The 42,710-nt window shown below is 69.1% G+C and carries 47 protein-coding genes and 5 pseudogenes; 18 read left to right on the forward strand and 34 right to left on the reverse strand.

Translation table 11 applies throughout. The annotated features are described in order from the left end of the window. The 3 genes and pseudogenes from A5622_RS26100 to yajC form a co-directional block, all read right to left on the reverse strand. A pseudogene (locus tag A5622_RS26100) lies at window positions 1-615 on the reverse strand (protein translocase subunit SecF); the annotation flags it as partial. Window positions 616-618: 3 nt separating this feature from the next. Beyond that, the gene (secD, locus tag A5622_RS26105) at window positions 619-2,448 is read right to left on the reverse strand and encodes a protein translocase subunit SecD (RefSeq protein ID WP_066882151.1); all 1,830 of its coding nucleotides are present in this window, start codon (window positions 2,446-2,448) and stop codon (window positions 619-621) included. Window positions 2,449-2,551: 103 nt separating this feature from the next. Continuing rightward, window positions 2,552-2,878: a preprotein translocase subunit YajC gene (gene yajC / locus A5622_RS26110; protein ID WP_066863870.1), complete on the reverse strand. Its 327-nt coding sequence runs from the start codon at window positions 2,876-2,878 to the stop codon at window positions 2,552-2,554. A gap of 230 nt (window positions 2,879-3,108) precedes the next feature. Between yajC and gabT the strand changes: the two genes are divergently transcribed. Together gabT and car are read left to right on the forward strand one after the other, a co-directional pair. Next, entirely contained in the window at window positions 3,109-4,449 is a 1,341-nt protein-coding gene (gene gabT / locus A5622_RS26115) for a 4-aminobutyrate--2-oxoglutarate transaminase (RefSeq protein ID WP_066882211.1), read from the forward strand. Window positions 4,450-4,596: 147 nt separating this feature from the next. Continuing rightward, window positions 4,597-8,121: a carboxylic acid reductase gene (car, locus tag A5622_RS26120; protein WP_066882153.1), complete on the forward strand. Its 3,525-nt coding sequence runs from the start codon at window positions 4,597-4,599 to the stop codon at window positions 8,119-8,121. 64 nt (window positions 8,122-8,185) lie between these two features. Here car and A5622_RS26125 read toward each other — a convergent pair whose 3' ends face one another. The 6 genes from A5622_RS26125 to ruvC all read right to left on the reverse strand — a co-directional run bounded on the left by A5622_RS26125 (window position 8,186) and on the right by ruvC (window position 12,686). Continuing rightward, window positions 8,186-8,878, reverse strand: a complete 693-nt coding sequence (locus A5622_RS26125; protein ID WP_066863865.1) for a hypothetical protein — start codon at window positions 8,876-8,878, stop codon at window positions 8,186-8,188. Between the two features lie 132 nt (window positions 8,879-9,010). After that, complete coding sequence (locus tag A5622_RS26130; RefSeq protein WP_066882155.1) at window positions 9,011-9,394, reverse strand: DUF1304 domain-containing protein; 384 nt, start codon at window positions 9,392-9,394, stop codon at window positions 9,011-9,013. A 118-nt stretch (window positions 9,395-9,512) separates the two neighbouring features. After that, window positions 9,513-10,208, reverse strand: coding sequence for a hypothetical protein (locus A5622_RS26135; protein WP_066882157.1), 696 nt, complete (start codon window positions 10,206-10,208; stop codon window positions 9,513-9,515). Window positions 10,209-10,462: 254 nt separating this feature from the next. After that, window positions 10,463-11,524, reverse strand: coding sequence for a Holliday junction branch migration DNA helicase RuvB (ruvB, locus tag A5622_RS26140; RefSeq protein WP_066863860.1), 1,062 nt, complete (start codon window positions 11,522-11,524; stop codon window positions 10,463-10,465). After that, window positions 11,521-12,123 carry a Holliday junction branch migration protein RuvA gene (gene ruvA, locus A5622_RS26145; RefSeq protein WP_066882159.1) on the reverse strand — a complete coding sequence of 201 codons (603 nt, stop codon included), beginning with the start codon at window positions 12,121-12,123 and terminating at the stop codon, window positions 11,521-11,523. Before ruvA ends, ruvB begins: the two co-directional genes overlap by 4 nt. Further along, the gene (gene ruvC / locus A5622_RS26150) at window positions 12,120-12,686 is read right to left on the reverse strand and encodes a crossover junction endodeoxyribonuclease RuvC (protein WP_066882161.1); all 567 of its coding nucleotides are present in this window, start codon (window positions 12,684-12,686) and stop codon (window positions 12,120-12,122) included. The genes ruvA and ruvC overlap by 4 nt, the downstream gene beginning before the upstream one ends. A gap of 179 nt (window positions 12,687-12,865) precedes the next feature. Here ruvC and A5622_RS26155 point away from each other — a divergent pair, with 179 nt between their 5' ends. The 6 genes from A5622_RS26155 to A5622_RS26180 all read left to right on the forward strand — a co-directional run bounded on the left by A5622_RS26155 (window position 12,866) and on the right by A5622_RS26180 (window position 17,041). Further along, window positions 12,866-13,477, forward strand: coding sequence for a DUF4178 domain-containing protein (locus tag A5622_RS26155; protein WP_066863852.1), 612 nt, complete (start codon window positions 12,866-12,868; stop codon window positions 13,475-13,477). Window positions 13,478-13,494: 17 nt separating this feature from the next. After that, on the forward strand, window positions 13,495-13,992 hold the full coding sequence (locus A5622_RS26160; protein ID WP_066863850.1) for a DUF2617 family protein: 498 nt from the start codon (window positions 13,495-13,497) through the stop codon (window positions 13,990-13,992). Further along, a complete protein-coding gene (locus A5622_RS26165; RefSeq protein ID WP_066882213.1) occupies window positions 13,989-14,420 on the forward strand; it encodes a DUF4247 domain-containing protein in 432 nt (143 codons plus the stop codon). Before A5622_RS26160 ends, A5622_RS26165 begins: the two co-directional genes overlap by 4 nt. 26 nt (window positions 14,421-14,446) lie before the next feature. Next, window positions 14,447-14,902 carry a DUF350 domain-containing protein gene (locus A5622_RS26170; RefSeq protein ID WP_066863848.1) on the forward strand — a complete coding sequence of 152 codons (456 nt, stop codon included), beginning with the start codon at window positions 14,447-14,449 and terminating at the stop codon, window positions 14,900-14,902. After that, window positions 14,899-16,500, forward strand: coding sequence for a polyamine aminopropyltransferase (locus A5622_RS26175; protein WP_066882163.1), 1,602 nt, complete (start codon window positions 14,899-14,901; stop codon window positions 16,498-16,500). Before A5622_RS26170 ends, A5622_RS26175 begins: the two co-directional genes overlap by 4 nt. Window positions 16,501-16,576: 76 nt before the next feature. Next, the gene (locus tag A5622_RS26180) at window positions 16,577-17,041 is read left to right on the forward strand and encodes an RICIN domain-containing protein (RefSeq protein WP_066863843.1); all 465 of its coding nucleotides are present in this window, start codon (window positions 16,577-16,579) and stop codon (window positions 17,039-17,041) included. Between the two features lie 10 nt (window positions 17,042-17,051). On the opposite strand, the gene A5622_RS26185 is transcribed toward A5622_RS26180, so the two are convergent. From A5622_RS26185 to A5622_RS26240, 13 genes and pseudogenes are all read right to left on the reverse strand, one after another. After that, window positions 17,052-17,807 carry a YebC/PmpR family DNA-binding transcriptional regulator gene (locus A5622_RS26185; protein WP_066863840.1) on the reverse strand — a complete coding sequence of 252 codons (756 nt, stop codon included), beginning with the start codon at window positions 17,805-17,807 and terminating at the stop codon, window positions 17,052-17,054. A gap of 137 nt (window positions 17,808-17,944) precedes the next feature. Next, the gene (gene pdxT, locus A5622_RS26190; RefSeq protein ID WP_066882165.1) at window positions 17,945-18,544 is read right to left on the reverse strand and encodes a pyridoxal 5'-phosphate synthase glutaminase subunit PdxT; all 600 of its coding nucleotides are present in this window, start codon (window positions 18,542-18,544) and stop codon (window positions 17,945-17,947) included. Between the two features lie 7 nt (window positions 18,545-18,551). Next, a complete protein-coding gene (tesB, locus tag A5622_RS26195; RefSeq protein WP_066882166.1) occupies window positions 18,552-19,391 on the reverse strand; it encodes an acyl-CoA thioesterase II in 840 nt (279 codons plus the stop codon). A 9-nt stretch (window positions 19,392-19,400) separates the two neighbouring features. Beyond that, window positions 19,401-20,312 carry a pyridoxal 5'-phosphate synthase lyase subunit PdxS gene (gene pdxS, locus A5622_RS26200; RefSeq protein WP_066863831.1) on the reverse strand — a complete coding sequence of 304 codons (912 nt, stop codon included), beginning with the start codon at window positions 20,310-20,312 and terminating at the stop codon, window positions 19,401-19,403. 69 nt (window positions 20,313-20,381) lie between these two features. Then, on the reverse strand, window positions 20,382-21,407 hold the full coding sequence (locus A5622_RS26205; protein ID WP_066882168.1) for an NUDIX domain-containing protein: 1,026 nt from the start codon (window positions 21,405-21,407) through the stop codon (window positions 20,382-20,384). Further along, window positions 21,407-22,531 carry a glycosyltransferase family 4 protein gene (locus A5622_RS26210; protein WP_066882170.1) on the reverse strand — a complete coding sequence of 375 codons (1,125 nt, stop codon included), beginning with the start codon at window positions 22,529-22,531 and terminating at the stop codon, window positions 21,407-21,409. The genes A5622_RS26205 and A5622_RS26210 overlap by 1 nt, the downstream gene beginning before the upstream one ends. Next, window positions 22,531-23,469: a phosphatidylinositol mannoside acyltransferase gene (locus A5622_RS26215; protein ID WP_156753098.1), complete on the reverse strand. Its 939-nt coding sequence runs from the start codon at window positions 23,467-23,469 to the stop codon at window positions 22,531-22,533. The genes A5622_RS26210 and A5622_RS26215 overlap by 1 nt, the downstream gene beginning before the upstream one ends. Window positions 23,470-23,513: 44 nt before the next feature. Further along, complete coding sequence (pgsA, locus tag A5622_RS26220) at window positions 23,514-24,161, reverse strand: phosphatidylinositol phosphate synthase (protein WP_066863819.1); 648 nt, start codon at window positions 24,159-24,161, stop codon at window positions 23,514-23,516. A 1-nt stretch (window position 24,162) separates the two neighbouring features. Next, window positions 24,163-24,262, reverse strand: a pseudogene (locus tag A5622_RS30885) (hypothetical protein); the annotation flags it as partial. Further along, complete coding sequence (locus A5622_RS26225; protein ID WP_066863818.1) at window positions 24,259-24,843, reverse strand: HIT domain-containing protein; 585 nt, start codon at window positions 24,841-24,843, stop codon at window positions 24,259-24,261. The pseudogene A5622_RS30885 and the gene A5622_RS26225, both read right to left, overlap by 4 nt. Window positions 24,844-24,845: 2 nt before the next feature. Continuing rightward, window positions 24,846-26,912, reverse strand: coding sequence for a threonine--tRNA ligase (gene thrS, locus A5622_RS26230; RefSeq protein WP_066882174.1), 2,067 nt, complete (start codon window positions 26,910-26,912; stop codon window positions 24,846-24,848). A 68-nt stretch (window positions 26,913-26,980) separates the two neighbouring features. Beyond that, window positions 26,981-27,607 carry a PaaI family thioesterase gene (locus A5622_RS26235; RefSeq protein WP_066882176.1) on the reverse strand — a complete coding sequence of 209 codons (627 nt, stop codon included), beginning with the start codon at window positions 27,605-27,607 and terminating at the stop codon, window positions 26,981-26,983. Between the two features lie 36 nt (window positions 27,608-27,643). Next, complete coding sequence (locus A5622_RS26240; protein WP_231999645.1) at window positions 27,644-28,528, reverse strand: aldo/keto reductase; 885 nt, start codon at window positions 28,526-28,528, stop codon at window positions 27,644-27,646. A gap of 58 nt (window positions 28,529-28,586) precedes the next feature. On the opposite strand from A5622_RS26240, the gene A5622_RS26245 reads away from it, so the two are divergent. Then, window positions 28,587-29,087 (forward strand): DUF1990 family protein, encoded by a 501-nt coding sequence (locus A5622_RS26245; RefSeq protein WP_066866084.1) that lies wholly within the window; start codon window positions 28,587-28,589, stop codon window positions 29,085-29,087. A gap of 3 nt (window positions 29,088-29,090) precedes the next feature. Here A5622_RS26245 and A5622_RS26250 read toward each other — a convergent pair whose 3' ends face one another. Then, window positions 29,091-29,546: a DoxX family membrane protein gene (locus tag A5622_RS26250; RefSeq protein ID WP_066882215.1), complete on the reverse strand. Its 456-nt coding sequence runs from the start codon at window positions 29,544-29,546 to the stop codon at window positions 29,091-29,093. Window positions 29,547-29,637: 91 nt separating this feature from the next. On the opposite strand from A5622_RS26250, the gene A5622_RS26255 reads away from it, so the two are divergent. Next, entirely contained in the window at window positions 29,638-30,336 is a 699-nt protein-coding gene (locus tag A5622_RS26255) for a metalloregulator ArsR/SmtB family transcription factor (RefSeq protein ID WP_066882178.1), read from the forward strand. Here the strand turns inward: A5622_RS26255 and A5622_RS26260 are convergent. The 5 genes from A5622_RS26260 to fdxA all read right to left on the reverse strand — a co-directional run bounded on the left by A5622_RS26260 (window position 30,317) and on the right by fdxA (window position 33,157). Further along, window positions 30,317-31,273: a nitronate monooxygenase family protein gene (locus A5622_RS26260; RefSeq protein ID WP_066882180.1), complete on the reverse strand. Its 957-nt coding sequence runs from the start codon at window positions 31,271-31,273 to the stop codon at window positions 30,317-30,319. The two genes, A5622_RS26255 and A5622_RS26260, sit on opposite strands and share 20 nt — an antisense overlap. Before the next feature lie 5 nt (window positions 31,274-31,278). After that, on the reverse strand, window positions 31,279-31,623 hold the full coding sequence (locus A5622_RS26265; RefSeq protein WP_066882182.1) for a cupin domain-containing protein: 345 nt from the start codon (window positions 31,621-31,623) through the stop codon (window positions 31,279-31,281). 50 nt (window positions 31,624-31,673) lie between these two features. Continuing rightward, complete coding sequence (locus tag A5622_RS26270; protein WP_066882184.1) at window positions 31,674-32,099, reverse strand: hypothetical protein; 426 nt, start codon at window positions 32,097-32,099, stop codon at window positions 31,674-31,676. Continuing rightward, window positions 32,096-32,722 (reverse strand): metalloregulator ArsR/SmtB family transcription factor, encoded by a 627-nt coding sequence (locus tag A5622_RS26275; RefSeq protein WP_232003047.1) that lies wholly within the window; start codon window positions 32,720-32,722, stop codon window positions 32,096-32,098. Before A5622_RS26275 ends, A5622_RS26270 begins: the two co-directional genes overlap by 4 nt. An 87-nt stretch (window positions 32,723-32,809) precedes the next feature. Beyond that, complete coding sequence (gene fdxA / locus A5622_RS26280; RefSeq protein WP_066882188.1) at window positions 32,810-33,157, reverse strand: ferredoxin; 348 nt, start codon at window positions 33,155-33,157, stop codon at window positions 32,810-32,812. Window positions 33,158-33,301: 144 nt separating this feature from the next. Between fdxA and A5622_RS26285 the strand changes: the two are divergent. From A5622_RS26285 to A5622_RS26300, 4 genes and pseudogenes are all read left to right on the forward strand, one after another. Beyond that, a pseudogene (locus tag A5622_RS26285) lies at window positions 33,302-33,838 on the forward strand (methyltransferase domain-containing protein); the annotation flags it as partial. 165 nt (window positions 33,839-34,003) lie between these two features. Beyond that, window positions 34,004-34,213, forward strand: a complete 210-nt coding sequence (locus A5622_RS26290) for a hypothetical protein (RefSeq protein WP_197505270.1) — start codon at window positions 34,004-34,006, stop codon at window positions 34,211-34,213. Between the two features lie 178 nt (window positions 34,214-34,391). Then, complete coding sequence (locus A5622_RS26295; protein WP_066882193.1) at window positions 34,392-34,655, forward strand: hypothetical protein; 264 nt, start codon at window positions 34,392-34,394, stop codon at window positions 34,653-34,655. A 96-nt stretch (window positions 34,656-34,751) separates the two neighbouring features. Then, window positions 34,752-35,399, forward strand: a complete 648-nt coding sequence (locus tag A5622_RS26300; RefSeq protein ID WP_066882195.1) for a TetR/AcrR family transcriptional regulator — start codon at window positions 34,752-34,754, stop codon at window positions 35,397-35,399. Here A5622_RS26300 and A5622_RS26305 read toward each other — a convergent pair. The 5 genes from A5622_RS26305 to A5622_RS26325 all read right to left on the reverse strand — a co-directional run bounded on the left by A5622_RS26305 (window position 35,387) and on the right by A5622_RS26325 (window position 39,462). Next, window positions 35,387-36,616, reverse strand: a complete 1,230-nt coding sequence (locus A5622_RS26305; protein WP_066882197.1) for a lyase family protein — start codon at window positions 36,614-36,616, stop codon at window positions 35,387-35,389. The genes A5622_RS26300 and A5622_RS26305 overlap by 13 nt on opposite strands. Next, window positions 36,613-37,176, reverse strand: a complete 564-nt coding sequence (pcaG, locus tag A5622_RS26310; RefSeq protein WP_066882199.1) for a protocatechuate 3,4-dioxygenase subunit alpha — start codon at window positions 37,174-37,176, stop codon at window positions 36,613-36,615. Before pcaG ends, A5622_RS26305 begins: the two co-directional genes overlap by 4 nt. Then, a complete protein-coding gene (pcaH, locus tag A5622_RS26315; protein ID WP_066882201.1) occupies window positions 37,169-37,942 on the reverse strand; it encodes a protocatechuate 3,4-dioxygenase subunit beta in 774 nt (257 codons plus the stop codon). Before pcaH ends, pcaG begins: the two co-directional genes overlap by 8 nt. 66 nt (window positions 37,943-38,008) lie before the next feature. After that, window positions 38,009-38,494: a hemerythrin domain-containing protein gene (locus A5622_RS26320; RefSeq protein WP_066866110.1), complete on the reverse strand. Its 486-nt coding sequence runs from the start codon at window positions 38,492-38,494 to the stop codon at window positions 38,009-38,011. Continuing rightward, a complete protein-coding gene (locus A5622_RS26325) occupies window positions 38,491-39,462 on the reverse strand; it encodes a Rieske 2Fe-2S domain-containing protein (protein ID WP_066882203.1) in 972 nt (323 codons plus the stop codon). Before A5622_RS26325 ends, A5622_RS26320 begins: the two co-directional genes overlap by 4 nt. A gap of 277 nt (window positions 39,463-39,739) precedes the next feature. Between A5622_RS26325 and A5622_RS26330 the strand changes: the two genes are divergently transcribed. The 4 genes and pseudogenes from A5622_RS26330 to A5622_RS26345 all read left to right on the forward strand — a co-directional run. Beyond that, window positions 39,740-41,086 carry a Rieske 2Fe-2S domain-containing protein gene (locus A5622_RS26330; protein WP_066882205.1) on the forward strand — a complete coding sequence of 449 codons (1,347 nt, stop codon included), beginning with the start codon at window positions 39,740-39,742 and terminating at the stop codon, window positions 41,084-41,086. Beyond that, window positions 41,083-41,619 carry a 3-phenylpropionate/cinnamic acid dioxygenase subunit beta gene (locus A5622_RS26335; protein WP_066882207.1) on the forward strand — a complete coding sequence of 179 codons (537 nt, stop codon included), beginning with the start codon at window positions 41,083-41,085 and terminating at the stop codon, window positions 41,617-41,619. The genes A5622_RS26330 and A5622_RS26335 overlap by 4 nt, the downstream gene beginning before the upstream one ends. Next, window positions 41,616-41,882 carry a dihydrodiol dehydrogenase gene (locus A5622_RS26340; protein ID WP_066882209.1) on the forward strand — a complete coding sequence of 89 codons (267 nt, stop codon included), beginning with the start codon at window positions 41,616-41,618 and terminating at the stop codon, window positions 41,880-41,882. The genes A5622_RS26335 and A5622_RS26340 overlap by 4 nt, the downstream gene beginning before the upstream one ends. Then, window positions 41,879-42,541, forward strand: a pseudogene (locus tag A5622_RS26345) (SDR family NAD(P)-dependent oxidoreductase); the annotation flags it as partial. The gene A5622_RS26340 and the pseudogene A5622_RS26345, both read left to right, overlap by 4 nt. A 65-nt stretch (window positions 42,542-42,606) precedes the next feature. Here A5622_RS26345 and A5622_RS30375 read toward each other — a convergent pair. Beyond that, window positions 42,607-42,672: pseudogene (locus A5622_RS30375) on the reverse strand (hypothetical protein); the annotation flags it as partial. Window positions 42,673-42,710: the final 38 nt, after the last annotated feature.

Raw genomic sequence — 42,710 nt, forward strand, 5'->3', positions numbered from 1 at the left:
GATGGCCATGTACCGCTCGTAGCGCACCATGATGTAGACGCCGACCAGCACCAAGAACACGGCCAGCGCGATCAGCGCCTTGTCGGTGATCTGATCACCCCACGTCTCGGAGACCGCCGCGTCGCTGATCGCCTGCTTGCTGGGCTTGCCGTCGGCGCCCTTGGGTCCGAACGCATCGAAGAGGGCGTTGCGCAGCTTGGTCGTCTGATCGTTGGTCAGCGTCTCCGAGCGAATCTGCACGGTCGCGCCGGCGCCGTTGCCGACGACCACCACCGATTCCGGATCCTTGCCGAGCGCCTGGTGGAACACCTCCGAGACCTGCGAGGTCTGCACGGTGCCCGTCTTCCCGGCGGCCGGCATCGACACCGTCGTGCCGCCGTTGAAGTCGATGCCGAAGGTGAAGCCCCGCAGCAGGATCGACAGGATGGCGACGGCGACGATCGCGCCGCTGATGCCGAACCACAGCCGGCGCCGCCCGACCACCTCGAAGGCGCCGGTGCCGGTGTACAGGCGCGACAGAAACCCGTGGTGCGGGGCGCTGTCGCTCAACTCGGTGGCGCCCTCGGAGGCTTCGGTGAGCTCGGTTGCGTCCTTGGAGGCTTTGGAGGAAGTCATGCGCTATCCCCGTCCCGTCGTGACCTGCGCCGAAGCCCGGCGTTCGCGGGCCACCTGCTGAACGGCGCCCAGGCCGTTGTAGGCCGGCTTTGCCAGCGTCGGGGACTTGGACGCCAGGTACACCAGCGGCCAGGTCACCAGGAACACCACCACGATGTCGAGGACGGTGGTGAGGCCCAACGTGAAGGCGAAGCCGCGCACCTGGCCGATCGCCAGGGCGTAGAGCACCGCGGCGGCCAGGAAGGTGACGGCGTTACCCGACACGATGGTCTTGCGGGCCCGCACCCAGCCTCGTGGCACCGCGGACCGGAACGAACGGCCTTCGCGGATCTCGTCTTTGATGCGTTCGAAGAAGACGACGAACGAGTCGGCGGTGGTACCGATACCGATGATCAGACCCGCGATGCCCGCCAGATCCAGGGTGTAGTTGATCTGGCGACCCAGGATCACCAGGATCGCGAAAATCATTGCGCCGGAAGCGCCCAGCGACAGGGCGGTGAGCAGTCCCAGCACCCGGTAGTAGAGCAGCGAGTACACCAGCACCAGGATCAGGCCGATGGCGCCCGCGATCAGGCCCGCCCGCAGCGAGGTCAATCCCAGTGTCGCCGAGACGGTTTGGGCCTCCGAGGCCTCGAAGGACAGCGGCAGTGAGCCGTATTTGAGGACGTTGGCCAGCTGCTTGGCCGTCGCGGCGGTGAACGGCGGATCGCCACCGCTGATCTGGGTGCGGCCGCCGGGGATCGCCTCCTGGATCATCGGCGCGCTGACCACCTGCGAGTCCAGCGTGAAGGCGGTCTGGGTGCCGATGTGGGCGGCGGTGAAGTCGGCCCAGGTGTTCGCCGCGGCGGACTTGAACTGCAGGTCGACAACGTAGCCGATGCCGCGCTGGTTCTGGCTGGCGCTGGCGTCCTGGATCTGGTCACCGCTGATGATCGACGGCCCCAGCAGGTAGGCGACCTTGTGGTCGGTGGAGCAGGTGATCAACGGCTGGGCGGGATCGTCGTTGCCGGCCAGGATGTCTTCCTTGTCGCAGCGCGTCGCCTGGAACTGGAGGGCCAGGAACTGGATGCCCTGACGCGTGCTCTGGCGCCACTTCTTCTCGTCGGCGATGCGGTCGGCGAGTTCCTTGCGCGGGTCGGGCGGCGCGGGTTGTTCCCCGGGCGGCGCCTCGGCCGCGGGACCCCCGGGCGCGGGCGCCGGTGCGGGTGTCCCGGGCGCTGGCGCTGGCGCGGGGCTGGGTGCCGGGCTGGGAGTCGGGGGCGGGTCCTGCGGATACGGCCGGGGCTGGGCACCCGGGTGCGCGGGAGCCGGCTGAGCCGGCTGAGCCGGTTGTCCCGGAGCCGGCTGTGCTGGCGCCGGTTGTCCCGGAGCGGGCTGGCCGGGCGCCGGTTGTCCCGGAGCGGGCTGGCCGGGCGCGGGCTGGCGCGGCGCCGGCTTGGGCTCCGCGCTCTGGGCCGGCATGGAGTTGAGCACCGGCCGGATGTAGAGCCGGGCGGTCTGGCCCAGGTTGCGCGCCTCGTTGCCGTCGTTTCCGGGGACGGTGATGATCAGGTTGTCGCCGTCGACCACGACCTCCGAACCGGAGACGCCGAGCCCGTTGACCCGGGCGCCGATGATCTGCTGGGCCTGCGCCAACGCCTCACGGCTGGGCTTCGACCCGTCCGGGGTGCGCGCGGTCAGCGTGACGCGGGTGCCGCCCTGCAGGTCGATACCGAGCTTCGGAGCGGCTCGCTTGTCCCCGGTGAGGAACACCAACAGGTAGACGCCGACGAGCAATAACAAGAAGACCGACAGGTAGCGGGCAGGGTGCACCGGCGCCGAAGACGATGCCACGTTCCTTCTATCTCCTCGAATATCGGTTACTTACCCCGGAGGAGAGCCTACGTGGCCCTCGATTACCGGTTGCGCAAGCGGTCCGCCGGGTGGCGATCGGCCGTCAGGAATCCTTGCTGATCGAGCCCTCGTCGGCGGGGTCGTCGCCGTCGGCCAGGTCCTCGTCGTCGTCGGGCAGGATCCGGTCACGGATCGCCAGCTTCATCCAGGTGGTCACCACCCCGGGGGAGATCTCCAGATCCACGTTGTCCTCGGTGATGGCGACGACGGTGGCCTGCAGGCCAGACGTGGTGTGCACCCGATCGCCCGGGCGCAAGGACTCGTGCAGGTCGATGGTGGCCTGCATCGCGCGCTTCTGACGGCGCGATGCCAAGTACATGAACCCGCCCATGATGAGCAGGAACGGCAGGAACAGGATCAGACTCTGCATGGACGCGCCTGTCTTTCGTCGTAAATATTCTTCGGCATACGGGGCATTACTACGGCTGGGTGCCGGTAGGACTCGTGCGTCGCGCACCTCGTAACGGTCCAGTGTGCCCGTTCAGTCTGGCAGGCCACGGGTCGCGACCGACCGCCACGGTGCACGCAGTGCCCGCCGGGGTCAAGCTCGATAGGCTTTTGATGCGACGTGACACGCGCGCCGCGGGGAGGAGTTCTGTGGTGGCCAGCCTCGAGCAGACCCGCCAGCTGGTTACCGAGATCCCCGGTCCGGCATCGCTGGAACTGAGCAAGCGCCGGGCCGCGGCGGTGTCGCACGCGGTGAACGTGTCGGTGCCGGTTTTCGTGGCGCGCGCCGGCGGCGGAATCATCGAGGACGTCGACGGCAACCGGCTGATCGATCTGGGGTCCGGCATCGCGGTGACGACGATCGGCAACTCGTCACCCCGGGTGGTCGAAGCGGTGCGCGCACAGGTCGAAGAGTTCACCCACACCTGCTTCATGGTGACGCCCTACGAGTCCTACGTCGCCGTCGCCGAGACGCTCAACCGCATCACCCCGGGTTCGGGCGAGAAGCGCTCGGTGCTGTTCAACTCCGGCGCCGAGGCGGTGGAGAACGCCGTCAAGGTCGCGCGCGCCTACACCCGCAAGCCCGCCGTGGTGGCGTTCAACCACGCCTACCACGGCCGAACCAACCTGGCCCTTGCGCTGACCGCCAAGTCGATGCCCTACAAGGGCGGCTTCGGCCCGTTCGCGCCGGAGATCTACCGTGCGCCGCTGTCCTACCCCTACCGGGACGGTCTGGTCGACAAGGAACTGGCCACCGACGGGGAGAAGGCCGCCGCGCGCAGCATCAACATCATCGAGAGCCAGATCGGCGCCGACAGCCTGGCCGCGCTCATCATCGAGCCGATCCAGGGCGAGGGCGGGTTCATCGTTCCGGCCGAGGGCTTCCTGCCCACCCTGCTGGACTGGTGCCACAAGAACGACGTGGTGTTCATCGCCGACGAGGTGCAGACCGGATTCGCGCGGTCGGGCGCCATGTTCGCGTGTGAGCACGAGGGCATCGAACCCGACCTGATCTGCACCGCCAAGGCCATCGCCGACGGACTGCCGCTGTCGGCGGTCACCGGGCGGGCGCAGATCATGGACGCCCCGCAGGTCGGCGGTTTGGGTGGCACCTTCGGCGGAAACCCGTTGGCTTGCGCGGCGGCGTTGGCCACCATCGAGACGATCGAGAACGACGGTTTGATCGAGCGCGCGCAGCGGTTGGAACGCCTGATCACCGAGCCGCTGTTGCGTCTGCAGGCCGGCGACGACCGGATCGGCGACGTGCGCGGCCGGGGCGCCATGATCGCCATCGAACTGGTGAAGTCGGGAACCGCCGAGCCCGACAAGGAACTGACCCAGAAGCTGACCGTCGCGGCCGCCGCCGCCGGCGTGATCGTGTTGACGTGCGGCATGTGGGGCAACATCATCCGGCTGCTGCCCCCGCTGACCATCAGCGACGAGCTGCTGGCCGAGGGCATCGACATCCTCGGCGGCCTGCTGCGCGAGCTGTAGACCGGGACTTCCCACCGCGCGTGGGCAATCTCACAAACACCACAAACGCCAGATCATGGTGGAATACCTTTACTTTAGCTAACGTTCTATATGTCAGCGCGGACAGCGCAATTTGACTCGCTAACTTTCATTTGCAAGGGATCTGTTATGTCGACTGCTATTCACGACGAAGAACTCAACCGCCGCATCGAGCAACTCATTGCCAACGACCCCCAATTCGCCGCCGCCCGGCCGGACCCGGCGATCACCGCCGCCACCGAGCAGCCGGGGCTGCGGCTGCCCCAGATCATCCGGACCGTCCTCGACGGCTATGCCGACCGGCCCGCACTGGCGCAGCGCGTCGTGGAATTCGTCAAGGACGCCAAGACCGGACGCACCACCGCCGAGCTGCTCCCCCGCTTCGAGACCATCACGTATGGCGAACTGGGCGAACGGGTTTCGGCTCTCGGCCGCGCCTGGGCCAGCGACTCGGTGAGCCCCGGCGACCGCGTCTGCGTGCTGGGCTTCAACAGCGTGGACTACGCCACGATCGACATCACGCTGGGCACCATCGGCGCCGTGTCGGTGCCGATGCAGACCAGCGCGGCGATCTCGTCGCTGCAGCCGATCGTCGCCGAGACCGAGCCCAGCCTGATCGCCTCGAGCGTCAACCAGCTGCCCGACGCCGTGGAGCTGATCCTGGCCGGCGACCACGTGCCCGGCAAGCTCGTCGTGTTCGACTACCAGCCCGAGGTCGACGACCAGCGCGAGGCCGTGGAGAGTGCCGTGGCCCGGCTGGCCGGCACCGACGTGGTGGTCGAGAAGCTCGCCGACGTGTTGGAGCGCGGCAAGGACCTACCCCCGGTTCCCGAGCAGCAGACCGACGAGGACTCGCTCGCGCTGCTGATCTACACCTCCGGCAGCACCGGCGCCCCGAAGGGTGCGATGTACCCGCAGAGCAACGTCGGCAAGATGTGGCGGCGCGGCAGCAAGAACTGGTTCGGCGAGAGCGCCGCGTCGATCACCCTCAACTTCATGCCGATGAGCCACGTCATGGGGCGCGGGATCCTCTACGGCACGTTGGGCAACGGCGGCACCGCCTACTTCGCGGCCCGCAGCGACCTGTCCACCCTGCTCGAGGACCTCGAGCTGGTGCGGCCCACCGAGATGAACTTCGTCCCGCGGATCTGGGAAACGCTGTACGGCGAATTCCAGCGCCAGGTCGAGCGCCGGCTGGCCGACGGTGCCGATCGCGAGGCCGTTGAGGAAGAGGTGCTGGCGGAACAGCGCCAGTACCTGTTGGGCGGGCGGTTCATCTTCGCGATGACGGGCTCCGCACCCACCTCACCGGAGCTGAAGAAGTGGGCCGAGTCGCTGCTGCAGATGCACTTGATGGACGGCTACGGCTCGACCGAGGCCGGAATGGTGTTGTTCGACGGGGAGATTCAGCGTCCGCCGGTGATCGACTACAAGTTGGTCGACGTTCCCGACCTGGGCTACTTCAGCACCGACCGCCCGCACCCGCGCGGTGAGCTGTTGCTGCGGACCGAGAACATGTTCCCCGGCTACTACAAGCGGGCCGAGACCACCGCGAACGTGTTCGACGAGGACGGCTACTACCGGACCGGTGACGTGTTCGCCGAGATCGCCCCGGACCGGCTGGTGTACGTCGACCGACGCAACAACGTGCTCAAGCTTGCCCAGGGCGAATTCGTCACGCTGGCCAAGCTCGAGGCGGTGTTCGGCAACAGCCCGCTGATCCGCCAGATCTACGTCTACGGCAACAGCTCCCAGCCCTACCTGCTGGCCGTGGTGGTGCCGACCGAAGAGGCGTTGGCGCACAATGACATCGAGTCGCTCAAGCCCACGATCGCCGACTCGCTGCAGAAGGTCGCCAAAGAAACCGGCCTGCAGTCCTACGAGGTGCCGCGTGACTTCATCATCGAGACCACCCCGTTCAGCCTGGAAAACGGTCTGCTGACCGGGATCCGCAAGTTGGCGTGGCCGAAGCTCAAGGCGCACTACGGCGAACGGCTCGAGCAGATCTACGCCGACCTGGCCGCCGGCCAGGCCAACGAGTTGGCCGAACTGCGCCGCAGCGGCGCCCAGGCGCCGGTGCTGCAGACCGTCAGCCGCGCCGCGGCCGCCATGCTGGGCGCGACGGCCGGCGACCTGTCACCCGACGCCCACTTCACCGATCTGGGTGGAGACTCGTTGTCCGCGTTGACATTCGGCAACCTGCTGCGCGAGATCTTCGACGTCGACGTGCCGGTGGGTGTGATCGTCAGCCCGGCCAACGACCTGGCGGCCATCGCCGCCTACATCGAGGCCGAGCGCCAGGGCTCCAAGCGGCCGACGTTCGCGGCGGTGCACGGACGCGGCGCCACCACGGTGCGCGCCGGTGACCTCACGCTGGACAAGTTCCTCGACGAGGCCGTCCTGGCCGGCGCGCCGAGCCTGCCCAAGCCGGCGACCGAGGTGCGCACGGTGCTGTTGACCGGCGCGACCGGATTCCTGGGCCGCTACCTGGCGCTGGACTGGCTCGAGCGGATGGACATGGTCGACGGCAAAGTCATCGCACTGGTGCGGGCCCGCTCCGACGAGGAGGCGCGCGCCCGGTTGGACAAGACCTTCGGCGTGGGCTCTCCCGAAGGCGACCCGAAACTGCTGGCGCACTACCAGAAGCTGGCCGCCGACCACCTCGAGGTGATCGCGGGCGACAAGGGCGAGGCCAACCTCGGCCTGGACCAGCAAACCTGGCAGCGACTGGCCGAGGAGGTCGACATCATCGTCGACCCGGCGGCCCTGGTGAACCACGTGTTGCCCTACAGCGAGCTGTTCGGGCCCAACGCGCTGGGCACCGCGGAGCTGATCCGGATCGCGTTGACCTCCAAGCAGAAGCCATACACCTACGTGTCGACGATCGGGGTGGGCGACCAGATCAAGCCGGGTGAGTTCGTCGAGGACGCCGACATCCGGCAGATCAGCGCCACCCGCGAGATCAACGACAACTACGCCAACGGCTACGGCAACAGCAAGTGGGCCGGCGAGGTGCTCCTGCGCGAGGCGCACGACCTGTGCGGTCTGCCCGTCTCGGTGTTCCGCTGCGACATGATCCTGGCCGACACCACCTACTCCGGTCAGCTCAACCTGCCCGACATGTTCACCCGGCTGATGCTGAGCCTGGTCGCCACCGGTATCGCGCCCGGTTCGTTCTACGAACTCGACGCCGACGGCAACCGGCAGCGGGCACACTACGACGGCCTGCCGGTCGAGTTCATCGCCGCGGCGATCTCGACGCTAGGGACGCAGATCACCGACAGCGACACCGGCTTCCAGACCTACCACGTGATGAACCCCTACGACGACGGCATCGGTCTAGACGAATACGTCGACTGGCTGGTCGAGGCCGGGTACTCGATCGAGCGCATCGCCGACTACTCCGAATGGCTGCGGCGGTTCGAGACGTCGCTGCGGGCCCTGCCGGATCGGCAGCGTCAGTACTCGCTGCTGCCGCTGTTGCACAACTACCAGAAGCCGGAAAAGCCGATCAACGGCTCGATGGCGCCCACCGATGTGTTCCGCGCGGCGGTGCAGGAAGCGAAAATCGGCCCCGACAAAGACATTCCGCATGTCACGGCGCCGGTGATCGTCAAGTACATCACCAACCTGCAGTTGCTCGGACTGCTCTAAGGGCAAACAAGCAATCGCCCAGTCCCGCAACGGGACTGGGCGATTGCTGTTAATTGGCGCAGAACTACTGCTGCGGGTGCGGCCAACGCAGATACGCGGCGTTGGCGCCGGCCCCCGCGCCGGCGCGGTTACGGCGCCAGCCCCGCTTGGGCTCGGGGTCGGCCGCGGCGCGCGGCTTGGTCAGCGCGCCCGAGGAGACCTCGGCGGGCTCGTAGACCGAATCCCGGTAGGGCTCCACGCCCCCGGGGGCCGCGGCGGGTTCGGCCGCCACCGGATGCACGTCGCGGGCCAGGCGCACGGCGGTGCGGGCCAGCACGACCCCACCCACGAAGATGATCAGCGCGCCCAGGCCCGAGAAGTAGGTGACCTCGAGCACCGCGCGCTTGCGTTCGGTCGCCGCTATCGGGTCACCGGCGGAACCGATTCCCAACAGCGGGGCGACCTGGCCGCCCACGACGAACCAGGCGCCGGCCAGCACGGCCAGCCAGCCGCCCAGCATGGCGGCGACCCGGTTTCCCGCGACGATCAACAACAGGCCGCCGAGCACGGTGGCCGCGCCCGGAGCCACTTCCAGCCAGCCGCGGGCCGAGCTCCACGCCCAATCCCGGTCCGGTGTATAGGCGAAATTAAAGTGCGGACCAACAAACGGTATTAACGCCCCCCAGGCTCCCAAAATGACCAGGAGCAATCCGCTGACCGCGCCTCGCGAACGCGGCATACTCAGCCCGCGGGTTTGGCCGTCTTGTGCGTATTTCATGACATCCCCTCGTTGAATACCGGGTCTGATTCCGGCCTGGGATGGTTACCCAGCGCCTTCCACTACTAACCCACGCGGCAAACGAAAGCCACCGCTAGCCGGGGGCTTTTGAGGCTGGTGAGACTGGTGTTACTAGTGAAGGCCGAGCGACAGCAGCACGATCGCGATCGCGGGAAACGCGCCCTGCGTCGCGGCGGCACGGGCCTTGTCGCGCGCCGACGCGACCAGCACCACCGCCGCCGCGGCCATCGACCCGACGCCGGCGAAGACGAGCGCCGCACCAATGCCCCTGTGCCCCAACGCGACTGCGGCGATGCCCACGCCGGTGACGATGGCCAGGAAAAGGTTGTAGAAGCCTTGGTTGAACGCCAGCGCCTTGGTGGTCTCGGCGTCGGCCGCGGTGGTGCCGAAGGTGGCGCGGGTGCGCGGCGAGGTCCAGGTCAACGATTCGATCACAAAGATGTAGACGTGCAGCAACGCCGCCAGCGCGGCGAACACCAATCCGGCGGCGATCATCGCTCCTCCTCGCTGTTCGGGCGCCGGTGAACTCTACCGATCGGGGGTTGACCGGGCCAGCCTGACGCGGCAAGGCCCCGGTAGCCGAGGGCTACCGGGGCCTTGCCGACTCAGCGGGTCAGGCGCCCGCGTGGTGGTGCCGGTGGAACAGGCCACCGCCTTCGCCGGTGCGCCGGCGGAACAGTCCGCCACCCGTGCGCCCGCGGGGCTGCGGTCCGGCCGCGACGGCGTCGGTCCGCGCCGGCGCCGCGCCGCGGGTCTCGTCGTACATGGCCGGTTCGGCGGCCGGCACGGCCTCGCCCGCGACCGGCGCCGGGTGGGTCACCACGACGTCGCGCGCGTGCCGCACGGCCAGCCGCGCCACCGCGGCGCCGCCCAGGAACACGATCAGCGCACCCAGGCCGGTGAAGTAGGTGACCTCGAGCAGGGCGCGTTTGAGGTCCGTCGCCGCCGCCGGTTGCCCGACGTCGCCGATCCGGAGCGTCGACGCGAACGCGCGGCCGACCACGAACCACGCGCCGCCGACGACCGCCAGCCAGCCGCCGAACACGGCGCTGGCCCGATTGCCGGACATGAGCACCAGCAGGCCGCCCACCGCCGTCGCGACGCCGGGGAGCACCTCCAGCCAGCCCTTGGCCGTGGTCCACGTCCAGGCCGGATCGGCCATGTACGCCCAGTCGACGTTGGGCCCGAAGAAGGGCACCAGTGCGCCCCACGCGCCCAGCAGTATCAGCAGTAGCCCGGTTAGCGCGCCGCGGGTGCGTGGCATGTACAGCGCGCGGGGTCGGTCGTAGTCGTCGCTCGTGGTCCTCATCGGAACCTCCTTCAACAGGTATCGCTGCTGTGAGCCTGGTTACCCGGCGATGCCGGGGTGTAACCGGTCGACGGCCGCGCGCGTGTTTGCTGGGGCCGTCGCAGCGGGGGTGCACACGGATGGCCCGGCGCCTGACCGGCGGCGGTCTAGCGGGTCTGACCAGGGCGGACGCCGGACCGCGCGAACGGCCGGCCCCCGCTAGGGGCAAAGGTCACGATTTGGCCGCGAAACGCCGGGCGGCACCGAACCAGCCGCTAGTCGAACAGGCCGGGTTGGCCCAGCCCGGTGACCCCGGCCGGCGGGGCCATGCCGAGGTGCGTCCACGCCTGGGCGGTGGCCACCCGGCCCCGCGGGGTCCGCGCGACCATGCCGGCGCGGACCAGGAACGGCTCGCACACCTCCTCGACCGTGGTGGCCTCCTCGCCCACCGCCACCGCCAGCGTCGACACCCCGACCGGGCCGCCGCCGAAGCTGCGGGTCAGCGCCGAGAGCACCGCCCGATCCAGCCGGTCCAGGCCCAGCTCGTCGACGTCGTACACCGCCAGCGCGGCCTTGGCGACATCGCGGGTGATCACGCCGTCGGCGCGCACCTCGGCGAAGTCGCGAACCCGGCGCAGCAGCCGGTTGGCGATCCGCGGCGTCCCGCGCGAACGGCGGGCGATCTCCTCGGCCGCATCGCCGCCCAGCTCGATGCCCAGGATCCCGGCGGAGCGGGCCAGCACCCGCTCCAGCTCGGCGGGCTCGTAGAAGTCCATGTGCGCAGTGAAACCGAACCGGTCCCGCAGCGGGCCGGTCAACGCGCCGGACCGGGTGGTGGCGCCGACCAGGGTGAAGGGCGCCACTTCCAGGGGGATCGACGTCGCGCCGGGACCCTTGCCGACCACCACGTCGACCCGGAAGTCCTCCATGGCCAGGTACAGCATCTCCTCGGCGGGCCGGGCGATGCGGTGGATCTCGTCGATGAACAGCACGTCGTGCTCGACGAGGTTGGACAGCATGGCCGCCAAGTCACCGGCACGTTCCAGCGCGGGCCCGGACGTCAGCCGCAGCGAGGACCCCAACTCGGCGGCGATGATCATCGCCAGCGACGTCTTGCCCAGCCCCGGCGGACCGGACAACAGGATGTGATCCGGTGTGCCGCCCCGGTTTTTGGCGCCCTCGATGACCAGCTGCAGCTGTTCGCGCACCCGCGGCTGGCCGATGAACTCGCGCAGCGAGCGCGGCCGCAGGCTGACGTCGATGTCGCCCTCGCCGGACGCCAGCGCGCCGGAGACCTCCCGGTCGGCGTAGTCGTCGCCGACGTCGTGCGGACTCATCGGGCCTTGCCCAGCAACGACAGGGCGGCGCGCAGGGCGCCCGAGGTGGTGGCGTCGTGCTCGGCGGCCAGCACCTTGTCGGTGGCTTCCTCGGCCTGCTTGACGGCGAACCCGAGCCCCACCAACGCCTCCACCACCGGCCCGCGGACCGCGTGGCCGTTGAGCGCCGCACCCGGCGACGCTCCCCCGCCCGCCCCGGCGGCGCCGACCTTGTCGCGCAGTTCCAGGACCATCCGTTCGGCGCTGCGCTTGCCGATGCCGGGCACCCGGGTGAGCGCGGTGACGTCGCCGTCGTACAGCGCCTGACGCAGCGCCGCGGCGTCATGCACGGCCAGCGTCGCCATCGCCAGCCGGGGCCCCACCCCGGACACCGACAGCAGCGTCAGGAACAGGTCGCGGGTATCGGTGTCGGTGAAGCCGTACAACGTCATCGAGTCCTCGCGCACGATCATCGCGGTGATCAGCCGCGCCTGCGTCCCGGCCCGCAACGTGGACAGGGTCGACGGGGTCGCGTTCACCCGGTAGCCGACGCCGGCGGCCTCGACCACCACGTGATCGAGCGCCACCTCGAGGACCTCGCCGTGCACCGAGGCGATCATCGCGCGGCCTTCAGCTTGGCGCCCAACTTGGCGCGGTATTTCTCGCGCTGCTCGGCGGCCATCGCTTCGGCCGCGGCCATCCGGGCGATCATCGGGGCCCGCCAGCAGTGACAGATCGCCAGGGCCAACGCGTCGGCGGCGTCGGCCGGCGACGGTTTGGCTTGCAGCGCAAGGATTCTGGTGACCATCGCGGTGACCTGCGCCTTGTCGGCCGCGCCGTTGCCGGTGACCGCGGCCTTGACCTCGCTGGGGGTGTGGAAGTGCACGTCGATGCCGCGTTTGGCGGCCGCCAGCGCGACCACGCCGCCGGCCTGGGCGGTGCCCATCACCGTCGACACGTTCAGTTGGGAGAACACCCGCTCGATCGCCACGACGTCGGGTTGGTGGGTGGCCAGCCAATGCTCGACGGCGTCGCTGATCCGCAGCAGCCGCTCGGCCAGCGGTGCGTCCGACGGGGTGCGCACCACGTCGACGTCCAGCGCCACCACCGTGCGCCCGCGCCCGCTTTCGACGACCGACAGACCGCATCGGGTCAGGCCGGGATCGACGCCCATCACCCGCATTCCCGCTCCCACCTAGTAGAACAGCTGTTCGATACCCTAGCGGCCGGCGCCGACGGGCCCGGGTAGGACACGCGGCGCCACCCCCGATTCCCGCCGCGACGTTACGGCGCCGAACCCGCGAAAAAGCTGTTAGCTTTAGCCCACGTTCGCTCGAGCAAGGTGGCAACGAAGGGGTTGGCGTGGGATCTCTGCTGGTCATGATCGCCGTGGTGCTCTTCATCGCGTCCATCGTGGTGTTGGTGGTGGCTTTGCGGCGGCCCAAGCAGCCGGCCCAGCGGGGCGGGCGCCCGGATCCGCTCGCCGCCGACGCGATGCCCCAGTTCGGGCCGCGCCAGCTCGGGCCCGGCGCCATCGTCAGCTACGGCGGTACCGACTACATCGTGCGCGGTTCGGTCACCTTCCGCGAGGGCCCCTTCGTCTGGTGGGAGCACCTGCTAGAGGGCGGCGACCAGCCGCTCTGGTTCAGCGTCGAGGAGGACGACGGGCGCCTGGAACTCGCGCTGTGGGTGACCCGCAAGGACGTGCCGCTGCGGCCCGGCGACCCCTACGTCGTCGACGGCGTGATGTTCCACGAGTCCGAACGCGGCCGCGCCTCCTACACCACCGAGGGCACCACCGGCCTGCCGGCCGGCGGCGAGATGGAGTTCGTCGACTGCACCAACGCCGACGAGTCAGCGCTGCTCTCGTTCGAGCGCTGGGCCCCGGACATGCCCTGGGAGGTCTCGACGGGCAAGTCCGTCTCGCCCGGCGAGATCACCGTGTATTCGGCGCCCCCACCCAGCCCGGCGTAGCGCAGAAGGTCAGGTCGGTGCCCCTTCATCAGCTCGCCGTGACCCCGGCCGATGTATCCGGCGACCGGCTGGGGCTGGCCCTCAACGCACCCGTGCCCGCGCCGCTGGCCAGCTGCCGGCTCGACCACCCCGGCGGCGGCCCGGCGCTACTGCTCGGGGTGCTCGGGGCCTCCCACGTCGTCGCGGTGGAGCAGGCGTTCTCGGAGGAAATCTCTTGCACCGCACGAAATCTCGGGGCCGACCTGCCCGAGCGCACCGACGCGCCCGGTTACCGCCTGCGGTCGCGCACCGACACCCACGACGAGGCGAGCTTTCGCCGGCTCGCACGGGACCTGCGCGCCCGGTGCGCCCGCCGGGCGGGCTGGCTCGGCGGCACCTTCCCCGGCGACGACGCCGCACTGACCGTGCTGGCCGCCGAAGCCGACGGCGCCGGCTGGCGCTGGCGGACCTGGCACCTCTACCCGGGGCGGCACGGCGGAACGGTGGTCCACACGGCCAGCCGGTGGCGCCCGTGAGCCGCAACCGCCTGTTCGTGATCGCCGGCGTGCTGGGCGCCGCCGGCCTGGCGTGCCTGATCTTCGGAATCATCTTGTTGCAGAAGAACATCGGGTCATACGTCGCCGGGCACTATCACGAATACGCCCGCGACGTGAACGGGACTCGCTACCAGTGCAGCGGGTCCCCCGACCAGGTGGCCGACGCGCTCGCCGACTATGCCGAACCCAACGCGCGGGCCGACAACGGCAAAACCGAGTACCTGCGCTACAGCAACAACATCGTGATCGTCGGGCCCGACGGCGGCTACCCGTGCAGCATCCGCGTCGAACCCCTGAGCGCCGGATACAGCCACGGCGCCTTCATCTTCCTCGGCCCCGGGTTTTCCCCCGGATCCCCATCGGGTGGCGCCGGAGGCACCCCCGGCGGCCCCGGCGGAACCAAATGACTCCCACCACCGCAAAGGAGAGCACCATGTATCTCGCCGTCGAGATCGGCACCGTCGACCTCAATCCCGTGCTGAAGGGCGCGGTCGCGACCATCCTGTACTTCGCGGTCGGCATGGCCGTGCTGCTCGTCGGGTTTTACGCGGTCGACGTGCTGACCCCGGGCAAGCTGCGCCAGCTGGTGTTCATCGACCGCCGGCCCAACGCGGTGGTGGTCGCCGGCGCGATGTACATCGCGCTGACGATCGTGATCATCACCGCGATCGCCAACAGCTACAGCCAGCTGGGCCAGGGCCTGGTGGGCGTGGCGGTGTACGGGTTGATGGGCGTGATCCTGCTGGGCGTCGCGCTGTTGACCATGCACCTGCTGATCCCGGGCAGTTTCCACGAGCACATCGACGAGCCCGAGCTGCATCCGGGATCGTTCGCGGTGGCGCTGATACTGCTCGCCGTGGGAGGGGTGACCGCCGCGGCGGTGTCATGAGCGCGGTCGGGTCTGCGGGCGAGGTGCGGGCGCCCGAGGCGACGCGGCCCGCGGCGACATCGGGGCGGTGGCGGGCGCTGTTGCTGGCCGCCGTGGCGGCCTGCGCGGCGTGCGGCATCATCTACGAACTCGCGCTGCTGACGCTGTCGGCGAGCCTGGACGGCGGCGGCATCGTCGCCACGTCGCTGATCGTCGCGGGCTACATCGCCGCGCTGGGCGTGGGCGCCCTGGTGGTCAAACCCCTGCTGGCGCACGCCGCGATCACCTTCATCGCCGTCGAAGCGCTGCTGGGCATCGTCGGCGGCCTGTCGGCGGCGGCGCTGTACGTGGCGTTCGCGTTCGTGGACGGGTCGACGTGGGTGCTGGCGGTGGGCACCGCGCTGATCGGCGGCCTGGTCGGGGCCGAGGTGCCGCTGCTGATGACGCTGCTGCACCGGGGCCGGACAGGGCCCGACGAAGACCAGGCGGCCGATGCCGGCCGCACGCTGGCCAACCTCAACGCCGCGGACTACCTGGGCGCGCTGCTGGGCGGGCTGGTCTGGCCGTTCCTGCTGCTGCCGCAACTGGGGATGATCCGGGGCGCCGCGGCCACCGGCATGATCAACCTGGCCGCGGCGGCCGTCGTGGCGGTTTTCCTTCTGCGCCAAGTGGTTTCGATACGGCAGCTGGCGTTGGCGCTGGGCGCGCTGGCCGCCGCCGCTGCGCTGCTGGCCACCCTGCTGTTGCGCTCGGCGGACATCGAAACCACAAGCAGGCAAAGGCTTTACGCGGACCCGATCATCGCCTACCGGCACACGGCCTATCAGGAGATCGTGGTGACCCGCCGCGGCAACGACACCCGGCTGTATCTGGACGGCGGGCTGCAGTTCTCCACCCGCGACGAATACCGCTACACCGAGAGTCTCGTCTACCCCGCCCTCGGCGGGGTTTCCCAAGGCGCGCGATCGGTGCTGGTGCTCGGCGGCGGAGACGGCCTGGCGGCCCGCGAATTGCTGCGTGTCCCCGGCATTTCCACGATCGTGCAAGTCGAGCTCGACCCCGCGGTGATCGACATCGCGCGCACCACGCTGCGCAACGCCAACGGCGGTTCGTTAAACAACCCGCGGGTGGCCGTGGTGACCGAGGACGCGATGAACTGGTTACGCCGGCCGAACGTGGACCGCTTCGACGCGGTCATCGTCGACCTTCCCGACCCCGACACACCGGTGCTGGGCCGGTTGTACTCGACGGAGTTCTACGCGCTGATCGCCCGCGCGCTGACGCCCGGTGGGCTGATGGCGGTGCAGGCGGGCAGCCCCTTCTCCACCCCGACGGCGTACTGGCGCACGGTGTCGACGATCCGCGCCGCCGGCTACGCCGTCACGCCGTATCACGTGCACGTGCCCACGTTCGGGGACTGGGGATTCGCCCTGGCCCAGCGCGGCGACGCCGCCCCCGCACCGAGGGTGCCCGCGAATGCGCCGCCGCTGCGTTTCCTCAATCAGCCGGTGCTCGACGCCGCCGGCGTCTTCTCCGGTGACATCGGCCCGCGGCCGGTGGAGCCGTCGACCCTGGACAATCCGCGCATCGTCGAGGACATGCGGCACGGCTACGACTAAAACCGGGGTCGGGCCCGCGAAAAGTGGCCACCCTGAGCCGGCGTGTCGTCTCCGCGAACGAAAGGACCGAACCGAAATGCAGAAACCGCGGTTGGTGGGCGAGGCGCGCCGGGCCCTCGTGCTGTTGGGCACAGTGTTCGGTCTCGCGATGCTCGGTGCTGGTGGGGCAAGTGCCGATGGTCCGGTCCAGTTGAGAAGCCGGTTAGGCGATGCCTGTGTGGACGGCCCGGGATCGGGATGGCTGGCCCCGGTGGTGGTCAACCCGTGCAACGGTGCGGACTCGCAGCGTTGGACTCTCAGCGGTATCGGGCGACTCGAGAGCGCGGCCTTTCCCGGGCAATGCCTGAATTCCGACGGCACGGGGGCGGCGCACCTCGTGGCCTGTTGGGACAGCCAGCGGTGGAACGTGCAGCCCAACGGCCAGATCACGGCCGTCCTGGGTGGTTGCCTCGCCGTCCTCGGCGGCCCCGACCCGGGGACCTGGGTGTCAACCCGCTGGTGCAATGGAGATCCAGGCCAGGGGTGGGATATCGTACCCTGACGCCGCAGGCCTATTCTTCGTCGAGCGCGGCCAGCACCTCGTCGGACAGGTCGACGTTCGTCCAGACGTTCTGCACGTCGTCACTGTCCTCCAGGGCGTCGACGAGCTTGAACACCTTGCGCGCGCCCTCGACGTCGACCGGCACGCTGACGGACGGCTGGAAGCTGGCCTCCGCGGACTCGTAGTCGATGCCGGCGTCCTGTAGTGCGGTGCGTACCGCGACCAGGTCGGTCGGCTCGGAGATGATCTCGAAGCTGTCGCCGAGGTCGTTGACGTCCTCGGCGCCGGCGTCCAGCACCGCGGTCAGCACGTCGTCCTCGGTCAGGCCGTTCTTCTCCAGCGTGACGACGCCCTTGCGGGTGAACAGGTAGGACACCGAGCCGGGATCGGCCATGTTGCCGCCGTTGCGGGTGACCGCGACCCGGACCTCGCCGGCGGCCCGGTTGCGGTTGTCGGTCAGACACTCGATGAGCACCGCCACGCCGTTGGGCCCGTAGCCCTCGTACATGATGGTCTGGTAGTCGGCGCCGCCGGCTTCCTCGCCCGCCCCACGCTTGCGGGCGCGCTCGATGTTGTCGTTGGGCACCGAGGTCTTCTTCGCCTTCTGGATGGCGTCGTAGAGCGTCGGGTTGCCCGCCGGGTCACCGCCGCCGGTGCGGGCGGCGACCTCGATGTTCTTGATCAGCCGGGCGAACTCCTTGCCGCGGCGCGCGTCTTTGACGGCCTTCTGGTGCTTGGTGGTGGCCCACTTGGAATGGCCGCTCATCGCTGTCCTATCTGAAAGTCCTCTTGTTTTTGTGGCCAGACGAGTCTACGTGGACGCCCGATGCGCCGACCGTCACGCCAGCATGGCAGTCGTTACCGGACGTCACTCCTGCGTGACGCTCGGCGGCCCCGGTGCGGTCAAACGTCACCTCCGGTGACGAGGTCGACGAACAGGTGGTGGATGCGCCGGTCGCCGGTCATCTCGGGGTGAAACGCCGTCGCCAGGTTGCGTCCTTGCCGCACCGCGACGCCATGTCCGGCCGCGCTGGCCAGCACCTCGACGCCGTCGCCCGTGCGCTCCACCCAGGGGGCGCGGATGAACACCGCGCGCACCGGATCGTCGAGCCCAGCGAACGGGATGTCACCCTCGAACGAGTCGACCTGTCGTCCAAAAGCGTTGCGCCGCACCGTCATATCGATCGCCCGCAGCGGTAGCGCCTCGCGCCCGCCCGCGCCGGCGTCCAGAATCTCGCTGGCCAGCAGGATCATTCCGGCGCAGGCGCCGTAGGCGGGCAGCCCGTCGGCCAGCAGGCCCCGCAACGGCTCCAGCAGCCCGAGATCTCCCAGCAGATGGCTCATGGTGGTCGATTCGCCACCGGGGATGACCAACCCGTCGACCGACTCGAGCTCGCTGCGCCGCCGCACCGGCATCGATTCGGCGCCGGCCTCGCCCAGGGCGGCCAGGTGTTCGCGGGTGTCGCCCTGCAGCGCCAGCACCCCGATCCTGGGATGGGTCACGGCGCGCTCACGTCGGCTGGTATCCGCGCTTGAAGCGGGTCAGCCCCTCCTGCATGACCGCCGCGACCATCTCACCGGACTGGGTGAAGATCTTGCCCTGGCACAGCGAGCGGCCGCCGCTGGCCGACGGCGAGCTCTGGTCGTAGAGCAGCCATTCGTCGGCCCGGAACGCCCGCATGAACCACATCGCGTGGTCCAGCGACGCCACCTGCAGGTGCTCGCGCACGTCGAGATGGGTGACCTGGGCCGATCCCAGCAGCGTCAGGTCGCTCATGTAGGCCAGCGCGCAGATGTGCAGCACCGGGTCGTCCGGCAGCGGATCACGATGGCGGAACCACACCTGCTGCTGGGAAGCCTTGCCCGGCGACAGCTGCAGCCGATCGCGCGGCACGATGCAGACATCCCACTCCTCGAACTGCTTGAATCCCGCGTCGTCGAAGACCTTGATCGAGTCCAGCCCCGGCAGCCCGTCCGGCGGCGGCGCGGCCGGCATCGGGTCCTGGTGGTGGATGCCCTCCTGGTCGGTATGGAAGGAGGCGCCCATGGAAAAGATGATTTCGCCGTGCTGGATGGCGTTCACCCGCCGGGTGGCGAAGGACCCGCCGTCGCGGGAGCGCTCGACGATGAAGACCGTGCGCTCCTTGGCGTCCCCGGGCCGCAGGAAGTACCCGTGCAGCGAATGCACCTGATAGTGCGGGTCGACGGTGCGCACCGCCGACACCAGCGACTGCCCGGCTACATGCCCCCCGAAGGTGCGCTGCAAAAATCCCGACTCTGGGCTGAAGATGCTGCCCCGGTAGATGTTGACCTCGAGTTGCTCGAGATCAAGAATCTCTTCGATCGCCACGGAGAAGTTTTACCAGCCGCGTTCGGCCAGCCGGTGCGGCTCCGCGATCTGTTCGACGTTGATGCCGACCATCGCCTCGCCCAACCCGCGCGACACCTTGGCCAGCACGTCGGGGTCGTCATAGAACGTGGTCGCCTTGACGATCGCGGCAGCGCGCGCGGCGGGGTCACCGGACTTGAAGATGCCCGAGCCCACGAACACGCCCTCGGCGCCGAGCTGCATCATCATCGCCGCATCCGCCGGGGTGGCGATGCCGCCCGCGGTGAACAGCGTCACCGGCAGCTTGCCCGCCCGGGCCACCTCCACGACCAGGTCGTAGGGGGCCTGCAATTCCTTTGCGGCCACGAACAATTCGTCTTCGGACAGCGATGTCAGGCGGCGGATCTCGCCGCCGATGGCCCGCATGTGCGTGGTCGCGTTGGAGACGTCGCCGGTGCCGGCCTCGCCCTTGGAGCGGATCATGGCCGCGCCCTCGCTGATGCGCCGCAGCGCCTCACCGAGGTTGGTCGCCCCGCACACGAACGGCACGGTGAACTTCCATTTGTCGATGTGGTGGGTGTAGTCGGCCGGGGTGAGCACCTCGGACTCGTCGACGTAGTCCACGCCGAGGCTCTGCAGGATCTGCGCCTCGACGAAGTGGCCGATGCGGGCCTTGGCCATCACCGGGATGGTCACCGCGGCAATGATGCCCTCGATCATGTCCGGGTCGCTCATCCGCGACACCCCGCCCTGGGCGCGGATGTCGGCGGGCACCCGTTCCAGCGCCATGACGGCCACGGCGCCGGCGGCCTCGGCGATCTTGGCCTGCTCGGGGGTGACGACGTCCATGATGACGCCGCCCTTGAGCATCTCGGCCATGCCGCGCTTGACGCGCGCCGTCCCGGTTCGCCCGTTGCCGTTCGGGGGGTGGGCGGTACTCACTGCTTGATCTCCTTCAACCGTTGTCGACCCAGTCTAATGAGGCGCTTTGGCCGCGTTCACCACGCGGAGTCAGCGGATGGACAGCAGCGGGCCGGGCGCGCGGCCGCCGGCCAGCGCGGCCGCGTCGGTGAGCAGTCCGGATAGCTGCATGGGATACACCGTCTCCCCCGCCGCCACCAGCTGCGCGATGTCAGCAGCGTCACACCAGCGGTGGCCGTGGATGTAGCTGCGTTCCAGCTCGGTTCGTCCGGTGCGCGACGGCTCGAACCGCCGGGTGCGGTAGACGAAGTAGAACTCCTCGCTGTCGATCACCGAGCCGTTGAACTCGAAGACCTCGTCGCGGCGCCAGACCGGCCCGATCATCTCGGCCGGCGCGACCCGCAGGCCGGTTTCCTCGGCCAGCTCCCGCGCGGCGGCCTCGGCCAGCCGCTCCCCTTGCTGAACTTCGCCGCCCACCGTGAACCACCATTTCGGCGCGTGCCGCTCGGCCAGCGCGGGGTCCGACCCGCACAGCAGCAGCACCGCGCCGGTCTCGTCGAGCAGCACGACGCGCGCCGAGGTGCGGTGGTTGAGGACGCCGTGATCGCCGTGGGCCAGCGCGTGTGGTCGCTCGACGATCTCGAAATAGCTCGGCAGCGCCGCGGTGCCGCCCAGGTGAAAGAGCCGCACCAGGGGCCGTTCGGCCAGGGCCAGGGTGTCGCGGACCGCGTCGTTGTGGAAGCGGCGGGCCAGCACCACCCGGGCCTCGGCGTCGGCCAGCTCGGCGATCAGCCCGGCCGGCAGCGACGCCGGATCGACGACGGCCAGCGCGGCCGACAGCTCGTTCTCGGCGTTCTCCCGCGCGGGCCGGGGCGCGCCTTCGGCGGCGTCGGCCAGCGCCGCCAGCCGTCGCCCTTCGGACGCGCCGCCGTAGGCGTCGATGGCGACCGCGCGCGACACCACCGCGCGCCGGGCCAGCGCGCCGTCGAGTGCCTGCCAGGACAGGTCGTAGCGGACGTGCAGCCGGTCCAGCCGGTTGGCGGTCCGGTAGGCCCAGGCGCCGACGACCGCCAGCACCGCGACGAAGACCGCGATGGCGACAATCAGCCATGTCATCAACTGGCCACCTCAACCTTGGCGCCTGACGCGGCGACCGTCTCGTACACCCGCATGATCTGGCTGGCGACCACTGACCAGTCGTAGCGCTGGACAGCTGCCGAACCGGCCGCCACATATCGTTCCCGCAGCACATCATCCTCCAGCACCGCGATCAGCGCATCGGCAAGCGCGTCGCTGTCGCCGACGGGCACCAGGCAGCCCACGTCACCGTTGGCCAGCACGCGCCGGAAGGCGTCCAGGTCGCTGGCCACCACCGGCGTCCCGGCGGCCAGCGCCTCGACGAGGACGATGCCGAAGCTCTCCCCGCCGAGGTTGGGCGCGCAATACACGTCCGCGCTGCGCATGGCCGAGGCCTTCCCGGCATCGTCGACCTGGCCCAGAAAGCGGATCCGGTCGACGAATTCGCCTGCCGCGACGCGCAATTGGTCCTCGTCGCCGCGGCCGACGACCAGCAGCTGCACGTCATCGAACCGCTCGACCAGCCCGGGCAGCGCCTCGAGCAGCACCGACATGCCCTTGCGCGGTTCGTCGTAGCGGCCCAGGAACAGCACGGTCTTGCCGGCGCGCGGGTAGCCGTCCAGGGGCGGCGCGGAGGCGAACGAGGCGACGTCGACGCCGTTGGGGATCTCCACCGCGTCGGTGCCCAGCGCCTCCATCTGCCAGCGTCGCGCCAGGTCGGAGACCGCGATCCGGCCGACGATCTTCTCGTGCATCGGGCGCAGGATGCCCTGAAACACCGTCAGCGTCAGCGATTTGGTGGTCGACGTGTGAAACGTCGCCACGATCGGGCCCTCGGCGATGTTGAGGGCCAGCATGGACAGGCTCGGTGCGTTCGGCTCGTGCAGGTGCAACACGTCGAATTCGCCTTCGGCGAGCCACTTTTTGACCTTGCGATGGGTGGCCGGCCCGAACCGCAGCCGGGCCACGGACCCGTTGTAGGGAATCGGGACGGCCTTGCCGGCCGAGACGACGTAGTCGGGCAGCGCGGCGTGCGGCGAGGACGGCGCGAGCACGCTGACGTCATGGCCCCGGGCGCGCATCACCTCGGCCAGTTGCAGGACGTGCGACTGCACCCCGCCCGGAACGTCGAACGAGTAGGGGCAGACCATCCCGATCCGCATCAGGTGTCCTTTAGCCGGGCCTGCTTGGCTTCCGGGAGGTCGGCCAGCCACTGCGGCTGCATCATGTGCCAGTCCTCGGGACGGGCGGCGATGTTCTTGGCGAAATGATCGGCCAACACCTGGGTGATGGCGCCGACGTCGCCGCCGGTGCAATCCAGCGGCGACTGTATGTCGACGCCCCAGCCCCGGTCCTCGAACCAGCAGTGCGCCGGCAGCAGGGCCGCGCCGGTCGCGATCGCGAGCTTCGCCGGCCCGGCCGGCATCCGGGTGGGCTCACCGAAGAAGTCGACCTGCACGCCGGTGCGGGTCAGGTCGCGCTCGGCCATCAGGCACACCACCCGGTTGGCCCGCAGCCGATCGCACAACACGTCGAACGCCGGCCGCTCTCCCCCGGACAGCGGCAGCACCTCGAAGCCGAGGCCCTCGCGGTAAGCGATGAAGCGCCGATACAGCGACTCGGGTTTGAGGCGCTCGGCGACAGTGGTGAAGGTGCCGTGGGTCTGCGCCAGCCATACCCCGGCCATGTCCCAATTGCCGCTGTGCGGCAACGCGATCACGGCGCCGCGGCCGCTGGCCAGCGCCGCCTCGATGTTCTCTCGCCCCAGCACCGAGTCGTGCAGCGCGCGGCCCACCGCAACCAGGTCCATGCCCGGCAGCCGGAAGGCCTCGCGCCAGTAGCGGGCGTAGGAGGCCAGCGAGGCCCGCATCAGCGAGTCCGGCACCTCCTCGGGCGGCACAGCAATGACGCGGGCCAGGTTCTTGCGCAGCTGCTCGGGGCCGCCGCCGCGCGCGGCATAGCGAGCCCCGGCCTCGAAGGCGTTGCGCGCGGCGAACTCCGGCATCGCCCGCACCGCCATCCACCCCGAGGCGTATGCCCAGTCGGCGCCCATCCCGCCGGTCAGGCGGCCCACCGTCCGGCTGGCCAGCTGGCGGGCCATCCGGCGTTGCGCCCCAAGCGTTTTCATGCCCGGCGGAGTGGGAATCACGGGCCGTCCGATCCGACCAGCCGGTCGGTCGCGCCCGGCGAGGTGCGCACCGCGTGCAGCCGCTGCGCGCAGGTGAGCAGGCTGGCCAGCGCCAGCACCCACATGGCGACCGGCAGCGCGGGCGGCCAGGCGACGTAGGGAAAGTCCGACACGCCCGCGCCGACCAGCACGATGATCAGCCGCTCCGGCCGTTCGATCAGGCCCCCGTCGCCGCGCAGCCCGCTGGCTTCCGCGCGGGCCTTGATGTAGGAGATCACCTGCGAGGTGACCAGGCAGATCAGCGTCGCCACCGCCAGCAGCTTGTCGTGCAGGCCGAAGACGATCCACCACAGCAGCCCGCAGAACACCGCGCCGTCGCTGACCCGGTCGCAGGTGGCGTCCAGCACCGCGCCGAATCGGGTGCCGCCGCCGCGTTCCCGGGCCATCGCCCCGTCGAGCATGTCGAAGAGGACGAAGAACCAGACCACCAGCGTGCCGATGAACAGCTTGCCCATCGGGAACAGGATCAGCGCCCCGGCCACCGCGACGATGGTGCCCAGGACGGTGACGACGTCGGGGGTCAATCCCAGCCGCAGGCATGCCCGTGCGGTCGGAGTGGTCAGCCGCGCGAACGCCGCCCGCGACAGGAACGGCACTCTACTCATGCGCGCCGCTCTCCCCCGCAAGCGGGAGGCGCCCCCGCCTCATCGCTTCGTCCCCCGCAAGCGGGTGGTACCCCCGCTGCATCGTCGCCGGCGCAGCTCATGGTTGTTTCGTCCACTCCGTGGCCAGCAGTTGACGCGTCTCGCGCAGCAATTGCGGGATCACCTTGGACCCGCCGATGATGGTGATGAAATTCGCGTCGCCACCCCAGCGCGGCACCACGTGCACGTGCAGGTGTTCGGCCAGCGAGCCACCCGCCGACGTCCCCAGGTTCAGGCCGACGTTGAAACCGTGCGGCCGGGACACGTTCTTGATGACGCGAATCGCCTTCTGAATGAAGGACATCAGCTCCGCGCTTTCCGGGTCGGTCAGATCCTCGAGTTCGGAGACCCGCCGATAGGGCACCACCATCAGGTGGCCGGGGTTGTACGGGTACAGGTTGAGCACGGCGTAGACGAGTTCGCCGCGGGCGACCACCAGACCGTCTTCGTCGGCGAGGTGCGGAATGTCGGTGAACGGCTGCTCGCTCTTGCTCGACGAGTTGGGGTCGCGCTTCAGCGGCGCCTCGGCCAGGTAGGTCATCCGGTACGGCGTCCACAGCCGCTGCAGGTGGTCTTGCTCGCCGACACCCCTGTCCAGGATGGTGTCATCGGTGCCCTGCTCGGCGGGTTGGCGATCACTCACAGTCACTCACCACTTGACACTTTCACGAGTTCGGCTGTGGGCACGGAATTCTCGCGATCGGCGATCCACTTCACGATCGCGTCGACCGCGCTGTCGCGGGGCACGCCGTTGATCTGGGTGCGGTCCCCGAACCGGAAGCTGACGGCGCCGGCCTCGACGTCGCGGTCGCCGGCCAGCAACATGAACGGGACCTTCTGATTGGTGTGGTTGACGATCTTCTTGGCCATCCGGTCGTCGCTGGCGTCGACCTCGATCCGCACCCCGTGCGATTTCAACTGTGCGGCAATGCTTTCCAGGTATTCCACGTGGTCGTCGGCGACCGGTATGCCCACCACCTGCACCGGCGCCAGCCACGCCGGGAACGCCCCCGCGTAGTGCTCGGTGAGGATGCCGAAGAATCGCTCGATCGATCCGAACAGCGCGCGGTGGATCAGCACCGGCCGCTGCCGCGACCCGTCGGACGCGGTGTATTCCAGCTCGAATCGGTCGGGCATGTTGAAGTCGAGCTGGATGGTCGACATCTGCCAGCTGCGGCCCAACGCGTCCTTGACCTGCACCGAGATCTTCGGGCCGTAGAACGCCGCGCCACCGGGGTCGGGAACGAAATGCAACCCGGACGCCACGGCGACCTCGCGCAGGACTTCGGTGGCCTCGTCCCACATCTCGTCGGAGCCCGAGTACTTCTCCGGGTCCTTGGTGGACAGTTCCAGGTAGAAGTCGTTGAGCCCGTAGTCGGCCAGCAGGTCGAGCACGAAGCGCAGCAGCGAGGTCAGCTCGTCGCGCATCTGCTCGCGCGTGCAGTAGATGTGGGCGTCGTCCTGGGTCATGCCGCGCACCCGGGTCAGGCCGTGCACCACGCCCGACTTCTCGTAGCGGTACACGCTGCCGAATTCGAAGAGCCGCAACGGAAGCTCGCGGTACGAGCGGCCGCGCGACCGGTAGATCAGGTGGTGCATCGGGCAGTTCATCGGCTTGAGGTAGTAGTCCTGCCCGGGCTTGCGCACCGTGCCGTCCGCGTTGAACTCCGCGTCGAGGTGCATCGGCGGGTACATGCCGTCGGCGTACCACTCGAGGTGGCCCGACGTGATGTACAGCTGCTCCTTGGTGATGTGCGGGGTGTTGACGAACTCGTAGCCGGCCTCGATGTGCTTGCGCCGCGAGTACTCCTCCAGCTCGCGACGGATGATGCCGCCCTTGGGGTGGAAAACCGCCAGGCCGGAACCGATTTCGTCGGGGAAGCTGAACAGGTCCAGCTCGACGCCCAGCCTGCGGTGGTCGCGGCGCTGGGCCTCTTCGATCAGCTCGAGGTAGGCGTCCAGCGCCTCCTGTGACTCCCAGGCGGTGCCGTAGATGCGTTGCAGACTGGCGTTGCTCTGGTCGCCGCGCCAGTAGGCGGCCGAGCTTCGGGTCAGCTTGAACGCCGGGATGTGCTTGGTCGTCGGGATGTGCGGACCGCGGCACAGGTCACCCCAAACCCGTTGCCGGGTACGGGGATTGAGGTTGTCATAGGCGGTGAGTTCGTCATTGGAACCAGGGGGGCCGACCTCCATTATTTCGGGGTCGCCGGACTTGTCGTCGACGAGTTCGAGCTTGTACGGCTCGTTGGCCAGCTCGGTGCGCGCCTGGTCCTTGGATTCGTACACCCGCCGCTCGAACAGCTGGCCCTCTTTGACGATCTGGCGCATCCGCTTTTCCAGCTTGGCCAGATCTTCCGGTGTGAACGGCTCCGGCACGTCGAAGTCGTAGTAGAAGCCGTCGGTGATCGGCGGCCCGATCCCCAGCTTGGCTTGCGGGAACAGCTCCTGGACGGCTTGGGCCAGTACGTGTGCCGCCGAATGCCGGATGACGCTGCGGCCCTCGTCGGTGTTGGCGGCCACCGGGACCACCTCGGCGTCGACGTCGGGCGTCCAGCTCAGGTCGCGCAGCTTTCCCGAGTCGTCGCGCACCACCACGACGGCATCGGGCGTGCCCCGCCTCGGCAACCCGGCTTCGCCGACCGCGGCGGCCGCGGTGGTCCCGGCGGGCACCCGGATAGGGGCAAGCGGGACGTGGTTGGCGGGGGCGCTCATGAGGCTGGTTCTCCAAGGTTGGTCGTGTGAGGCGTCGATCGCTGCAATGCTATCGGGGCCGACCCCGCTCAGGGCTGGCCAGGTTTGAGCCGCACGAACAGCGCTTCGGCTTCGGTCAGCAATCGATCGCCGTCGGTCAGCCGGCCCGACACGAAGATCTTGCGCCCGTCCACCCGATCGACGCCCGCGTCGAACTGCAGTTCCTTTTCGATCGGGACGATGTGGCGGTAGTCGATCTTGAGGTAAGCGGTGCGCTGGCGCGGGTTGCCGGTGAGCACCGAGGCCGACAACCCAAGGACCGAGTCGAACAGCATGCCCAGCGCGCCGCCGTGCACGGCGCCATTGCGGCCCAGGTGGAACCGGGCGAAGCGGGCCTGGCCGTGGACGCGGCCGTCGTCGCCTCTGTGCGCCGACATCGGGATGGTCAGGATGTTGCCGCGCATCGGCAGGTCCATCCGCCGGCCCGACGGGGACGCCCATTCGTCGGCGTCGTACGGGGCCAGCAGCGCCGACACCTTCTCCAGCAGGTCGGCCGCCTCGGTGATCACCTCATCGGGCGCGTCGGCGGCCCGGGCGTGATCCTGCAACGAGCGCACGGCGTCGATGAACCTGCCGTAGTCGGGCCCGCCCTTGGTCGTCGGTTCCGGCGGATTGAACCCGCCGCCGGGGTGTCGCTGGTGTTCGGCCACCACCACACCGTATTGCCCGGCCGGCGGGCTTTCGCGCGGTGGTTAGGCCGGCTGCTGGGCGCCGGCCGCCGACAACGTCTCGAATTCGTCGTCGGACAGCTCGATCTCGGCGGCGGCGACGTTCTCCTCGAGGTGCGCGACCTTGGACGTCCCCGGGATCGGCACCATCACCGACGAGCGTTTCAGCAGCCAAGCCAGCGCCAACTGTGACGGCGAGGCGTCGTGGTCGGCGGCGATGCGCTGTAGCGGGCCGTCGGCGGCCGCCAGCGGCCCGGCCGCCAGCGGGAACCACGGGATGAACCCGATGCCCTGTTTGGTCGCCTCGTCGAGCAGCGGCTCGGCGCTGCGGGCCGTCAGGTTGTACATGTTCTGCACCGACACGATCTCGGTGATGCGCAGGGCGGTCTTCAGCTGGTCGACGTCGATCTCGGACAGGCCGATGTGGCGGATCTTGCCTTCGTTCTTCAGGGTGAGCAGCTCGCCCACCTGGTCTTCCAGCGGGAAGTTCGCATCGATGCGGTGCAGCTGGAACAGGTCGATGGTGTCGACGCCCAGCCGGCGCAGGCTCATCTCGCATTCCTGGCGCAGGTAACTCGGGTTGCCCAACGGAATCCAGACGTCGGGGCCCGTGCGCAGCAGCCCCGCCTTGGTCGCGATCACCAGGCCGTCGTAGGGGTGTAGCGCCTCGCGGATGATCTCCTCGGAGTAGTACGGGCCGTAGGAGTCGGCGGTGTCGATGAAGTTCACCCCGAGTTCGACGGCCCGCCGCAGCACCCGGACGCACTCGTCGCGGTCGTCGGGCGGGCCCCACACGCCCTTGGCCGTCAGGCGCATGGCGCCGAAGCCGAGTCGGTTGACGGTCAGGTCACCGCCGAAGGTGAATGTTCCGGACGCCCCTGCAACAGTTTTCGTGTTTTCTGCGGTCACACCTTTAGACCGTACGCGCCGAATGCCACCGCGCATCCCGGCGTGGCAAGCTGAGCACGTGGACCTGCGCGCGCTCGAGGAACTACCCCTGACCTACCCCGAAGTGGGGGCGACCGCGAGCGGCGATCTGCCCGCCGGCTACGACCATCAACACGCCGAGCGCCAAATCGGCACGGGCCAGCAGCGTTTCGAGCAGGCCGCGGCCGCCGTCATGCGCTGGGGCATGCAGCGCGGGTCCGGGTTGCGCGTGCAGGCCAGCTCCGAGATCGCCGTCGTCGACGCGGTGGTGGTGGTGAAGCTCGGCTTTGTGCCGGCACCCTGCCGCGTCGTCTACGTCGTCGACGAACCCGACATCCGCGGCTTCGGCTACGGCACCCTGCCGGGCCATCCGGAGTCCGGCGAGGAACGCTTCGTGGTGCGGCGCGACCCGGCCACCTCGGCGGTGTACGCGGAGGTGTCGGCCTTCTCCCGGCCCGCGACCTGGTGGAGCAAGGCCGGCGGGCCGGTGGTGAAGGTCGGTCAGCGCCTCATCGCCAGGCGCTACCTGCGGGCGGTGTGACCGTCATCGGGTGGTGACGGCACCCCCGATGGCGCCCGTGTGCACGCCCTGCGCCAGCCGGGCCAGCGCGATTGCGCCGACGAGCAGACCGAAGTCGCGCAGCGCGACGTCGTAGAAGCCGGGCCCGCTGACCAGGTCGATGATGATGCCGGCCAGCCACGCCGCGACCACCCAGGCGCCGAGCCGCGGGGCCACCGCGACCAGCAGCCCGGCCACGATCTCGATGACCCCCACCAGGTACATGCACTGATCGGCGGTGCCGGGCACCAGATCGTCGATCCATCCGGCCAGGTACATGCTCCAGCGATGCGGGTGCGTCAGCAGGTTGAAGAACTTGTCCAGGCCGAAAACGATGGGCGCGACCGTGAATACGGCGCGCAGCGCGAAGTATGCCGAGTAGGCCGGATCCCGCAGCTGATCGGCCAGGGCGTTGGTGGTTCTGACGTGGCTGGTGCTCATGGCGACCTCCATTTCTAACGGATAATAGTTTGAACGTTAGAGTGGGTAGACTGTAGCGTCAAGCATTTTGTCTGTTAGAAAAGGGTAGTCGATGGACGACGCGGACGCCCTGGAGCGCGACGCCGCTGGTATCGGCGCGCTCGCCGACCCGGTGCGCCGCCGGCTCTATCAGTTCGTGTGCGCCCAACCAGGGCTCGTGAGCCGCGACCAGGCGGCCGATGCGGTGGGAATCCCCCACCATCAGGCCAAGTTTCACCTGGACCGGCTCACCGCCGAGGGTCTGCTGGAAACCGAGTTCGCGCGCCTGACCGGCCGCTCCGGGCCCGGCGCCGGACGGACCTCCAAGCTGTATCGGCGGGCGCGCCGCGACATCGCCGTCAGCCTTCCGCAGCGCGAATACGAGCTGGCCGGGCGCCTGATGGCGACGGCCATCGCCCGCTCGGCCGGTACCGGGGAGCCGGTCACCGAGGTGCTCAACCGCGTCGCCCGCGAGTACGGCCACTCGATCGGCGCCGGCAAGCGACCGCCCGCCGACGCCGCGACCGCGCTGCGGCGCGCGGTCAGCCTGCTCGGCCGGTACGGCTACGAGCCGCGGTTTTCCGACGACGAGGTCGAGCTCGCCAATTGCCCCTTCCACGCGCTGGCCCAGGAGCAGACGGAGCTGGCCTGCAACATGAACCACGCGCTGCTCACCGGCGTGGCCGACGCGCTCGCACCGCACGGCCCCGACGCCCGGCTCTGTCCCGGCCCGGACCGCTGTTGCGTCGTGCTCAGGCCCGCCCGCCGGTAGGCCCCCAGCGGGACAGCAATTCCTCGGCGCCGGTACACATCTCGTCGAGAACGTCGGCCACCGACGCGTCATCGCGGATCATCCCCACGCCCTGACCGGCATCCACCGGCGCGATCCGGCAATCGCCGGCGGCGATCGCGGCGGCCAGCTCATCGCAAGCGCCCGCGTCCAGCGCCTCCTCGTGGCCAGTCCAGTGCTCGACGAAGTCGTTGGCCAACACCCGCGACGGGAAGCGCGCGGGCCAGGGCAGCCCCTTGGCGACGTCGAAGACCCGCGTGACGGCGGTGTCGGTCTCGGTTGCCGTGACCAGCGCCCGACGGCCCGTGTCGCCGGTCAACGCCTCCGGACACGCCGACAACCGGGTACCCACCCACGCCCCGCTGGCGCCGGCGGCCAGCACCGCGGCCAGGCTGCGCGCCGAGGCGACACCGCCGCCGGCCAGCACCGGCACCGAGACGGCGTCCAGCACCGCGTCCAGCAGCGGCAGCAGGCCCAGCTTGTCCTCGCCATGTCCGCCGCCCTCGGACCCGCGCGCGACCAGGATGTCGACGCCGGCGTCGACGGCCCGGCGCGCCCCGTCGCTGTCGTAAACCTGTGTGACCGTGGGGATTCCGGCGTCATGCGCCTTGGCGACCCACGACCATTCGGTGCCGAAGCTGATCGACAGCAGCGCGGGCCGGGCGGCCAGCGCGTCCTCGAGCAGCCCGGCCTCGTTGCGCATCACCCAGTCGACCATGCCGATGCCGAACCTGCCCTGGACGTGCTGGAGCTGCTCGGCCAGTAGCTCTCGGGTCGCGACGCTGCCCATGCCGACCATGCCGAGGCCGCCGGCCGCCGTCACCGCCGCGGCCAGGCGGCCGCCCGCGACGCCGCCCATCGGGGCGTTGACGATGGGGACCCGCAGTCCGAAGCTCGTTGACCAGGGCGTCGACAACATCGGGGCTAGTGCGCCGACGGAATGGTCTTCAGCACGGTCAGCAGGACCACCGAATCCTCGGCCGCGTGCAGGGCGTGCCGTTCGGCCGGAATCGCGACGTATTCGCCGGCCTTGCCGTCCCAGGCGTCGCCGCTGGTGGTCAGCCGCACGTGGCCCTGCAGCACCTGCAGGGTCGCCTCGCCGGGGCTGTCGTGTTCGGACAGGTCGTGGCCGGCCAGCAGGGCCAGCACGGTCTGGCGAAGCTCGTGGCTGTGACCGCCGTGGATGGTGTGGGCGGCGCGTCCGCTGTGCGATTGCTTGGCCTCGGCGATCTTTTCGGCCGAGAGGTCGGTCAGCGAGATGGAATCCATGTCGGTCCTTCGAACTTTGCAAGGCCGCCTGGAGCCTCGTCGGTGGGCAGTTAGCCGCTCAGTAGCAGTATCCCCGCCACCACGAGGGCGACCACCTTGACCGCCTCCAGCGCGACGTAGAAGTAGTGGGCGCGCGAGCGCGGTCCGTCCGATCCGGCGAGCACCCTGTCCGCACGACGGGTCAGCGCCGGACGCACCGCGACCAGCTGGATCGCCAGGGCGGCGACCGCGACGGCGACGGCCACCGTGACGCCCGCCCGGGTGGGACCGGCCACCACGATGGCCCCGATGACCAGGGCGAAGGCCACCTCAACGGTGTTCAGCGCCCGAAAGACCAACCGCCCGATGCTCAGTCCGATCTGCAGCGTCACATTGGGCGCCCGGAATTTCAGCGGGGCTTCCAGGAACGAGATGGCCAGCACCATGCCGAGCCAGACGAAGGTCAGCGCGACGGCAAACGCTGTGCCGGTGGTCATTTGGCCGCCCCTTGCCGCGTCAGGTGAGCCACACACAGGTCCGGCTCGACGAATGGGTCGAGCCGGTCCACCGAGACGGGCGCCCCCCAGGTCTCCATGGCTCCCTGCATGAGGCCCAGATGCACCGGGCACACCACGCTGGAGCGGTTTTCGGCCAATTCCAGAAACGGGCAGTGCCGCAACCCGACCTGCTGCTGCCCGTCGCTCACCCGGCGCTCGGGGGCGAAGCCGAGTTCGTCGAGCACGTCGATCAGATGGGCGATCGCCTCTTCGGCGCCGTCGGCGTCGTCGGGCAACGGGTGCAGCTCGGCGTCCATCTTCTGCCCCCACGCCCGGCCCGCGGCTAGGGCCTTGGGCCCGGGATCGCGCTCGGTGGCAAACGCCGTCGCCAAAATCTCTGCCAGCAGCCGATAGTGCCGCGTACCGCCGCGATCCATCTGCCGAACCGCCCGGAACATCAGCGGCGGCCTGCCCGGTCCCTTGCGGCCCAATTCGACGAGTTCCACCTGGCCGTCGGCGACCAGGCTGTCGAGATGGAAGCGAACGGTGTTGGGGTGCACGCCCAGCACGTCGGCGATCCCGGCGATGCTCATCGGATCCGGCGACGCCCGCAACAGCCGCATCACGGCCCGCCGCCGGCCGGCCGATTCCCCGCCCGACGAGTCCTGCGACTTGTCCACCTTCAACGCGCCCCTCCCGCTGCTTGCCCGTTACGCCTCGGTGACACTGGGCTGGCCCGCCACCAGCGGTGTATCGACACCGAGCGGACCGAGCTTGCCCGCCCCGCCCGGGGACCCCAAGGGGGCATCGCGACCCGGCAGCGTCTCCGCGAAGAACGCCTCATTGTCTGCCAGGTGCGGTTTGAGCTCCTCGGGCAGGTCATCTTCGTAGTAAATCGCCTCCACCGGACATACCGGTTCGCACGCGCCGCAATCGACGCATTCGTCGGGATGAATGTAGAGCGCCCGGCCGCCTTCGTAAATGCAATCCACCGGGCATTCGTCGACGCAGGCGCGGTCCATCACATCGATGCATGGCTTCCCGATCACGTAGGTCATGCGCTAGAGTTTACACAACGCCACTTGTAAAAACTAGAGCCGAAGTCGGAGAACCCATGGCGGCCAACGAACTTGACGTGCGCGGGCTGCGCAAGCCCGACCTGCATCCGAGGATCAAGCCGCTGGAAAGCTCTGCGGGGCAGGAGATCTGATGCCAGGACAACGAGCAGGTTTGCGGCCGACACCGGATTGCCCGACGCCAGCGGCGATGTCGTCATCTCAGAAGCGATGCTGAGCATGCAGGGCGACGCGGCCAAGCGGGCCATCGTCGCGGAGGCGGCGCGGGTATTGCGGCCTGGCGGACGCTACGCGATCCACGAGCTCGCCCTCACTCCCGACGACGTGCCCGAGGAGATCAGCACCGAGATCCGGCAGGCACTCGCCCGGGCGATCAAGGTGAACGCCCGGCCGTTGACGGTCACGGAATGGTCGAACCTGCTCGCCGAGCACGGACTGGTGGTCGACCAGGTCGCGACGGCGCCGATGGCGCTGCTGCAGCCGCGCCGGCTGGTGTCCGACGAAGGGCTTCCCGGCGCGCTGCGATTCGCCAGGAACGTGCTGGCGCATCGCGACGCCCGCAAGCGGGTCCTGACCATGCGCCGCACGTTCCACAGGCACCGCAAGCGGCTGGCCGCCGTCGCCATCGTCGCCCACAAACCGGAATCCCCGGGCACCGCCTGACATCCGCTGCACCGCTTCGACCTTCGCCTTTGCACTCCCGGCGACTTTGGGCCCGTTCCGCAATCTGTGCGTGACGGTTTAGTGACGCCCCCTGACGTAACTTGGCTGCGGCAGTTGCGGGGAGAACAAAGGAGATTGCCGGCTATGGGTGTTACCCCACCGTTGTTGACGGAGTCCGACCTCGACGCGCTGGCGTCGGACTTCCTGCAGTCGCATTACCTCGGATCGATCTACGCCGATTGGTCACCGGACCGACGGCTCGACGTGTTCCTGCGACGGCGGGGCCTCGTACGGGTGGCCAACGACGGCGACCTGTCCCACAACGTTTTGGAACGCATCATGGACCGGGGCCGCGCCACGATGGCGCGGCATTGACCCAACCGTTATTTCCGTAGGGCCAGGTAGGCGATCCGATGACCAAAAACCTCAAAAAAACGCGATTTCGCGCGGCGAAAATACCGGCCAACGCATTGGTACAGACGTACTATTGCGCCCTAGAGCTGAACGCGCCGCCGGGGTCGGATGAGTCGTTGAGGCTAGCGGGGAGGGCACGATGAATTCACCGAAATGGATGGTTCATTGGTCGCAGCGCAGGCCGACGGCCACGATCTACCAGCTGACCGACCGCCTCCACAAGGGACACATCGCTCGGGTGCCCGCGCACCAGATCACGGCGACGGTGGCGGCGTGGCTGGCCGACCTCGGTGCCGACAGCCCGTTGGTCGACGAGCTCGAGCGCGCGGTGTGCGGCGGCGACTGGGCGGCCGCGCACGCGCTCAGCGAGTGCTTGTCCATCGAGATCGCGGTGGCCGACTGAGAAGTCGCCAGCAAAGCGCGGTTCTTAATCGACATTATTGCTGGTTTTCATCGACAGTTTTGGTGACGTATATCGGCGTGCCCAACAGTTGCGGACGTGTCCGACCTCCCGACACAAACACGGTATCCGCAGGCCTCGCGGGGCCGCCGCGCGTCAAACCACTGTCGTGACGACCGCGAGCAGGCGATACTCGCCACCGCCGAGCGGCTGTTGCAAGAACGGCCGCTGGCCGACTTTTCCGTCGACGACCTAGCAAAAGGCGCCGGGATCTCGCGGCCCACCTTCTACTTCTATTTCCGGTCCAAAAACGCGGTGCTGCTCTCGCTGCTCGACGAGATGAACGGCAAGGCGCAGGCGGCGCTGGGCGCCCTCGACGTGGTGTCATCCGGTGACCCCGAAGCGATCTGGCGGGCGCGCATTGAATCGTTCTTCGAGGTGTCCGGGTCGCACCGGGCGGTCGCCGTCGCCGGTGCGGCGGCCACGGCGACCAACCCGGAGGTGCGGCAGCTGTGGTCGGCGCTCATGAGCAGCTGGATCGCCTACACCACCATCGCGATCAAAGCCGAGCGCGGCCGCGGCGCCGCCCCCGACACCATCCCGGCCGCGGAATTGTCCGTGGCGCTCAACATGTTGAGCGAGCGGATGATGGCCGCGGCGTTCACCGCCGAGGATGGGGCCGTCCCCGAAGACCGGGTGATCGACACCCTGCTGCACATCTGGCTGGCCAGCATCTACCAGCGCTGAGCGAGCGCCGTTGCCGCACGGCTCAGGCCCGCGTCGATCAGCTGGTCGGCGGCGCCGACGTAGGTGGCGGACGCCTGCTTGCCCACCAGGTCGGCGATCGCCCGCTGCTCCCCCAAAACGTCCGTCGCGGCCAGGTTTTCGGCCATCCGCTGCGTGTGTACGGTCAGCCCCGCGAGCAGTTCGCCGCTGTGGGATGCCGCGACCAGGGTGCGCCGGGCCAGGGTGCGCAGGGTGTCCCATTCGGCGTGCCATGCCCCGTCGGGACGTTCGTCGCCGGTCAGCGCCGCCGCGGTGTGCAGCGTCGCGGCCAACGGGGGTGCGGCGATCGCGGCACGGCGGATCAGAATGGAGAGCACCGGATTTCGCTTGTGCGGCATCGACGACGAGCCGCCGCGGCCGGCCACCGCCGGCTCGCCGAGTTCGGCGATCTCCGGGCGGGCCAGCGTGACGACGTCGGAGGCGATGCGGCCCCAGCAGTCGGTGCAGCCGACGAAGGCGTCCGCGGCCGCGGTGACGGGCGCGCGGGCGGTGTGCCACACGGGCCGCTCGGCCAGGCCCAGTGCGGTCGCCGTGGCGTGCACCAGTTGCAGCGCGACCCCGGCCGGGTCGGTGGTACCGGTGAGCAACGTCGCCAGCTCCGTCGTCGCCGCCAATGTGCCCGCGGCGCCGCCGATCTGGATCGGTGTGGTGAGCGCGGCCACCCGCTCGAACGCGTCGACGGTCGCGTTGAGCCAGGCGGTGGCCTTGGCGCCGAAGGTGGTGGGCGCGGCGTGCTGGGTGAGCGTGCGGGCCACCATGGGGGTGGCCCGGTGCCGGGTGACGAGTTCGGACAGCGTGGAAATATGCTGGGCCAGTTGGGTTGTCAGGTCGTCGACGGCGGCGCGCACGGCCAGCATCAGCCCGGTGTCCAGGACGTCCTGGCTGGTGAGTCCGCGGTGAATCCAGGGCGCGACGGCCGGTTCGGCCCGCTGTCGTAGCAGCTTCACCAGCGGAATGGCCGGGTTGCCACCGTCCTCGGCGCCGACCGCCAGGGCCTCGCAATCGTGGGGTGTCACCAGATCCGACAGGTCCGCCGCCGCGCAGCCGGCCGGAGCCAGGCCGGCGGCCACCAGGGCGCTCAGCCACGCGGATTCCGTCGCGACCATCGATCCCAGCAGGGCCGCGTCGGTCAGGTGCTCACCGGCGCGATGGTCACCGGGCCACAACAGGTTGCTCATCGCGCGCCTTCGGAGTACGCCAGGAACACGGTCTCGGCCGGGCCCTGCAGATGGATGTCGAATCGGTAAGCGGCGCCGTCGTTTTCGGCGACGCAGAACAATGTGGGGCGGCGTTCGGCGGCGACCGCCGCCAGCAGCGGATCGGTGTGCGGGTCGGCGCCGGGCAGGTAGGCGCGGGTGAACAGCCGGTTGAGCAGTCCCCGCGCGAACACGGTGAGCGCGAAGAACGGCGGCGCCCCGCTGGCCGCCGGGCCGGGGGTCAGCGTGGTGAAGGAGTAGGTTCCGTCGGGGTCGGTCGCGCAGCGGCCCCATCCGGTGAACAGGGCGTGCTCGCGGCGCAGCGAACCGGGCTGCCGCACAACGTTTCCCGCGGAGTCGGGTTGCCACAGCTCCACCAGGGCGTCCGGGACGGCGACGCCGGCCCCGTCGTACACGGTGCCGTGCAGCCGGATGGCCCCCGGGTGGCCGGCGTCGACCATCAGGTTGTCACCGGGATACGGCAGTCCCAGATCGAGGAAGGGGCCGACGGTTTGCCCTGGCGTGCAGGGGAATTCAGTCATGCTCGCCCTGCGCCGGGGTCCGAGCAGCGCCCGCCAGCACGATGTCCCACCGGTACCCGGTGGCGTATTCCGGCTCGGTGACGTCGTGGTCGTAGCGGGCGATCAGTCGTCGGCGTGCGGCGGGATCGAGGATCGACTGGAAGATCGGGTCCAGCTCGAACATCGGGTCGCCCGGAAAATACATCTGGGTGACCAGTCGCTGGGTGAAAGCCGTTCCGAAAACGGAGAAATGGATGTGCGCCGGGCGCCACGCGTTGTGGTGGTTGCGCCACGGGTACGGGCCGGGCTTGATGGTCAGGAACCGGTAGCTGCCGTCCGGCCCGGTCAGGCAGCGGCCCGCGCCGGTGAAGTTCGGGTCCAGGGGCGCCGGGTGCTGGTCGCGCTGATGGCGGTAGCGCCCGGCGGCGTTGGCCTGCCAGATCTCGACCAGCTGGCCCGCGACCGGCCGGCCGGCGGAGTCCAGGACGCGTCCGGTGACGACGACGCGCTCCCCTATCGGCTGGCCCGCCTGGCCGGCCGTCAGGTCGGCGTCGCGAGGGTCGACGTCCTGATCGCCGAAGCACGGTGCCCAGCGCTCGACGCCCTCGGGATCGACGACCACCAGGGGCTGCTTGGGATGGCGCAGCATGGTGCCGCGGTACGGCGGGTAGTCGAGCCGCGGCTGCCCGTGGTGCGGCCCAGCCGAGGCGGTGCCCCGGTATTGCGCTGCGATGCGGGCGATCTCCGCCGTGATGTCAGCCTGGCAAGCGACCCGCTCGGCGTCCATGTGCCGTGAGGCTACTCTCGGTGGCCCACCGAATCCCGCAAGCGGGCGATGTCGCCGACCAGACGTTTAGAGGGCGCGCACCAACGCCGCGCGGCCCTTGGTCCGCAGGCGGTGCAGGGCCGAGCCGCGATATTGCTCGATCTTGGCGGCCATCTTGTTGCCCAGCTCCTCGATCTGCGCGTCGGTGATCTGCACCTCCGGCGGAGCCGGGATCATGTCGCGTTCCTCTTCGTCGGCGTGCGCCTCCAGCACGGTCTTGAACGAGTTCCACTCGTCCTCATAGCCGGGTGCGCTCTGCGGCGTCTTGAGCAGCACCGAAAGCTGGTCTACCACCTGGCGGTGCTCGGCATGGGCGACTGCGATCAGCTTGCTGGCATCCTTGAGCGCCGGGTAGTACAGGTCGTCCTCGATGCGGAAGTGGATGTCGAGTTCGATCAGCAGGTCATCGAAAAGGGCATGGCGCTCTTCGGAATTCACCGGTGCGTCGCTGATCTTGCGGCCGAGGCCCTTGATCACGATGTGGTGTTCCTTCAAGACGTCGTAGGCGTTCACTTGACTCCTCCTTTTGCGATCCCTACCGCGCCGCCGGGAGCGGGCTGCCGCTCGCCGCGGACTTCGACCACTCCGTCGACCAACCGGGCCTCGTAACACGGCAGCGGCGCCGCGGCCGGACCGCGCACCACCTCGCCGGACTCGGCCGCGAACCATGAACCGTGCCAAGGGCAAACCAGCCGGCCGCGGTCCAGCCAACCGTCGGCCATCGGCGCGGCCAGGTGCGGACAGAATTCGCCGTACGCCGCGACCTCACCGGGCTTGGTCTGGCAGACCACCAGGCCCACTCCGTCGACCTCGACGCGCACCGGCTTGCCGTTCAACGAACTCGCGGGCAGCACCGGCGTCCACGTGGAGGTGCGCAGCCGCGGACCGGACTGGTCGATGCCGATCCCGGATTCGAAGACCAGCGCGCCGCCCAGGTAGCTGCCGGCGACGGTGATGGCGTAGCCCAGGGCGGTGAGCGCGATGCCGCGACCGTGGCGGCCCTTGTGCCGGTCCCACCAGGACTGCAGGTACAGCGCGGTGGCGGCCACGTTCACCAGGCCGTGCACGGCGCCGACGCGGCGGTCCTCCTCGTGGGTGTGCTGCCAGTCGGTGACACCGGTGAGGGCCGAGCCCAGGCTGGCCAGGATGCCCACCCCCAGCGCGCGCGAGGCGAATCGGGAGGCGTCGACGACCTCGGATGCCGGCTGGCCGGGCAGGATGCTGAGCGCGTCGAGCGCCACCGTCGTCCCCAGGGCGCCGCTGGTCAGCGACGCCAGCGACGGGTGCACCGGGTGCCCCAGCCAGACGCCGTTGAGTGCGTTGGTGACGGTGTTGCGGGCGCCGCCGAGCCCGTTGTAGGCGAAGCTGAGCAGATGTTCGAACCGATAGCTCGGTCGGTCGATCCACTCCTGGCGCCCGATAGCGGCCAGGACCCTCGATCCGACCTGCTGCAATCGACCCCCTCGTGGCCGACCAACCATGGCACCAGTTCCTTCCTCAGATCAGTAGAAAACCACGGTTAATCACCGCAAAACCGAATGATTACCCGTTGTTTACGCCGCGCTCACGGGCGCGGAGTGGCTGTCGTGAACCACCGTAGCCGCGGGCTTCGGCCGCGTAGTTGCGTGCAGCCTGTGAGTTGGCACTAAGCATTCTTGTAGAAACCTGATGGTGTGGCTGCCTGGTGATTGACCTGCGCCCTCGGCTGCGGGACTCTACTAAGCGGAGAACATTTCTGTAGAACAGAAAGAACCGGTAATGGCAGACCCGTGCCCCGACTTGGTCGAGGTGTTCGAGAACGTGCGCCGGGGGATGATCCCCGCGCACATCTACAACGACTCCGAGCTGTTCGCGCTGGAGAAGCAGCGGCTGTTCGCCCGGGCGTGGACGTTCGTGGGGCACGAGTCGGAGATCCCGCAGGACGGCGACTACATGGTGCGCCGCGTGCTCGACGACTCGTTCATCATCACCCGAGGTTCCGACGGCACGGTGCGGGCCCTGTTCAATATGTGCCTGCATCGCGGGATGCAGGTCTGTCGCGCGGAGATGGGAAACGCCTCCAACTTCCGCTGCCCCTACCACGGCTGGACCTACCGCAACGACGGCCGGCTCACCGGGTTGCCGTTTCACCGGGAGGCCTACGGCGGCGACGAGGGCTTCGCCAAGGGCCAAACCCTGTTGCCCGCACCGAAATTCGCCAGTTACAACGGCTTGCTGTTCATCAACATGGACCGAGGCGCCGAACCGCTCGAAGAGTTCCTCGGCGACTTCAGGTTCTATCTGGACTACTACACCAGGCAAAGCGCCGGGGGCGTCGAGGTGCGCGGGCCGCAACGCTGGCGGATCAAGGCCAACTGGAAGATCGGCGCGGAGAACTTCGCGGGCGACATGTACCACACCCCGCACACCCACGCGTCCATCGTCGACATCGGGTTGTTCCGGGAGCCTAAAGCGCAGAAGCGAAAGGACGGCGCCACCTATTGGGCCCACCGCGGCGGTGGCACCACCTACAAACTTCCACCGGGCGGCTTCGAGGAACGGATGCGCTACGTCGGCTATCCCGACGACATGATCGGCCGGATCAAGGGCGTCTGGACACCGCAACAGCAACGGGTGGTCGGCGAGGACGGCTTCATGATCTCGGCCGCCACCTGCTTTCCCAACCTCAGCTTCGTGCACAACTGGCCCAAGGTGCACGACCGGGAAGACCAGGTGCTGCCGTTCATCTCCATCCGGCTGTGGCAGCCGATCAGCGCGAACGAGACCGAGGTGTGCTCGTGGTTCGCAGTGGACTCCGCCGCTGCGCCGCAGTACAAACAAGACTCGTACAAGGCGTATCTGATGTGTTTCGGATCGACCGGCATGTTCGAACAAGACGACGTGGAGAACTGGGTGTCGCTGACCACCACCGCGGGCGGCTCGATGGCGCGACGGCTGCTGCTGAACAGCAGGATGGGTCTGCTCGCCGACGACCGCCCGGTCATCGAGGCGTTGTCGCCCAACGCATTCCACGGGCCCGGCCGCGCGCAGGTCGGCTACAACGAACACAATCAGCGAGCGTTGCTGAATATGTGGGCCGACTATCTGCAGCGGGTCCCGGCATGAGAAAGCCATTGCCATTCAACGACATTCGTCATCTCCAGGCGCATCAGTTCCTGGTGGACGAGGCATACCTGCTCGACGCCCAGCGGTATGAGGCGTGGCTGGACACCCTGACCGACGACGTCCGCTACGTCATGCCGGTGCGCGTCACGACCGCGCGCGGCGCCGGGTTCGACACCTCACCCGGCATGGACCATTTCGACGAGGACAAATACTCGCTGAGCCAGCGGGTCGCGCGCATGGGCACCGAGCACGCGTGGGCCGAGGACCCACCGTCGCGGCTGCGCCATTTCATCACCAACGTGCGCACCTTTGAGCCCGACGACCCAGCAGACACAGCGCACCTGGTCGTCGAATCGGCCGAGCTGCTGTTCCGCAGCCGGGGCGACGTCAACGACGGCGCCCTGCTGTCCTGCGGGCGCGAGGACGTGTTGCGCTGGAGTGATGAATCCAAAAAGACACTGAAGCTGGCCCGGCGCAAGATCATCGCCGACGAGTCGGTGCTACGGATGCAGAACCTGGCGGTGTTCTTATGAACGACGAGCTGCAGCGGCTGCTCGACGGCGCGGTCGGCGAAGCGATCAGCGTCGCAAACGAATTCACCGAGGTCGTGGTGCGCCGGGTCGACACCCGTAACGGGTCACGGCTGTTGATCAGCGCACCCAGATCCGGCCAGTGGATCACCCTGGACGCGCTCGAAATCGAGGCACTGACCTGGCAGAACCCCCGTACCCTGGCTGCCATGGTCGGCAATTCCCAGGCGCCACTGCTGCCCGACGACGGCGAACCCCAGCCGTGACCGGCTGGCTGGAAGGCAAACGTGCCCTGGTCGTGGGCGCAGGTTCGGGCATCGGACGGGCCGTGGTGGCGGCCTTCGGCGCCGAGGGTGCGAATGTTGCCGTGCTGGAACGTGATCCACACAAGTGCGACGCGCTGCGCCAGCAGTTGCCGCAGGTGCCGGTGATCGAGGGCGACGCCACCACCCGGGAGGCCAACGACCGGGCCGTCGCCGCCGCGGTGGATACCTTCGGCGGGCTGGACACCCTGGTCAATTGCGTCGGGGTGTTCGACTTCTACCGGGGTGTGGGCGACATCGAGGCCGACGCGCTTGCTGAGGCGTTCGACGAGATGTTTCGCACCAATGTGCTCAGCCATCTGCAATCGGTCAAGGCGGCGATCCCGGCCCTGCGGGCCGCGCCGGGATCCTCGATCGTGCTGACCGAGTCCGCGTCGTCGTTCTACCCCGGGCGCGGCGGCGTGCTCTACGTGTCGTCGAAATTCGCTGTGCGCGGCCTGGTTTCGGCGCTGGCCCACGAACTGGCCCCGCAGGTCCGGGTCAACGGGGTGGCACCCGGCGGCACGCTCAACACCGACCTGCGTGGCCTGTCCAGCCTGGGACTCGACGCGACCCGGCTGGACGACAGCCCGGACCGGGCGAGCGACATCGCCGCGCGCACCCGCAACGACATCCGGGCCAGCGCGTCGAGGCTGATGGCCTGCAGCACCGCCTGCGCCACCGTGGCGGCGGCGCTGGTGATTCCGTGTCCCCGGCAGATCACCACCGGACGGCCGCGCATCGCCGCCACCATCTCCTTGCCCAGGCGCGAATTTCGGATCAGCACCGCGC

This window comes from Mycobacterium sp. 1245801.1, from assembly GCF_001673055.1.
Classification (GTDB): Bacteria; Actinomycetota; Actinomycetes; order Mycobacteriales; family Mycobacteriaceae; genus Mycobacterium; species Mycobacterium europaeum_A.

Excerpts from the sequence above, each read along its gene's own strand:
- A5622_RS26305 (WP_066882197.1), bottom strand. The coding sequence starts at position 36,616 with ATGAGCAACCTGTTGTGGCCCGGTGACCATCGCGCCGGTGAGCACCTG.
- A5622_RS26185 (WP_066863840.1), bottom strand. The coding sequence starts at position 17,807 with ATGAGCGGCCATTCCAAGTGGGCCACCACCAAGCACCAGAAGGCCGTC.
- A5622_RS26130 (WP_066882155.1), bottom strand. The coding sequence starts at position 9,394 with ATGATCGCCGCCGGATTGGTGTTCGCCGCGCTGGCGGCGTTGCTGCAC.
- A5622_RS26180 (WP_066863843.1), top strand. The coding sequence starts at position 16,577 with ATGCAGAAACCGCGGTTGGTGGGCGAGGCGCGCCGGGCCCTCGTGCTG.
- A5622_RS26275 (WP_232003047.1), bottom strand. The coding sequence starts at position 32,722 with ATGCGGCTGTTGCGGGCGTCGCCGGATCCGATGAGCATCGCCGGGATC.
- A5622_RS26175 (WP_066882163.1), top strand. The coding sequence starts at position 14,899 with ATGAGCGCGGTCGGGTCTGCGGGCGAGGTGCGGGCGCCCGAGGCGACG.
- A5622_RS26330 (WP_066882205.1), top strand. The coding sequence starts at position 39,740 with ATGGCAGACCCGTGCCCCGACTTGGTCGAGGTGTTCGAGAACGTGCGC.
- A5622_RS26255 (WP_066882178.1), top strand. The coding sequence starts at position 29,638 with ATGGACGACGCGGACGCCCTGGAGCGCGACGCCGCTGGTATCGGCGCG.
- thrS (WP_066882174.1), bottom strand. The coding sequence starts at position 26,912 with ATGAGCGCCCCCGCCAACCACGTCCCGCTTGCCCCTATCCGGGTGCCC.
- pcaG (WP_066882199.1), bottom strand. The coding sequence starts at position 37,176 with ATGACTGAATTCCCCTGCACGCCAGGGCAAACCGTCGGCCCCTTCCTC.
- A5622_RS26125 (WP_066863865.1), bottom strand. The coding sequence starts at position 8,878 with ATGAAATACGCACAAGACGGCCAAACCCGCGGGCTGAGTATGCCGCGT.
- fdxA (WP_066882188.1), bottom strand. The coding sequence starts at position 33,157 with ATGACCTACGTGATCGGGAAGCCATGCATCGATGTGATGGACCGCGCC.
- A5622_RS26340 (WP_066882209.1), top strand. The coding sequence starts at position 41,616 with ATGAACGACGAGCTGCAGCGGCTGCTCGACGGCGCGGTCGGCGAAGCG.
- A5622_RS26205 (WP_066882168.1), bottom strand. The coding sequence starts at position 21,407 with ATGACATGGCTGATTGTCGCCATCGCGGTCTTCGTCGCGGTGCTGGCG.
- yajC (WP_066863870.1), bottom strand. The coding sequence starts at position 2,878 with ATGCAGAGTCTGATCCTGTTCCTGCCGTTCCTGCTCATCATGGGCGGG.
- A5622_RS26250 (WP_066882215.1), bottom strand. The coding sequence starts at position 29,546 with ATGAGCACCAGCCACGTCAGAACCACCAACGCCCTGGCCGATCAGCTG.
- pgsA (WP_066863819.1), bottom strand. The coding sequence starts at position 24,161 with ATGAGTAGAGTGCCGTTCCTGTCGCGGGCGGCGTTCGCGCGGCTGACC.
- A5622_RS26210 (WP_066882170.1), bottom strand. The coding sequence starts at position 22,531 with ATGCGGATCGGGATGGTCTGCCCCTACTCGTTCGACGTTCCGGGCGGG.
- ruvB (WP_066863860.1), bottom strand. The coding sequence starts at position 11,524 with ATGAGTCCGCACGACGTCGGCGACGACTACGCCGACCGGGAGGTCTCC.
- A5622_RS26135 (WP_066882157.1), bottom strand. The coding sequence starts at position 10,208 with ATGAGGACCACGAGCGACGACTACGACCGACCCCGCGCGCTGTACATG.
- ruvC (WP_066882161.1), bottom strand. The coding sequence starts at position 12,686 with ATGCGGGTGATGGGCGTCGATCCCGGCCTGACCCGATGCGGTCTGTCG.
- car (WP_066882153.1), top strand. The coding sequence starts at position 4,597 with ATGTCGACTGCTATTCACGACGAAGAACTCAACCGCCGCATCGAGCAA.
- A5622_RS26260 (WP_066882180.1), bottom strand. The coding sequence starts at position 31,273 with ATGTTGTCGACGCCCTGGTCAACGAGCTTCGGACTGCGGGTCCCCATC.
- A5622_RS26170 (WP_066863848.1), top strand. The coding sequence starts at position 14,447 with ATGTATCTCGCCGTCGAGATCGGCACCGTCGACCTCAATCCCGTGCTG.
- A5622_RS26215 (WP_156753098.1), bottom strand. The coding sequence starts at position 23,469 with ATGGCCCGCCAGCTGGCCAGCCGGACGGTGGGCCGCCTGACCGGCGGG.
- A5622_RS26325 (WP_066882203.1), bottom strand. The coding sequence starts at position 39,462 with ATGGTTGGTCGGCCACGAGGGGGTCGATTGCAGCAGGTCGGATCGAGG.
- A5622_RS26265 (WP_066882182.1), bottom strand. The coding sequence starts at position 31,623 with ATGGATTCCATCTCGCTGACCGACCTCTCGGCCGAAAAGATCGCCGAG.
- A5622_RS26335 (WP_066882207.1), top strand. The coding sequence starts at position 41,083 with ATGAGAAAGCCATTGCCATTCAACGACATTCGTCATCTCCAGGCGCAT.
- ruvA (WP_066882159.1), bottom strand. The coding sequence starts at position 12,123 with ATGATCGCCTCGGTGCACGGCGAGGTCCTCGAGGTGGCGCTCGATCAC.
- A5622_RS26270 (WP_066882184.1), bottom strand. The coding sequence starts at position 32,099 with ATGACCACCGGCACAGCGTTTGCCGTCGCGCTGACCTTCGTCTGGCTC.
- pcaH (WP_066882201.1), bottom strand. The coding sequence starts at position 37,942 with ATGGACGCCGAGCGGGTCGCTTGCCAGGCTGACATCACGGCGGAGATC.
- A5622_RS26295 (WP_066882193.1), top strand. The coding sequence starts at position 34,392 with ATGAATTCACCGAAATGGATGGTTCATTGGTCGCAGCGCAGGCCGACG.